The following is a 54,096-nucleotide window of genomic DNA, read 5'->3' as shown; positions in this document are numbered from 1 at the left end:
GGAATGACGCCGAAGCTGGGAGTCACCGGGGCGCGACACGCCCGGGCTTGCAGCATGGCTTCCAGTGTGGCAAACTCGACTAGTTCAGCATTTCGGACGACTGCGTGTTCACGCGTCTTCGAATCACTGCCAGGCAGTGCATAACCTCCCTCCGGGATCAGGTTAGGCCGCGGGCAGCAGGACGGACTTAATCGACTATCACTGCGCAGGGTCTATCTCTGTGCCACTTCCGGTCCAGGCCGGAGGATGAGAGTCGGTGACAGGCTCGCAGGTCGGGTCTGTCGACATCATCGGATGAGCGCCATCCGGTTGTGTGGACAGGCCCGGTCGGCGGCCGATTGACAGATAAACAGTGGTGCGACATACGTAGTGCTACGACGGCGTCCAATGCAGCCGGCTCGAGAGAGCCGGGATGTAAGACGCCTTGACAGAGAGAGAGTTCGACATGGCGGGACAGAAGATCCGCATTCGACTGAAGTCATACGACCACGAGGTCATCGACACCTCGGCGCGCAAGATCGTCGACACGGTCACCCGTGCTGGTGCAACCGTCGTCGGCCCCGTGCCGCTTCCGACGGAGAAGAACGTGATCTGCGTGATCCGTTCCCCCCACAAGTACAAGGACAGCCGCGAGCACTTCGAGATGCGCACCCACAAGCGCCTCATCGACATCATCGACCCGACGCCCAAGGCTGTCGACTCGCTGATGCGCCTCGACCTTCCGGCCGATGTCAACATCGAGATCAAGCTCTAAGGGAACGACCATGTCTACTGCTAACAAGACCAGCAAGGGTCTGCTCGGCACGAAGCTTGGCATGACCCAGGTGTGGGACGAGAACAACAAGCTCATCCCCGTCACCGTCATCGAGGTTTCGCCGAACGTCGTGACCCAGATTCGTACCGCAGAGGTCGACGGCTACAGCGCCGTGCAGATCGCCGCGGGCCAGATCGACCCGCGCAAGGTGAACAAGCCCGCCGCCGGTCACTTCGACAAGGCCGGAGTCACCCCGCGTCGGCACCTCACCGAGGTGCGTACCGCTGACGCCGCCGACTACACCCTCGGCCAGGAGCTCACCGCTGACGGTGTGTTCGAGGCCGGACAGCTCGTCGACGTCGTCGGCACGAGCAAGGGTAAGGGCACCGCCGGTGTCATGAAGCGCCACAACTTCAAGGGTGTCTCCGCTTCGCACGGTTCGCACCGCAACCACCGCAAGCCGGGCTCCATCGGCGCCTCCTCGACCCCCAGCCGTGTCTTCAAGGGCATGCGCATGGCCGGCCGTATGGGTGCCGAGCGCGTGACCGTCATGAACCTCAAGGTTCAGGCGATCGACGCCGAGAAGGGCCTCATCCTGGTCAAGGGCGCCGTTCCCGGCGCTCGTGGCCGCCTCGTTTTCGTCCGCACCGCAGTGAAGGGGGCGTAACCACATGGCTACAGCTACCAACACCGTCGACGTCGTCGACGTGACTGGAAAGAAGTCCGGCACCGTCGAGCTCCCCGCTGAGCTCTTCGACGTGCAGACCAACGTCCCGCTCATCCACCAGGTCGTCGTGGCGCAGCTCGCAGCTGCCCGTCAGGGCACCCACAAGGTGAAGAGCCGTGGCGAGGTCTCCGGCGCCGGCCGCAAGCCGTTCAAGCAGAAGGGAACCGGTCGCGCTCGTCAGGGCTCGATCCGCGCCCCTCAGATGACCGGTGGTGGAATCGTCCACGGACCGACCCCCCGCGACTACTCGCAGCGCACCCCCAAGAAGATGATCGCCGCAGCCCTGCTCGGTGCCCTCTCGGACCGCGCTCGCGGAGCCCGCGTGCACGTCGTCGAGTCGCTCACCATCGGTGAGACCCCGAAGACCAAGGCCGTCATCGCACTGCTCGACCAGATCGCCACCTCGAAGCACGTTCTCATCGTGCTCTCGCGCGGCGACGAGCAGGCTCTCAAGGCCGTGCGCAACATCCCGACCGTGCACACCCTCACGGCCGACCAGCTGAACGCCTACGACGTCCTCGTCTCCGACGACATCGTCTTCACCAAGGCTGCTCTGGACTCGTTCATCGCAGCCAAGACCAAGAAGGTTGAGGTCTCCGCATGAGCGCCGCCCACAACAAGGACCCGCGCGATGTCATCATCTCGCCGGTCGTCTCGGAGAAGAGCTACGGCCTGATCGACGAGGGCAAGTACACGTTCATCGTGGACCCGCGCTCGAACAAGACCGAGATCAAGCTCGCCATCGAGAAGATCTTCAACGTCCAGGTCGCTTCGATCAACACGCTCAACCGTGTTGGCAAGACCCGCCGCACCAAGTTCGGTATGGGCAAGCGCAAGGACACCAAGCGTGCCATCGTCACGCTCAAGTCCGGTTCCATCGACATCTTCACGGCTGTCGGCTAGGGAGCAGAGGAATAACTATGGCTATTCGTAAGTACAAGCCCACGACGCCGGGTCGCCGCGGTTCGTCTGTTGCGGACTTCGCAGAGATCACCCGCTCGACCCCCGAGAAGTCGCTGCTTCGTCCGCTGCCCAAGACCGGTGGACGTAACAACCAGGGTCGCATCACGACCCGTCACATCGGTGGTGGCCACAAGCGCCAGTACCGCGTGATCGACTTCAAGCGCAACGACAAGGACGGCGTGCCGGCCAAGGTCGCTCACATCGAGTACGACCCCAACCGCACCGCCCGTATCGCGCTGTTGCACTTCGCAGACGGCACCAAGCGCTACATCCTGGCTCCGAACAAGCTCGCCCAGGGCGACATGATCGAGTCGGGCGCCAGCGCTGACATCAAGCCGGGCAACAACCTCCCGCTGAAGAACATCCCGACGGGTACCGTCATCCACGCCATCGAGCTCCGTCCCGGTGGCGGCGCGAAGATGGCCCGTTCGGCGGGCGCATCCGTGCGTCTCGTCGCCAAGGATGGCCCCTACGCCCAGCTGCGTCTCCCCTCGGGCGAGATCCGCAACGTGGATGCGCGCTGCCGCGCCACGATCGGCGAGGTCGGCAACGCCGAGCAGTCGAACATCAACTGGGGAAAGGCCGGCCGTATGCGCTGGAAGGGCGTTCGCCCGACCGTGCGTGGTGTGGCCATGAACCCGGTCGACCACCCGCACGGTGGTGGTGAGGGTAAGACCTCCGGTGGACGTCACCCGGTCAGCCCCTGGGGACAGAAGGAAGGCCGCACGCGCAAGCGAAACCTTCCCAGCGACCAGCTCATTGTCCGTCGACGCAACGTCGGCAAGAAGCGTAAGTAGGAGTTGTAGAAGATGCCACGCAGTCTCAAGAAGGGCCCCTTCGTCGATGACCACCTGCTTCGCAAGGTGATCTCGGCCAACGAGGCCAACAGCAAGAACGTGATCAAGACCTGGTCGCGCCGCTCGATGATCATCCCGGCCATGCTGGGTCACACCATCGCGGTGCACGACGGTCGCAAGCACATCCCGGTGTTCGTCACCGAGACCATGGTCGGGCACAAGCTCGGCGAGTTCGCGCCCACCCGCACCTTCCGTGGACACGTGAAGGACGACAAGAAGGGCCGTCGCCGCTAACGCGGCGACGTGAAGGAGGAGAAGAAATGGTGGAGTCGATCGCACGCGTGCGACACATCCGCGTCACCCCCCAGAAGGCTCGTCGCGTCGTCAACCTCATCCGCGGAAAGCAGGCTCAGGAGGCACTCGCCATCCTGAAGTTCGCCCCGCAGGGTGCAAGTGAGCCCGTGTACAAGCTGGTTGCCTCGGCAATCGCGAATGCGCGAGTCAAGGCCGACGCCTCGAACACCTACCTGGACGAGCAGGACCTGTACATCGCCAAGGCATTCGTCGACGAGGGCGCAACCCTCAAGCGTTTCCAGCCGCGTGCCCAGGGCCGTGCATTCCAGATTTTGAAGCGCACCAGCCACATCACTGTTGTGCTCGCCACTCCTGAGGAGGGTACGAAGTAATGGGTCAGAAGGTAAACCCCTACGGTTTTCGTCTGGGAATCACGACCGACCACGTGTCGCGTTGGTTCTCCGACTCGACCAAGCCGGGTCAGCGCTACAGCGACTACATCGCTGAGGACATCAAGATCCGTCGTCTGCTGCAGACCTCGCTCGACCGCGCGGGAGTCTCGCGCATCGAGATCGAGCGCACTCGCGACCGAGTGCGTGTGGACATCCACACCGCTCGCCCGGGCATCGTCATCGGCCGGCGTGGAGCAGAGGCCGAGCGCATCCGCGCCGACCTCGAGAAGCTCACCGCCAAGCAGATCCAGCTGAACATCCTCGAGGTCAAGAACCCCGAGTCCGACGCTCAGCTGGTCGCGCAGGGCATCGCCGAGCAGCTCTCCGCACGTGTGGCCTTCCGCCGCGCGATGCGCAAGGGCCTGCAGGGCGCCCAGCGCACCCCGTCCGTCAAGGGTGTCCGCATCCAGGTCTCCGGCCGCCTCGGCGGCGCCGAGATGAGCCGTTCGGAGTTCTACCGCGAAGGCCGTGTGCCGCTGCACACGCTCCGCGCGAACATCGACTACGGCTTCTACGAGGCGAAGACCACCTTCGGCCGCATCGGCGTGAAGGTCTGGATCTACAAGGGCGACATCACCAACAAGGAACTCGCTCGCGAGCAGGCGAACCAGAAGTCGTCGCGCCCCGAGCGTCGTGACGACCGTCCCCGCCGTGCCCCGCGCGCCGAGGCACCGGTCGCGGAAGGAGCGTCGGCATAATGTTGATTCCCCGTCGAGTCAAGCACCGCAAGCAGCACCACCCCGGCCGTTCCGGCCAGGCCACCGGTGGTACCAAGGTCACCTTCGGTGAGTTCGGTATCCAGGCCCTGACCCCCGCCTACGTGACCAACCGTCAGATCGAGTCCGCTCGTATCGCGATGACGCGTCACATCAAGCGTGGTGGAAAGGTGTGGATCAACATCTACCCCGACCGTCCGCTCACCAAGAAGCCTGCCGAGACCCGCATGGGTTCCGGTAAGGGTTCGCCCGAGTGGTGGGTCGCGAACGTCAAGCCGGGTCGAGTCCTCTTCGAGGTCTCCGGCGTCTCCGAGGAACTCGCTCGTGAGGCCATGACCCGTGCAATCCACAAGCTGCCTCTCAAGGCACGCATCATCAAGCGCGAGGAGGGCGACGCATAATGGCGATCGGATCCAAGGAGCTCGCCTCAGTCGAGCTCGACACCTATGACGACGAGCGTCTCGTAGAAGAGCTGAAGAAGAGCAAGGAAGAGCTGTTCAACCTGCGCTTCCAGTCGGCCACCGGCCAGCTCGAGAGCCACGGCCGCCTGCGTGCCGTCAAGCGCGACATTGCTCGCATCTACACGGTCATCCGTGAGCGGGAGCTCGGCATCCGTGCCACTCCCGCACCGGTCGAGGTTCCCGCCAAGGCTGAGAAGAAGAGCGCCAAGAAGGCCAAGGCGACCGAAGAGGTCACCGAGGCTGCAGAGACGAAGGAGGCCTAGTCATGGCTGAGACCAAGAAGGCCGCAGCTGCGGTCGAGGTCGCCGAGACGGCTGAGCTCGTTCGCGGCTACCGCAAGACCCGTCGTGGCTACGTCACGAGCGACAAGATGGAGAAGACCATCGTCGTCGAGGTCGAGGACCGCGTGAAGCACCCGCTGTACGGCAAGGTCATCCGCCGCACCTCCAAGGTGAAGGCGCACGACGAGCTCAACACGGCCGGCATCGGCGACCTCGTCCTCATCAGCGAGACCCGTCCCCTCAGCGCCTCAAAGCGCTGGCGCCTGGTCGAGATCCTCGAGAAGGCCAAGTAAGCCTCGGGCTTGCTTGATAGAAGGAGTTAGAAGTGCTTCAGCAGGAATCACGCCTCAAGGTCGCCGACAACACCGGCGCCAAGGAGCTGCTCACCATCCGCGTTCTCGGTGGATCCAAGCGTCGCTACGCCGGACTCGGTGACGTCATCGTCGCCACGGTGAAGGACGCAATCCCCGGCGGAAACGTGAAGAAGGGTGACGTCGTCAAGGCTGTCATCGTCCGCACCAAGAAGAACACCCGTCGCGCCGACGGGTCGTACATCAAGTTCGATGAGAACGCTGCAGTGATCTTGAAGAATGACGGAGACCCCCGTGGTACCCGCATCTTCGGACCGGTCGGTCGCGAGCTTCGCGACAAGAAGTTCATGAAGATCATCTCGCTGGCGCCGGAGGTCATCTAAATCATGGCGAACATCAAGAAGGGTGACCTCGTCCAGGTCATCTCGGGACGCAGCCAGGCTCGCGGCGGAGATCGCGGCAAGCAGGGCAAGGTCATCGAGGTGCAGGTCGAGAAGAACCGCGTCATCGTCGAGGGCATCAACTTCGTGACCAAGCACGTGCGCGTCGGCCAGACGCAGCGTGGCACGAAGACCGGTGGCATCGAGACGCACGAGGCTCCGATCCACGTGTCGAACGTCGCGATCGTCGACCCCGAGACCAAGAAGCCGACCCGCGTCGGCTTCCGTACGGAAGAAGTAACGAAGGACGGCGTCACCAAGACGGTCCGCATTCGCTACGCCAAGAAGTCAGGTAAGGACCTGTAATGACTGAAACTGCCGTGGGAACTGGCAAAATCCAGCCCCGCCTCAAGCAGCGCTACCGCACCGAGATCGCGGCCGAGCTCACCAAGGAGAACGGGTACACGAACGTGCACCAGGTTCCCGGTCTGGTGAAGATCGTCGTGAACATGGGTGTCGGCGAGGCCGCTCGTGATGGCAAGGTCATCGATGGTGCGGTCGCAGACCTCACCAAGATCACCGGCCAGAAGCCGCAGGTCACGAAGGCCCGCAAGTCGATCGCCCAGTTCAAGCTCCGCGAGGGACAGCCCATCGGCGCCCACGTCACGCTTCGCGGCGACCGCATGTGGGAGTTCCTCGACCGCCTGCTCTCGCTCGCACTGCCCCGTATCCGCGACTTCCGCGGCCTCTCGGACAAGCAGTTCGACGGAACCGGAAACTACACCTTCGGTCTCCAGGAGCAGAGCGTCTTCCACGAGATCGACCAGGACAAGATCGACCGCGTTCGCGGCATGGACATCACGATCGTGACGACTGCCAAGACCGACGACGAGGGCCGCGCGCTGCTCAAGCAGCTCGGCTTCCCGTTCAAGACGGCCGAGAACCAGCAGTAGACTGTTCGGTTGGTTCGCCTTCCGCCTTCGGGCGGAAGGCGGGCCGATCGGAATACCGGGGTCAGGCAGTCGCCGGGCCCCCAACACCACAGGTCGACTTCCGTGTAACGGATGCTCGAAACCTGGTGAATAGAAGGAAAAACATCACATGACGATGACAGATCCGGTCGCAGACATGCTGACCAGACTGCGCAACGCGAACTCGGCACACCACGACACAGTGTCGATGCCGCACTCCAAGCTCAAGTCTCACATTGCCGAGATCCTCCAGCGCGAGGGTTACATCGCCGGCTTCGACGTCGCCGACGCCCGCGTTGGTCAGACGCTCACCCTGAACCTCAAGTTCGGCCCGAACCGCGAGCGGTCCATCGCCGGCATCAAGCGCGTTTCCAAGCCCGGCCTCCGCGTGTACGCGAAGTCCACCGAGATCCCCAAGGTGCTCGGCGGCCTCGGCGTTGCCATCCTGTCCACCTCCAGCGGTCTGCTCACCGACCGTCAGGCTGAGAAGAAGGGCGTAGGCGGAGAAGTCCTCGCCTACGTGTGGTAATCCGACATGTCACGTATCGGTCGACTTCCCATTGACATCCCCGCCGGCGTCACAGTGACGATCGACGGCCAGGACGTCTCGGTCAAGGGCCCGAAGGGCGAGCTCGCGCTCACCGTCGCCGCCCCGATCGAGGCCAAGGTCGAGGAGAACCAGGTTCTCGTCACCCGTCCCGACGACGAGCGCGCATCGCGTTCGCTCCACGGACTCACTCGTACCCTCATCAACAACCAGATCATCGGCGTCACCGCGGGCTACTCCAAGGGACTCGAGATCGTCGGTACCGGTTACCGCGTCGCACAGAAGGGTGCCGCTCTCGAGCTGGCGCTCGGCTTCTCGCACCCCGTCACCGTCGAGGCCCCTGCCGGCATCACGTTGACCGTCGAGGGCAACAACAAGATCACCGTCGCGGGTATCGACAAGCAGGCCGTCGGTGAGACCGCTGCGAACATCCGCAAGATCAAGAAGCCGGAGCCCTACAAGGGCAAGGGCATCCGCTATGCCGGTGAGGTCGTTCGCCGTAAGGCCGGAAAGGCTGGTAAGTAATCATGGCTCTTGGAACAAGAGGCAAGAGCAAGTCGGCTGCGCGTTCGCGCCGTCACACCCGTCTGCGCAAGAAGGTCGTCGGCTCCGAGCTGCGTCCGCGTCTCGTCGTGACCCGCTCCGCGCGTCACGTCTTCGTCCAGGTCGTCGACGACAGCAAGGGCTTCACCCTCGCGTCGGCATCGACCATGGAGGCGGACCTCCGTACGTTCGACGGTGACAAGACCGCCAAGGCCCGCAAGGTCGGCGAGCTCGTCGCCGAGCGCGCCAAGGCTGCCGGTGTCGAGGCCGTCGTATTCGACCGTGGTGGAAGCAAGTACGCGGGTCGCGTCGCTGCTATCGCCGATGGAGCGCGAGAGGCAGGGCTCAACCTGTGAGCGAGAACACCCCCAACAAGGAGCAAGAAGTGACCGCAGAGGCACCGGTGGAAACCGCTGCATCGACGGAGACCGCACAGGCAGAGCCTCGTGAGGCTCGCCGTGGTGGCCGTGAGCGCAACCCGAACCGTGACCGCGGAAGCCGCGACGCCGAGAAGAGCCAGTTCCTCGAGCGCGTCGTGACCATCAACCGTGTGTCCAAGGTCGTCAAGGGTGGACGTCGCTTCAGCTTCACCGCCCTCGTCGTCGTCGGTGACGGCAACGGACTCGTCGGCGTCGGCTACGGCAAGGCCCGCGAGGTCCCGACCGCCATCTCGAAGGGCGTCGAGGAGGCGAAGAAGAACTTCTTCCGCGTCCCCCGCGTCGGCAGCACCATCCCGCACCCCGTGCAGGGTGAGGCAGCAGCCGGTGTCGTCCTCCTGCGTCCGGCCGGTGCCGGTACCGGTGTTATCGCCGGTGGCCCCGTCCGCGCCGTTCTCGAGTGCGCCGGCATCCACGACGTGCTGAGCAAGTCGCTCGGTTCGTCGAACACGATCAACATCGTGCACGCCACCGTCGAGGCCCTCAAGCAGCTCGAAGAGCCGCGTGCGGTCGCCGCCCGTCGTGGCCTCGACTACGACCAGGTCGCTCCGGCCCGTCTGCTCCGTGCAGAGGCGCAGGCTGCCGAGGCTGCCGCAGCAGTGAAGGCAGGTGCCTGATGGCCCAGCTCAAGGTCACGCAGATCAAGTCCAAAGTTAGTGAAAAGCAGTACCAGCGCGACACGCTTCGCAGCCTGGGACTCAAGCGCATCGGTCAGTCCGTCGTTCGTGAGGACACTCCTCAGAACCGTGGCTACGTCAAGACCGTCGCTCACCTGGTGAAGGTTGAGGAGATCGACTAATGGCTGAAGCCAAGGAAACCGAGAAGGACGCCGTCAAGGCTCCTGCCAAGAAGGCTGCAGCTCCCAAGGCTGCCGCTGCGAAGGCACCCGCCAAGAAGGCTGCAGCCCCCAAGGCTGCCGCCGACAAGGCTCCCGCCGAGAAGGCACCCGCCAAGAAGGCTGCGGCTCCCAAGGCCGCCGCCTCCAAGGCTGCTGCAGAGAAGGCTCCGGCCGCCACTGCGAAGCCCAAGGCCAAGGCCGAGCCGGCCGAGGCACGCGAGCAGGTCCTGAAGGTGCACCACCTTCGTCCCGCTCCGGGAGCCAAGAAGGCCAAGACCCGCGTGGGTCGCGGTGAGGGCTCCAAGGGTAAGACCGCTGGTCGCGGTACCAAGGGTACGAAGGCGCGCTACACCGTGCGCATCGGATTCGAGGGTGGCCAGATGCCCCTCCACATGCGCACCCCCAAGCTGCGCGGCTTCAAGAACCCCTTCCGCGTCGAGTACCAGGTCGTCAACCTGGAGAAGCTCGCCGAGCTCTACCCGAAGGGCGGCGACGTCACCGTCACCGACCTGGTGGCCAAGGGCGCCGTTCGCAAGAACGAGAAGGTCAAGGTTCTCGGCAGCGGTGACATCGCTGTCAAGCTGAACGTCACGGTCGACAAGGTCTCTGGCTCCGCTGAGCAGAAGATCGTCGCCGCCGGCGGGTCGGTCAAGTAATACCTGCATCTGTCTGAATCGAGCCTGTCGCGATCAGCCCTCTTCACGGGGCGGTCTCGGCAGGCTCGATTCGCAGGTAGGCTGACTTCACACCACACCAGGAGGCTTTGTGTTTAGCGCCATCGCGCGGATCTTCCGCACGCCCGACCTTCGTCGAAAGATCGGGTTCACTCTGGGCATCGTCGCCCTCTTCCGCCTGGGATCGTTCATTCCCGCGCCGTTCGTCGATTTCGGCAACGTGCAGGCCTGCCTCGCAGCCAACCAGGGCACCAGCGGCCTCTACGAGCTCGTGAATCTGTTCAGCGGTGGCGCGCTGCTCCAGCTCTCCGTCTTCGCGCTGGGCATCATGCCGTACATCACGGCGTCGATCATCGTGCAGCTGCTGCGCGTGGTCATCCCTCACTTCGAGACCCTCTACAAGGAGGGCCAGGCCGGTCAGGCCAAGCTGACGCAGTACACGCGCTACCTCACCATCGCGCTGGGCGTGCTGCAGTCGACCACCCTCATCACCGTGGCTCGCTCCGGCGCGCTGTTCGGCACCTCGGCCAGCCCCGAGTGCACGCAGCTCATCACGAACGACGCCTGGTACGCCATCATGCTGATGGTCATCACCATGACCGCCGGTACCGGCCTCATCATGTGGATGGGCGAGCTCATCACCGAGCGCGGCATCGGCAACGGCATGTCACTGCTCATCTTCACGTCGATCGCCGCCCGCTTCCCGGGCTCGCTCGGCTCGATCCTCCAGGCCAAGGGCTTCAACGTGTTCGCCCTCGTGCTGCTGGTCAGCCTGCTCGTCGTCCTGGCGGTGGTGTTCGTCGAACAGTCGCAGCGGCGCATCCCCGTGCAATACGCCAAGCGGATGGTCGGCAGGCGCACCTACGGCGGCAACAACACCTACATCCCGATCAAGGTCAACATGGCCGGCGTCGTGCCCGTGATCTTCGCCTCCTCGCTGCTGTACCTGCCCGCGTTGATCGCGCAGTTCAACCAGCCGGCCGCAGGCGAGACCGCCCAGCCCTGGGTGATCTGGATCACGAACTACCTCACCAAGGGCGACCACCCGCTCTACATGCTGCTGTACTTCCTCCTCATCGTCGGGTTCACGTACTTCTACGTCGCGATCACCTTCAACCCCGAAGAGGTCGCCGACAACATGAAGAAGTACGGCGGGTTCATCCCCGGCATCCGTGCTGGTCGTCCGACGGCCGAGTACCTCGACTTCGTGCTGACGCGCATCACCCTTCCCGGTGCGTTCTACCTCGGTGCGATCGCCCTGCTGCCACTGATCGCGTTCAGCGCCTTCGGTGCCGACCAGAACTTCCCGTTCGGTGGAGCATCCGTGCTCATCATCGTCGGCGTCGGTCTCGAGACGGTCAAGCAGATCGACTCGCAGCTGCAGCAGCGCCACTACGAGGGCCTGCTGCGATGACGGCGGCCACGGCCAACCAGGTCCGCGGCGCACGACTCCTGATCGTCGGCCCTCCGGGCGCCGGCAAGGGAACCCAGGCGAAGCGCATCGGCGAGACGTTCGGGATCCCCGATGTGTCGACCGGCGACATCTTCCGGTACCACATCAAGAACCAGACGCCTCTGGGCGTTCGGGTCAAGGAGATCGTGGATGCCGGGGACTACGTTCCCGATGAGCTGACCAACGAGATCGTCACGGCCCGCCTGGCCGAGGAGGACGCCCGCAACGGCTTCCTGCTCGATGGCTACCCGCGCACGGTCGACCAGGTCGGCTACCTCGACAACCTGCTCGGCGAGCAGGGACGTCCGCTGGAGGCCGTCATCCGCCTCGTCGCGGACCAGGAGGAGATCGTCGCCCGCCTCACCAAGCGTGCGGCCGAGCAGGGTCGCGTCGACGATTCGGAAGAGGCGATCCGGCACCGCCAGGAGGTCTACATCCGTGAGACCGCTCCGCTGGTGGACATCTACCGCGACCGCGGGCTCCTGATCGACGTCGACGGTCTGGGCTCTCCCGACGAGGTGGGCGACCGCGTCGCCCTCGCGCTTGCTGCATTCGGCATCGGGGAGCTCGACTCCGCGGTGGCGAACTAACCCGATCATGGGTTTCCGCCGCTCGATCTACAAGTCGCCGGCCGAGCTTCGGTCGATGCAGGCCCCCGGCCTGCTCACGGCCGCCGCCCTGTCCGCGGTCCGGCGAGCGATCCGGCCCGGGATCACGCCCCTCGAGCTCGATGCCATTGCCGAGCGGACCATCCGCGACGGCGGCGGCATCCCGAACTTCCAACTCGTGCCGGGGTACTCCCACACGCTCTGCGTCTCGGTCAACGCCGACGTCGTGCACGGCATCCCCAGCACGATTCCGATCGCCCCCGGCGACATCGTCTCGGTGGACGCCGGAGCCGAGATCGCGGGCTGGAACGGCGATTCGGCCTTCACCGTCGTGGTTCCGGATGCGGCCAATGCCGAACTCGTCGCATCACGGACCCGCCTCTCCGATGTCACCGAGCAGTCGCTCTGGCACGGCATCGCGGCCCTGTCGCGGGCGAAGCACCTCAACGAGGTCGGCGACGCCGTGCAGGCGTACGTCGAGTCGCAGGGTGACTACGGCATCCTGACCGACTACGTCGGGCACGGCATCGGCCGGACGATGCACGAGGACCCGCCGGTCTTCAACTACAGGGTGCGGCAGAAGGGACCCGACGTGAAGCCGGGCCTCGTCGTGGCGATCGAGCCGATGATCGTCGAGGGATCGATCGACACCATCGTGCAGGACGACGACTGGACCGTCACAACGGAGGACGGCCTCGACGCCGCCCACTGGGAGCACAGCATCGCTGTGCACGCCGGCGGCATCTGGGTGCTCACCGCAGAGGACGGCGGAGCAGCCGGCCTCGCGCCGCTCGGAGTGGTTCCGGTCCCGATCGCGTAAGACCCCGCCCGCTGAGCCCCGGACGCAGTCCGTGGGCGAACCGTGCCGGGTGCGCTTCAACCGCGGCTGAGCCGGGGCCGAAGCGCGTGAGGCGCCTCACGCGAGGGCGTGCACGAGCTCCTCGATGAACGACGGGTAGTCCCGGGCGTTCCGCAGCAGCCTGTGCACCGACTCGTGCTCGGAGAAGACCTCGACGAACTGGTCGAAGACGTCCTGGAAGCTCGACCTGTCACTCTCGCTGAAGGCGATGAAGGCGACCACGTTCACCCTGGCGCCGTTCCAGTCGATCGGGGCGTCGCTGAGCACTATCGCGATCGAGGTGCGGCGCGCCGTCATGGCCAGGGCGTGAGGCACGGCGAGGGTGTCGGTGAACGCCGTCGACGACAGTCGTTCCCGCTCGATCGCCCCCGTGATGTAGGCATCGTCGATGATGCCGAGGTCCCGCATCCGCTCGCCCAGCAGCCTGATCATCGCCTCCTCGTCCGCGACCACGACGTCGCGCAGGAACAGCTCGGGCTGGAAGTAGCGCTCGAGCTCGGCCGCGAGCCGGGCGCGACGCCGGTGGCGACGGATGCGGCTGACGGCAGCACGCACCCGATCGATGTCGGCATCGGTGAGGAACGGCGCTATGACGAGGACCCGCTCGTCGGGCAGGGGCGGCTCGACCGTCGAGATGACGAGATCGCCGGGGAGGGCGCCCCAGTCGACGTCGGTTCGCGTCACCACGCTCTGCACGTCGAGGTCCGCACCGAGCGCCTCCTCGATGCGGGCGAGGACCGTGAGATGGAGTTCGTAGTAGGCGGGCGAGACGATGGAGCAGCTCACGAGGTCGTCGTCGACGCGGCGGCGCTGCTCGACGAGAGCGCCGACGTGCATGGCGATGTACGCGATCTCGTCCTCGTTGATACGGATGCCACGGCTGGTCTGCAGCTCGTTGGCGATGTACACCGCGAGTTCATACGTGAGCGGGTAGCCGGCCTTGATGGAGCGGGTGAGGGGGTTGCGGGAGAACGACAGGTCCTGGGCGCGTGCCACGAGGTTGCGCACGTGCAGCGCGAGCCTGGTGAGGAACTCGTCGTCGTCGAGGTCGATGAGGAACTCGCGGCCGGCCTGAACTGCGATGCGGCGGAGCTCGGCGAGGTCATCGGGGCCGAGCAGGTCGTCCTGACGGGCGTCGGGTCCGGTCTGGGCCGGCGTCGCCACCCGGGTCTCGACCAGGTAGCCGAGGTACGCCACGTCCTCGCTGTTCAGTCGCACGTCGAAGTGACGCACGACGAGGGCGTCGACGACGTCGGCGATTCCCAGATCCGCGGCATCCGGAACCGACGAACCGTCACCGTCCGCCTGCAGGCTGTGATGCCGGCGCACCCGATCCACTGCGATGGCGATGTGCAGCAGCACGTTGCTGAGGCCGTACTCGTTCACGGCGGCGCCGCGGGCCGTCAGCTCGGCGATGAGGTCGGTCTTGAACTCGGGGAGCCCGGCGGTGGGGAACTCGCGCTGGATGGCGGCGAGCTCGAGCATCCCGCGGGCGGACTCCTCACGGAACAGCGTGCCCAGCAGACGGCGTCGCGCCGACTCGGTTCCGTCGAGGGCGAGGGTGCCTCCGGTGCGGCGCAGGATCAGGCCGGTTCCGTCCAGACGGGCGCGCACACGCGTGAGGTCGCTCTCCAGCGTCGACTCGCTGACGTGGAGCGACGCCGCGGTGGCGAAGGCGTCCAAGCCGTCGGGGGAGTCGATCAGCCTGCGGAGCAGCCGGGTCGTCCTGGCGGCCGGCCCGCCGGATTCCTCGGTTCCTGATGCCGCTCGCCAGCGCGCATGCTCGGCCCTGTCGAGCCTGTACCCCGCCGGGCCGGACTGCACGGGCTCGAACGGCGCGGCCTCGGCCTTGATCGTCGTGACGTAGCTGCGCACGCTGCGCGGCGTCACGCCGAGCTGGTCGCCGATCTCGGCGGCCGTGTACCACCGATCGGCGCGCGCGAGCAGCTCGAGCAGCTGCTCCCGTCTGTCGCTCACGCCGTGGGTCCCTTCGTGTGCCGTCCTCGTCGAAGGCACTGTGCGCATCACGACGAGTCAAGCATCTCCGACATGGCCAGCGGGTCGTTCCGGCAAGATTTCCGCTGGGGCGGAAGAAAACGTGTTGGCCGACCGGGGCACCACGACGCCACACTGAGGGAACGAACCTCGAGCGAAGGAGCCGGATCGATGAAGATCCTCGTGGCGTGCGGAGCCGGTGCGTCGAGCACCTTCGTAGCCCAGCGCATCCGCCGCCTCGGACGCGAACGCGGCCTGGCCATCGACGTGGTCCCGACGAGCGATGCACTGCTCGAGGATGCCGCCCGGGATGCCGCCGTCGTGCTGCTCGGCAGCCACCTGGCATCACGCGTCGATTCCATCCGCTCCCGCCTCGCGGCCGTCGGTGACGCGAGCGTCGTCGTCCTGCCGGAGGCGGCATTCACAGACCACACCGGGGCGATCGCCCTGGACAGTGCACTCGACGCGGTCGGAATCCGTCCGTGACCGGCCGCGTCGGGCTCATCTCCGTGGTGCGGTCGCACCCCGGACACTATGGTGGGGTTCAGAACGGACGCCAGCGACGGAGGCCCGACACATGGGAGACATCGACATCACCACTGCCACGCGCAGTGTGCGAATCGGATCGGAACACGGGCTGCACGCCCGTCCCGCGAAGCTCTTCACTCAGGCCGTCGGGGAATCCGGGGCGAAGGTCACCATCGCGAAGGGCGACGGAAGGCCCGTCAATGCGGCGAGCATCCTCGCCGTCATCGCCCTCGGAATCGACCACGGTGACGAAGTCACCCTCACGGTCGACGGAGACGACGCCGCGACGGTCCTCGACCGTCTCGTCGATCTGCTCCTCACCGACCACGACGGCTGATCGCCCCGCGCGGGCGTCCTCCCGCTACACGACGGAGGGCGACTGATGGAACTGCACGGCATCGGAATCGGCGAGGGGATCGCCTTGGGCCCTGTGGCCCGGATGGCGGAGCCACTGCCAGAGCCTGTCGATCGACCCACTCACCTCGACGCGGAGCGCGAGGGACTGCGGGCCACGGCCTCGCTGTCGGTGGTCGCCGCCGAACTCAATCGCCGCGGTGCCCAGGCCGGTGGAGCCGCGAGAGACATCCTCGAGGCGCAAGCCATGATGGCGGAGGACGTCACCCTCGCCGATGACATCACGGCCAGGCTCTCCGAGGGCAAGACCGCCGAGCGCGCGGTGTTCGAGGCGTTCGCCGCGTTCCGCGACCTGCTCGCCGGCATGGGCGGTTACATGGGGGAGCGCGCCGCCGACCTCGACGACGTGTCGCAGCGGGTCATCGCCCACCTGCTGAAGCTGCCGGCTCCTGGCATCCCGAACCCCGGGCATCCGTTCGTCCTCGTCGCCCGCGACCTCGCTCCCGCCGACACGGCACTGCTCGACCTCGAACGGGTACTGGCCCTCATCACCACAGACGGCGGCCCAACTTCGCACACGGCCATCCTGGCGCGCGAGAAGTCGATCGTCGCCGTGGTCGGGGCGGCGGGGGCCGGCACGCTCGCCGACGGCGACACCGTGATCGTGGATGCCGCAGCGGATGCCGTCATCACGACTCCGACCGCCGACGAGCTGGCAGCGGCCACCGCGCGCATCGAGGACCGCGCCCAGCGCGCGCAGCAGCCGACGGGTCCCGGAGCCCTCGCCGATGGCACCCCCGTGCCGTTGCTGGCGAATCTGGGCTCAGCCGCCGGAGCGGCGGACGCCCTGGCCGCCGGTGCAGAGGGAGTGGGGCTGTTCCGCACCGAGTTCCTGTTCCTCGACTCGCAGTCGGCCCCGACGGTCCGCGAGCAGCAGGAGCAGTACACCCGTCTCCTCACGGCCTTCGCGGGCAAGAAGGTCGTCGCCCGCGTGCTCGACGCCGGGGCCGACAAGCCCCTCGCCTTCCTCAACGACGCCCCCGAGGAGAACCCGGCACTCGGGTTGCGCGGCATCCGCTCCCTCCGTCATACCGAGACCATCCTGCGGGAGCAGCTGACGGCGCTCGCCGCCGCCGACGCGGCGACGGATGCCGACCTCTGGGTGATGGCGCCCATGGTCGCCACGGTCGAGGAGGCCCGCTACTTCACGACTCTCGCGAAGGAGCTCGGCATCAAGACCGCGGGTGTCATGGTCGAGGTGCCCGCGGCAGCGCTGCTCGCCGATCGGGTCCTCGCGGTGACCGACTTCGCATCCATCGGCACCAACGACCTCACCCAGTACACGATGGCGGCCGACCGCCTGCTCGGAACCGTCGCGAACCTGCAGGATCCGTGGCACCCCGCCGTCCTCCGTCTGGTCGCCGAGGTCGGCGCGGCCGGTCGCGCGGCCGGCAAGCCCGTCGGCATCTGCGGCGAGGCGGCGGCGGATCCGCTGCTGGCCGTCGTGCTCGTCGGGCTCGGAGCCACGACACTGTCGATGTCGCCGTCGGCCCTCGCCGATGTCCGCGCGTCCCTCGCGCGATTCACTCTCGACGACGCCCGCGCGCTCGCCGAGGTCGCCTTGGCCGCCGATGGGGCTGCCGAGGCCAAGTCGGCCGCGAAGTCCACCGCGGCCGAGCGCACAGCAGGGCGCGTCCCAGCGCCCGCCACCTGATCAGGAGAGGCACCATCATGACAACGACGTCGGAGAAGAAGCCAGGAGGCGGCAGGGTCGCCGTCCAGAAGTTCGGCACCTTCCTCAGTGGAATGATCATGCCGAACATCGCGGCCTTCATCGCCTGGGGGTTCATCACCGCACTGTTCATCGCGACGGGCTGGTGGCCCAACCCGATCCTCGGCGGATACGGCAACGCCGACGTCATCGGTTGGCAGGGCGCCATGACCACCCTCGCGACGGATGCCGACGGCGCGACCTTCCCCGCCTACGTCGGTCTCGTCGGGCCGATGATCACCTACCTGCTGCCCCTCCTCATCGCCAACACCGGCGGCCGGATGGTCTACGGCGAACGAGGCGGCGTCGTGGCGTCGATCGCCACCGTCGGCGTGATCGTGGGAACGAACATCCCCATGTTCCTCGGCGCGATGATCATGGGCCCGTTCGCAGCCTGGCTCATGAAGAAGGTCGACGCCATCTGGGACGGCAAGATCCGGGCCGGTTTCGAGATGCTGGTGAACAACTTCTCAGCGGGCATCCTCGGCATGCTGCTGGCGATAGCCGGCTTCTTCGGGTTCGGTCCGGCTGTCGCGTGGGTGAGCGAGGGCCTCGGCAACATGGTCAACTGGCTCGTCGGCGTGCACCTGCTCCCGCTGCTCAGCATCATCGTGGAACCGGCCAAGGTGCTGTTCCTCAACAACGCCATCAACCACGGCGTCTTCACCCCGATCGGCACGCAGCAGGCGATCGAGACCGGCAAGTCGATCCTGTTCCTCGTCGAGGCCAACCCCGGTCCCGGCCTCGGCATCCTGCTGGCCTTCACCTTCTTCGGCGTCGGCATGGCCAAGGCGAGCGCGCCGGGCGCCATCATCATCCAGTTCTTCGGCGGCATCCACGAGATCTACTTCCCGTACGTGCTGATGAAGCCGATGACGATCATCGCGGCCATCCTCGGTGGAGCGACCGGCGTCGCCACGAACGCCCTGTTCAACAGCGGGCTCCGAGCGCCGGCAGCGCCGGGCAGCATCATCGCGGTGCTCCTGCAGACGGCATCCGACAGCTATCTCGGAGTCATCCTCTCCGTCATCCTCTCGGCGACGGTGTCGTTCCTGATCGCGTCGGTCATCCTCCGTTCCAGCCGCAAGCGGGATCTCGAGACCGAGGGAGCCGGTGACCTGAGCCAGGCCATCGCCCAGACCGAGGCGAACAAGGGCAAGTCGAGCAGCGTGCTCGACAACCTCGCCTCCGCCGGCGCTGCCGCCGGTGGAGCCCTCGTGGACGAGGGCGAGGGCGCGGCGTTCAGCCGCAAGCCGATCCACACGATCATCTTCGCCTGCGATGCCGGGATGGGCTCGAGTGCCATGGGCGCGACGGTGCTCCGCAACAAGATCAAGAAGGCCGGCATCGACAGCGTCGATGTCACCAACAAGTCGATCGCCAACCTCACCGACGACGTCGACCTGGTCGTCACGCATCGCGACCTCACCGACCGGGCGAAGCAGCAGTCCCCGAGTGCACTGCACATCTCGGTGGAGAACTTCATGAACAGCCCGAAGTACGAGGAGATCGTGCATCTCCTGCAGAGCGAGGGCGTGCGCTGACGCCGGGCGGATGCCGCTGCCCGTGGCATCCGCCTTTCGTCCCGCAGACGCGGAACCGAGACCATGAACGACAGACAGCAGTAGGGGGAGACGGATGACCGAGCAGATCCTGTCCAGCGGAGCAGTGCGCACAGCGGATGCCGCAGTCGGGCGAGACGACGCGATCCGCGCAGCAGGGGCGATCCTGGTGGAGGTGGGCGCGGTCGACGCTGCCTACGTCGATGCGATGCTGGAGCGGGAGGGGTCGGTGTCGACGTACATGGGCAACTACCTCGCCATCCCGCACGGCACCAACGAGGCGAAGGGCACCATCAGGAAGTCGGGGCTGTCCTTCACCCGCTATGCCGAGCCCATCGACTGGGACGGCGACGAGGTGCGCTTCGTCGTCGGCATCGCCGGCATCGACAACGAGCATCTCGAGATCCTCTCGAAGATCGCCATCATCTTCTCCGACGAGGACGAGGTGGAGAAGCTGCTCGCCCTCGACAGCGCCGAGGAACTCTACGCCGCGCTCTCCGACGTCAACGAGTCGTGAACATGAAGAAGGCCGTGCACTTCGGTGCCGGCAACATCGGGCGCGGCTTCGTCGGCCTCATCCTGCACGACGCCGGCTACGAGGTGGTGTTCGCCGATGTGAACGCCGAGCTCATCGACGCCCTCGATGCCGCGACCAGCTACGAGGTGCACGAGGTCGGCGATGAGCCCGCCACCCGCGTGGTCGACCACTTCCGCGCGTTCAACAGTGCGACGCAGGAGGAGGAGTTGCGGGAGGAGCTGACGACGGCGCACATCGTCACGACGGCCGTCGGGCCCACCGTCCTGCGCTTCATCGCCCCGCACATCGCCGCCGCCATGCGCGAGCGACCAGCCGAACTCCCGCCTCTGCAGGTGATGGCCTGCGAGAACGCCATCAATGCGACCGACCTGCTTCGTGACGAGGTGGCCTCGTTCATGGGCCAGGACGAGTGGAGGCGTTGCCTGCACCGCGCCGTGTTCGCGAACACCGCGGTCGACCGCATAGTTCCAGGCCAGGATCCGGATGCCGGACTCGATGTGACGGTGGAGAGCTTCTTCGAGTGGGTGATCGAGAGCGGGCCGTTCGACGGGGATGTTCCCGTGATCCCGGATGCCACCTTCGTCGACGACCTGCTGCCCTTCATCGAGCGCAAGCTGTTCACGGTGAACACGGGCCACGCCACTGTCGCCTACCTGGGAGCGGCGGCCGGCTACACCACGCTGTCCGATGCGCTCCGCGACCCGAGCGTCGCCGAGATCGCGACGCGGGTGCTGCAGGAGACCTCGACACTGCTGGTGGCGAAGCACCAGGCCGACCCCGAGGTGCAACGCGCCTACAGGGAGAAGATCCTGCGCCGCTTCGCGAACCCGTCGCTTCCCGACACTGTGCAGCGGGTCGGACGCCAACCGCTGCGGAAGCTGAGCCGGCATGAGCGCTTCATCGGCCCGGCCGCCGAGCTCGCCGAGCGCGGACTGCCGACCAGCGCCCTCGTCGAGGCCATCGGCGCTGTGCTGGCCTTCGACGAGCCCGACGACGAGCAGAGCGTGCAGATGCACGCCATCCTGGCATCGGCGGAGAGTCCGGGGGCTGTCGTGGAGTCCGTGATGGGAATCGAGCCGGACCATCCGCTGTTCCAGGATCTGAGGGAGATCGTCGCGGCTCGCAGCTGATCGCGGACGGGGCGCATCCGTCGCCGGCTGGATCCGAGCTGGGAAGTGTAGCCGCTGATTGGCCAAACGCCCGACAATGCCATACGATTGATCTTTGGTGTCCTGCGTCCGTTGACGCATGCCCTCCGGACGTCTGAGTTCGAGGGTGGGCACCGTCCGCACGACCAGCATCCAATACTTTTAGCGACGAAGAGGCTATGGCCAAAAAAGACGGCGTCATCGAGATCGAAGGCTCGGTTGTCGAAGCCCTCCCGAACGCAATGTTCCGGGTAGAGCTCACCAACGGGCACAAGGTTCTGGCTCACATCTCAGGCAAGATGCGTCAGCACTACATCCGCATCCTCCCCGAGGACCGCGTGATCGTGGAGCTGAGCCCCTACGACCTGACTCGCGGCCGGATCGTCTACCGCTACAAGTAAAGGCTGCTGTAAGTAACGGCCCGTTCGATTCCCCTGCGTGAGCAGGTGGACGGGTACGAAGACAGCGAAAAGGAAAACAATGAAGGTCAACCCCAGCGTCAAGCCCATCTGCGACCACTGCAAGGTGATCCGCCGTAACGGCCGCGTCATGGTCATCTGCAAGTCCAACCCGCGCCACAAGCAGCGCCAGGGTTAGTCGGTCGGCGCCTCGGCGCCGTCGGACACAGCAGAGACAACTCAATAAGAGAACAGCAATCCCAAGAACCTGATCCGTCAGGGGACACCCACGGTTGGAGGCCGCGGCACCGGGACTGCTCCACACCTCCACTCATCAACAGGAGAAGCCACACATGGCACGTCTAGCCGGCGTCGACATCCCGCGCGAGAAGCGCGTGGAGGTCGCACTGACCTACATCTACGGAGTCGGACGCACCCGCGCCCTCCAGACCCTCGCCGAGACCGGGATCGACGGAAACATCCGCGTCAAGGACTTGAGCGATGACCAGCTCGTCGCCCTGCGCGACTTCATCGAAGGCACGTTCAAGGTGGAGGGTGACCTCCGTCGCGAGGTTGCCGCCGACATCCGCCGCAAGGTCGAGATCGGCTCCTACGAGGGCATCCGCCACCGTCGTGGCCTGCCTGTCCGCGGACAGCGCACCAAGACCAACGCTCGTACCCGCAAGGGCCCGAAGCGCACCGTGGCCGGCAAGAAGAAGGCTCGCTAGGCCTCGGCCAGCGACCTTCGCGCCTCATAGGATTCAGGAGAAATCATGGCAGCACCCAAGTCGGCCGTTCGCAAGCCGCGCAAGAAGGAAAAGAAGAACATCGCCGTGGGCCAGGCCCACATCAAGTCGACGTTCAACAACACGATCGTCTCGATCACCGACACCACCGGTGCGGTCATCAGCTGGGCCTCGTCCGGTGGAGTCGGCTTCAAGGGTTCGCGCAAGTCGACCCCGTTCGCCGCTCAGCTCGCCGCTGAGTCGGCTGCGCGTCAGGCGCAGGAGCACGGCATGAAGAAGGTCGACGTGTTCGTCAAGGGACCCGGATCGGGTCGCGAGACGGCCATCCGCTCGCTCCAGGCCGCAGGCCTCGAGGTCGGATCGATCAACGACGTCACCCCGCAGGCGCACAACGGATGCCGCCCGCCCAAGCGTCGCCGCGTCTAATCACCTGATCGGCCGGTCGGAGCGCATCACTGATGCGCACCGGCCGGCCTTCAGCCCGTTCCTTCCATAACTCCACAAACGCCGGGCCAGCCCACCCGGTCGCCATCGCAGGTGTCATATAGCGGACACCTCGCCGAAAGGAATAACAGTGCTCATTGCACAGCGCCCCACGCTCACCGAGGAGAACATCTCCGAGTTCCGCTCGCGGTTCGTGATCGAGCCCCTCGAGCCCGGCTTCGGCTACACGCTCGGCAACTCGCTCCGCCGCACCCTCCTCTCGTCGATCCCCGGCGCTGCTGTGACCAGCATCCGCATCGACGGCGTCCTCCACGAGTTCAGCACCGTTCCCGGTGTCAAGGAGGATGTGACCGAGATCATCCTGAACATCAAGGGCCTGGTCGTCTCCAGCGAGCACGACGAGCCGATCACCGCCTACCTGCGCAAGCAGGGCGCCGGTCAGGTCACCGCCGCCGACATCTCGGCTCCGGCCGGTGTCGAGGTGCACAACCCCGAGCTCGTGATCGCGACGATCAACGAGTCGGCGAAGTTCGAGCTCGAGCTCACCATCGAGCGCGGCCGCGGCTACGTCTCGGCCACGCAGAACCGCAACGAGTACAGCGAAGCCGGTCAGATCCCGATCGACTCGATCTACTCGCCCGTCCTCAAGGTCACCTACCGCGTCGAGGCGACTCGTGCCGGTGAGCGCACCGACTTCGACCGCCTCGTGGTCGACGTCGAGACGAAGCCGGCCATCACGCCGCGCGACGCCATCGCCTCCGCCGGCCGTACGCTCACCGAGCTGTTCGGTCTGGCCCGCGAGCTCAACACCGCTGCCGAGGGCATCGAGATCGGCCCCGCGCCGGTCGACGCCGTCCTCTCGAGCGAGCTCTCGATCCCGATCGAGGACCTCGACCTGTCGGTGCGTTCGTACAACTGCCTGAAGCGTGAGGGCATCAACAACGTCAGCGAGCTCGTCGCCCTCTCGGAGACTCAGCTCATGAACATCCGCAACTTCGGTCAGAAGTCGGTGGATGAGGTCAAGGACAAGCTCGTGGAGCTCGGCCTGTCGCTCAAGGACTCGGTCCCCGGATTCGACGGCGCCCACTTCTACAGCGGCTACGACGACGAGAACATCTAGAGCTCGTTCGTTTCGAGCTTCGACCTTTCACATACTGGAGAAATAAATGCCTAAGCCCACCAAGGGCCCCCGCCTCGGAGGCGGACCCGCACACGAGCGTCTGATGCTGGCCAACCTGGCTTCGCAGCTGTTCGAGCACAAGTCGATCAAGACGACCGAGACCAAGGCCAAGCGCCTGCGTCCCTACGCCGAGCGTCTCATCACGTTCGCAAAGCGTGGAGACCTCCACGCTCGTCGTCGCGTGCTGGCTGTCATCGGTGACAAGTCCGTCGTCCACGAGCTCTTCACCGAGATCGCTCCGCTCGTCGCCGAGCGCGACGGCGGCTACACCCGCATCACGAAGATCGGCTACCGCAAGGGCGACAACGCTCCCATGGCGCAGATCGAGCTCGTCCTCGAGCCCGTCGTGAAGAAGGCCAAGCCCGCCAAGGCTGCAGCGAAGACCGCTCCGGTCGTCGAGGCCGAGCCCGAGGCAGACGTCACCGACGAGACCGTCACCCCGGCTGAGGCCGAGGTCGACGAGGCCGTCGCAACCGACGCCGAGGTCGAGACCCCGGCCGACGAGGCCGAGGCCAAGTAGTCTCTGCACCACCCTCACAGGGCCCCGGTGATCCATTCGGATCGCCGGGGCCCTGTCTCGTGCTCGGGGTGCCCGCGGTCGAGGCGCCAAGTTCCGGGGGTGCTCACATGTCCACAGCCGACGACCTGGCGTCTCGTTCTTAGCTGCTGGTGCCGACTCGTAAACTGGATGCGTGGACGGCATGGTTGACGAGGAGATCGAGTCCTCCTCGACCCTTCACCCTCCGCTCGACGGCACCCGTCGCATCCGCCTGGACATCGCCTACGACGGAACCGATTTCAACGGCTGGGGCCGCCAGCCGAATCTGCGTACGGTGCAGGGCGAGATCGAGCAGGCGCTGGCTTCGATCCTCCGCCGCTACGGCCCCCCGCCTACCCTGGTCGTCGCCGGGCGAACGGATGCCGGTGTCCACGCCACAGGGCAGGTCGCACACCTCGACCTCACCGACGCCCAGGCCGGCAGCCTGCTGCGACCCGACCGCGGACGCAATCGGGGCGGGGAGCGTGACGCCGGCACGGCGCTCGCGCGTCGACTCAACGGCATCCTGAGCCAGAAGGGCGACATCGTGATCTCCCGGGGGTCGCTGGCTCCCGAGGGGTTCGACGCCAGGTTCGGTGCACTCTGGCGCCGCTACAGCTATCGGCTCGCCGACCAGACCGCTGTGCGCAACCCGCTGCACAGGGTGAACACGACTTGGCACCATTCGCGCCTCGATGGTGAGGCGATGGACGCCGCGGCTGCGAGCCTGTGCGGGCTGCACGACTTCGCCGCCTACTGCAAGCCACGCGACGGCGCCACGACGATCCGCACCCTGCAGTCGTTCACCTGGGAACGGGATGTCGACGGCGTGCTGACCGCGCGTCTGCAGGCCGATGCCTTCTGCCACAGCATGGTGCGCGCGCTGGTCGGCGCCTGCGTCTCGGTGGGAGCCGGCAAGCTCGACCCCGGGGATCCCGTCGCGCTGCGCGACGCCGCCGAACGTACGAACGCGTTCATGGTGATGCCGGCTCGCGGACTCACCCTGACGCAGGTCGGCTACCCCGACGACCTGAGGCTCGCGGCCCGCGCAGCCGAGACCCGGCAGCGGCGGGCCCTGCATCGCAGCGATGCGCCGATCGATGCCACGGTCGCAACGACCGCGACGACGGATTCCGCAGCGGACCGCCCTCGAATTGCCAATGGGGTCGAAGTCTCCTAAGATAGACCGTTGGTGCCCGTGCCTTGGCGGCCGGGTACACGAACGTGAGCCCTCCATCGACTGTGTTCTCCTCGAGAACCGCCCGGAGTGGGATTCACGAACACCTCCGTTCGAACAGAAAGCAGCCACTACAGTGACGCGCACTTACACCCCGAAAGCCAGTGAGATCACCCACGACTGGTACGTCATCGACGCAGCCGATGTCGTTCTCGGTCGCCTGGCGACCCACGCAGCAGTCCTGCTGCGCGGCAAGCACAAGCCGACCTTCGCCAACCACATGGACACCGGCGACTTCGTCATCATCATCAACGCCGACAAGGTGGCCCTGACCGGCTCCAAGGCGGACCAGAAGAAGGCCTACCGCCACTCCGGTTACCCGGGCGGCCTCACGGCAGTCACCTACTCGGAGCTGCTCGAGAAGAACCCCACGCGCGCCGTCGAGAAGGCGATCCGCGGAATGCTCCCGAAGAACTCGCTCGGCCGCGCCCAGCTGAAGAAGCTCAAGGTCTACACCGGCCCGGAGCACCCTCACGCTGCCCAGCAGCCGAAGCAGTTCGTCTTCAACCAGGTCGCCCAGTAGCGCCCGGCCCCCGACTTCTCGATTCACAGACAAAGGATTCCAATCACCGTGGCGAAGATCGCAGACCAGATCGACGTGGCTCCCGAGAGCTACTCGACCGAAACCCCCGCTGAAGAAACCCCCCGTGCACCCCGCGCCGTCCTGAACGTCTCGGGCTCCGCCGTCGGCCGTCGCAAGCAGGCCATCGCCCGCGCGCGCCTCGTGCCCGGCGCCGGCAGCCTGACCGTGAACGGCCGCGACCTCGCGGACTACTTCCCGAACAAGCTCCACCAGCAGCTCATCAACGACCCGTTCAAGGTGCTCGACCTCATCGGCAGCTACGACGTCGTCGCGAAGATCACCGGTGGTGGCCCCTCCGGCCAGGCCGGTGCCCTCCGCCTCGCGATCGCTCGTGCGCTGAACGAGATCGACCGCGAGAACAACCGTGCTGCCCTGAAGAAGGCCGGCTTCCTCACCCGTGACGCTCGCGTCATCGAGCGCAAGAAGGCTGGTCTCAAGAAGGCCCGTAAGGCGTCGCAGTTCTCGAAGCGCTAAGCGCTTCGACACTGGCAGACATGCCTCGTCTCTTCGGAACCGACGGGGTCCGGGGCCTGGCCAACCGTGAACTCACGGCTGACCTGGCCCTGGGCCTCGCTCAGGCGAGCGCCGTCGTCCTGACTTCAGGGCGACGTGCGGAAGAGCGCCGCGCACAGGGCAGACGCCCCGTCGCGGTTCTCGCCCGTGATGGCCGGGTCTCCGGCGAGTTCCTCGGAGCCGCCGTCGCAGCAGGCCTCGCGAGTTCCGGCGTCGACGTCCTCGACGCCGGCGTCGTGCCGACACCGGCCACGGCGTTCCTCATCGCCGACAGCGGCGCCGACTTCGGCGTCATGATCTCGGCATCGCACAACCCCGCCCCCGACAACGGAATCAAGCTGTTCGCTGTCGGCGGCGCCAAGCTTCCCGACGAGGTCGAGGATCGCATCGAAGCGCACCTCGGCATCGAGAAACTCCTCCCGACGGGGGGAGAGGTCGGCCGAATCCGTCGATTCGCGGATGCCGAGGACCGCTATGTGCTGCACCTCATGGGCACCCTCCCGAACCGACTCGAGGGCGTTCACGTCGTGCTGGACTGCGCCAACGGCGCGGCAGCGGGCATCTCGCCCGAGGTGTTCGCCCTGGCCGGCGCGACGATCACCGTCATCGGAGCCGATCCCGACGGAACGAACATCAACGACGGCGTCGGCTCGACCCATCTCGACCACCTCGCAGCCAAGGTGCTCGAGGTCGGAGCCGACATCGGCATCGCTCATGACGGCGACGCCGATCGCTGCCTCGCGGTGGATGCAGCCGGCAACATCATCGACGGCGACCAGATCATGGCGATCCTGGCCGTGGCGATGAAGGAGCGCGGCCACCTCACCAAGGACACCCTCGTCGTGACGGTGATGAGCAACCTCGGCCTGCACAGGGCGATGGAGGCGAACGGCATCACGGTCATCCAGACCGCCGTCGGTGACCGCTACGTGCTCGAGGAGCTGAACGCCGACTCTCTGGCGCTCGGCGGCGAGCAGTCCGGCCACGTCATCATGACCGAGTACGCCACGACGGGCGACGGCATCCTCACCGGACTTCACCTGGTGGCCGAGATGGCCCGCACGGGGAAGACCGCCGCTGAGCTCGCGAGCGTCATGACGGTGTTCCCGCAGATCCTCGTGAACGTACGCGGAGTCGATCACCACGCGCTCGACTCCGACGACGTCATCGCCGCCGCCGTCCGCGATGCCGAAGCCGAGCTGGGCGCTTCGGGTCGGGTGCTCATGCGTCGCTCGGGAACCGAGCCGATGGTGCGCGTCATGGTGGAGGCGGCCGATCAGGCCACCGCCGACAGACTGGCCAACGGCCTCGCCGACGTGGTCCTGGAGCAGCTCGCCCTCTAGAGCTTGCGGAGCAGCACCGAATCGACGGTGTGGTTCTCGTCCTTCCGCAACACCAGTGTCGCCCGCGACCGCGTGGGCCGGATGTTCTGCAGCAGGTTCGGTTCGTTGATCGAACGCCAGATCTCGCCGGAGCGAGCGCGCGCCTCCTCCTCGGTGAGCGACGCGTAGCGGTGGAAGTACGACAGCGGGTTGCTGAATGCGCCCCGCTGCAGCTTGAGGAAACGCTCGTCGTACCAGCGGGCGATGTCGCGCGTTCGGGCGTCGACGTAGATGGTGAAGTCGAACAGGTCGCTCACGGCCAGGCGGTGGCCCGGCCCCGGCGGCTGCAGCACGTTCAGGCCCTCGACGATGAGCACATCGGGGCGGCGCACGGTGATCTGCGCATCCGGGACGATGTCGTAACTGAGGTGGGAGTAGAACGGTGCCCGAACCTCTGCGGTGCCGGCCTTGACCTCGCTGACGAACCGGAGCAGCGCTCGGCGGTCGTAGGACTCGGGGAAGCCCTTGCGCGACATCAGGCCGCGACGCTCGAGTTCGGCGTTCGGGAGCAGGAAGCCGTCGGTCGTCACGAGCTCCACCCGTGGAGTGTCCTCCCAGCGTGCCAGGAGCTCGCGCAGCAGGCGGGCGATGGTGGACTTGCCGACGGCGACGGATCCAGCCACGCCGATCACGAAGGGGGTGCTCTCGGCCCTGTCGCCGAGGAAGTCGCTGGTCGCCCGGTGCAGGCGGCGCGCGCCGGCGACGTAGAGGTTCAGCAACCTGCTGAGGGGGAGGTAGACATCGGTCACCTCGGAGAGGTCGAGTGGCTCACCGAGCCCGCGCAACTGCACGAGTTCCGTCTCGCTCAGTGGCAGCGGCGTCGACCTCGCGAGCGCCGCCCAGTCGGCGCGATCCAGCTCGACGAACGGGGAGCTGTGGCCGTGGACACCATTGGTTCTCGCCGGATCGGACATCGCTAAGAGCCTAGTCGCAGGCTGCGCCCACTAAAATCGACCCCATGTGCGGAATCGTGGGATATGTCGGCTCGAACAAGAGTCTCGAAGTGCTGATCGGCGGCCTTCGTCGTCTCGAGTACCGCGGCTACGACTCCGCCGGCGTCGCGGTGATCGATGACGAGGGCGGGCTGGCCACGGCGAAGAAGGCCGGCAAGCTCGTCAAGCTCACGGATGAGTTGACCTCCCATCCGATCAACGACGGCCGCACCGGCATCGGCCACACGCGCTGGGCGACTCACGGCGGACCCACCGACCGCAACGCACACCCCCACCTCGGCGACGACGGCCGACTCGCCCTCATCCACAACGGCATCATCGAGAACTTCTCCGAGCTGAAGAACGAACTGCTCGCCGAGGGCTACGCCTTCGAGAGTGAGACGGACACCGAGGTGGCTGCGGTGCTGCTCGGACGCGAGTACCGGGCATCCGGCGACCTGCGCCTCGCATTCCAGACCACGGTGTCGCGCCTCGAGGGTGCCTTCACGCTCCTCGCCCTGCACCAGGACCAGCCCGGTCTCGTCGTCGGCGCCCGCCGCAATTCGCCGTTGGTGATCGGCCTCGGTGACGGCGAGAACTTCCTGGGATCGGATGTCGCAGCCTTCGTCGAGCACACCCGCCGCGCCATGGCCATCGGTCAGGACCAGATCGTCGCCATCACCGCCGACGCCGTCGTCGTCACGGACTTCGAGGGCAACCCCGTCGAGACCGAGGAGTTCGACGTGGCGTGGGACGCCTCGGCGAGCGACAAGGGCGGCTGGTCGAGCTTCATGGCGAAGGAGGTCTCCGAGCAGCCTGACGCCGTCGCCAACACCCTGCGCGGCCGCGTCGGCGACACCGGGGTGAGCATCCCCGAACTCGAAGCCCTCGGGGACGACGTGCTCGCCGGTATCAGCCGCATCGTCGTGATCGGATGCGGCACGGCAGCGTACGCCGGGCTCGTGGCCAAGTACGCGATCGAGAAGTGGGCGGGCATCCCCGTCGAGGTCGAGCTCAGCCACGAGTTCCGCTACCGCGACCCCGTCATCACCTCGTCCACCCTCGTGATCTCGATCTCGCAGTCCGGCGAGACCATGGACACCCTGATGGCCGTCAAGTACGCCAGCGAGGCCGGCGCGAAGACCATCGCCATCTGCAACACGCAGGGGGCGACCATCCCGCGCGAGTCGGATGCCGCGATCTACACCCACGCCGGCCCGGAGGTGGCCGTCGCATCGACCAAGGCCTTCGTCGCCCAGATGACCGCCCTGTACCTGTTCGGCCTGCACCTCGCCCGCGTGCGCGGAACCCTCACGCCCGCGGAGGTCGCGGTCGAGCTGGCCGAGCTCGAGGCCATCCCGGCGAAGCTCACCACGGTCCTGCAGACGGGTGAGAGCATCCGCCAGCTCGCGCACTGGATGGCCGACACCCGCGCCGTGCTGTTCCTGGGACGCCACGTCGGATTCCCCGTCGCGCTCGAAGGCGCGCTCAAGCTCAAGGAGCTGGCCTACATCCACGCCGAGGGCTTCGCCGCCGGCGAGCTCAAGCACGGCCCGATCGCCCTCATCGAGCCCGGTCAGCCCGTGTTCGTCATCGTGCCGAGCCCCAGCCGATCCGCGCTGCTGCACGCCAAGGTCGTCTCGAACATCCAGGAGATCCGCGCTCGAGGCGCCAGGGTCATCGCCATCGCCGAGCAGGGCGATGCCGCGGTGCTGCCCTTCGCGGACGAGGTCATCGCGATCCCGCTCGCCGCCCCCCTGTTCGAGCCGTTCCTCGCCGTCGTGCCCCTGCAGCTGTTCGCCATGGAGCTGTCTCTGGCCAAGGGCCTCGACGTCGACCAGCCGCGCAACCTGGCGAAGTCAGTCACGGTCGAGTGAGCCGTGATCGCCGGCATAGGAGTCGACGTCGTCGATCTTGCCCGCTTCGAGCGGGCGATCGCACGCACCCCGCGCCTCGTCGACAGGCTGTTCGCTGAGAGCGAACGCGGGCGTCATCCGCGATCGCTCGCCGCACGATTCGCGGCCAAGGAAGCGCTCATCAAGGCCCTCGGCGGGCCGGGCGGCCTGCGGTGGCACGACATGGTCATCGATGCGAACGAGCACGGTGATCCCGAGTTCAGGCTCTCCGGCACGGTCGCAGCCGCTGCCGACGCGCAGGGCATCGTGCGGGTACACGTGTCGATGAGCCACGACGCCGGCATCGCGACGGCTTTCGTCGTGACGGAGCGGGGCGACGCATGAGCGAGCCGCTCGTCTTCCGCGAGGCATCCGTCGACCTCGCCGCCATCACGGCCAACGTCGCCGCGCTGGCCGCCCACGTCGGCACGCCCCACGTGATGGCCGTCGTCAAGGCGAACGCGTACGGACACGGCGCTGAACCCGTCGCTCGCGCAGCCCTCGCGGGCGGCGCGGACTGGCTCGGGGTCGCCGACATCTCTGAGGCACTGGCGCTTCGCGACGCCGGCATCGACGCCCCACTGCTCGCCTGGCTGCACGATCCGGCGGCGCGCTTCGACGAGGCCGTCGAGCGGGGGATCTCGCTCGGCATCTCCACGCTCGGACAGCTGGATGCGGTGACGGATGCCGCCACGCGCGTCGGCACGCCCGCGCGACTCCACCTCAAGGTCGACACCGGACTCAGCCGCAACGGCCTGGCTGCGGGGGACTGGGACACGGCCTTCACCGCGGCGAGCGCGCTGCAGGAGTCGGGCGACGTGATCGTGGAGGGTCTCTTCAGCCACCTCTCGAATGCCTCTCCGGCCGACGACGCGGCCCAACGCGAAGGGTTCGAGACGGCGGTCAGGACCGCCGCCCGCCACGGGGTCTCTCCCGAACTGCTGCACCTGGCGGCGACGGCCTCCGCCATCACCCAGCCCGAGAGCCGATTCAGCATGGTGCGGCTCGGCATCGGCATCTACGGGCTGTCGCCGTGGAGTGACGCGACGCCCGAGATCGCCCTCGTTCCCGCGATGACCCTGCGCGGGCGGGTCGCGAACGTGCGCCGGGTGAAGGCTGGAACCGGCGCCTCCTACGACTACCAGTGGCGCGCCGGGCACGACACCACCCTGGTCCTGGTGCCGCTCGGCTACGCCGAGGGCATCCCCCGGCAGGCATCGGGTCGGGCCGAGGTCTGGATCGCGGGGAAGCGGCATCCCGTCGTCGGCCGGATCGCCATGGACCAGTTCATCGTCGACGTGGGAGACGCCGCCGTGGGCATCGGCGACGAGGTCATCGTGTTCGGTGACCCGGCGACGGGCGCACCGTCGGCCGACGACTGGGCACGCGCTGCGGGCACCATCAACTACGAGATCGTGACGCGCATCGGGCAGCGCGTGCACAGGCGGTATGAGGCATAACCGTGCAGATCATCACCATCGCCGAGTCCGAGGGCATGACCGAGCTCGGGGAGGCGCTCGCGGCACAGCTGCGGGCCGGAGACCTCCTCGTTCTCAGCGGACCACTCGGGGCGGGAAAGACCACCCTGACCCGCGGCATCGGCGCCGGCCTCGGCGTGCGCGGACGCGTGGCCAGCCCCACCTTCGTGCTGGCCCGCACGCACCCGAACCTCACCGGTGGTCCGCCGCTCGTGCACGTCGACGCGTACAGGCTGGCGAGCGCCATGGAGCTCGACGACCTCGACATCGACTTCGCGGGCTCGGTGGTGGTCGTCGAATGGGGTGCCGGGCTGCTCGACGGCGTCGCAGAGTCGTGGCTGGAGCTCGACATCGTCCGGCCGACGGGAGCCGGATCCGAGAGCGACTCCGGCGACGACGCAGGGTCGCACGGCGACGGCGACGGCGACGGCGACGGCGACGACGATGACGCCGACACGGATGCCGCCGACCTCGATGCCGACGAGCCCCGCACCGTCACGATCCGCGGCTTCGGTCCGCGCTGGGCCGACTCGCCCTACGCCTGAGGGCGACCGTCGCGGCGAAGTAGGCTGGAGGGGTGCTGCTCGCCATCGATACCTCCGCCGGCACGAGCGTCGCAGTGGTCGACCGTGACGGCGGCATCCTGAGCCAGGTCGACGTCCTCGACACCATGCGGCACGCCGAGGTCATCGGCTCGCTGATCAGCTCCGCCCTCGCCGAGGCCGGCATCCGGCCCGATCGACTCTCCGGCGTCGTCGCCGGGATGGGTCCCGGACCGTTCACCGGGCTGCGGGTCGGCATCAGCGCCGCGCGTACCTTCGCCTTCGCCTTGGGCAAGCCGCTGGTTCCCGTCGTCAGCCACGACGCCGTCGCGTGGAAGCACTACGCCGGCGGTGCGACGGGCCCGCTGCTGGTCGTGACCGACGCCAGACGACGCGAGGTCTTCTGGTCGGCGTACTCCGGAGCGGATGCATCCGGGCTGCCGATGCGCACCGAAGGACCCGGCCTCGCGAAACCCGACGCCGTGCCGTTCGCCGAACTGCCGCGCATCGATGCCGCCGCCATTCCGGCCGGCGGGCTGGGCATGGTCGCCGAGCTCGCGTTCGCGGCGGGGCATCCGTTCGCGGCCGACGAACCCCTGTACCTGCGCTCACCCGACGTGACGCCGTCGAACGGGCCCAAGCGGGTGACCCGGTGACCTTCCAGATGCGCCGCGCCGGCGTGGCCGATGTCGACGCGATCATGGCCATCGAGACCAGCACCTTCACGACCGACGCGTGGTCGACCGCGACCATGCGCGGCGATCTCGCGAGCGAGCACACGTACTACCTGGTGGCGTTCCCGCCCGACGAACGCGAGAACATCGTCGGCTACGCGGGCCTCCTCGCTCCGCACGGGGGAACGGATGGCGACATCCAGACCATCGCCGTCACGGAACCCGTCCGCGGCCACGGTCTTGGCCGCGCGCTCATGCAGCGGCTCATCGACGAGGCCAGGAACCGCGGCGTGAGCGAGGTCTTCCTCGAGGTGCGCGCCGACAACCCCGTGGCCCACGGGCTCTACCTGAGCCTCGGGTTCAGCGAGATCGCCGTGCGACCGAACTACTACCAGCCCGACGGTGTCGATGCGATCGTGATGCGACTGACGGTCCCTCCCTCCCGCACGACGCTCGCCACCGCTGCCGTCGATGACCAGGAGGAAGCGCGATGAATCGCGACGAGCCGCTCGTTCTCGGGATCGAGACGTCCTGCGACGAGACCGGAGTCGGCATCGTGAGGGGTCGCACCCTGCTCGCCAATGCCATCGCCTCGTCGATGGACGAGCATGCCCGCTACGGGGGAGTGGTGCCCGAGGTCGCGGCCCGCGCGCACCTCGAGTCGATGACCCCCATGATCGGCGCCGCGCTCGCCGAGGCCGGGGTCACGCTCGACGATCTCGACGCCATCGCCGTCACGAGCGGCCCCGGACTCTCGGGCGCCCTCATGGTCGGGGTGGGATCGGCGAAGGCGCTCGCACTCGCGCTGGACAAGCCGCTGTATGCCGTGAACCACCTCGTCGGCCACGTCGGCGTCGACGTCCTCGGCGAGGACGGGCATCTCGAGTACCCGACCATCGCGCTGCTGGTCTCGGGCGGCCACACCTCGCTGTTGTTGGTGCGCGACCTGGTGTCCGATGTGGAGCTGCTCGGCGAGACCATCGACGACGCCGCGGGAGAGGCGTTCGACAAGGTCGCCCGCATCCTCGGCCTGCCGTATCCCGGGGGGCCGCACATCGATCGCCTCGCTGCCGACGGCGATCCGAGGGCCATCCGGTTCCCGCGTGGCCTGACCCTGCCGAAGGACATGGCGGCGCACCGCTACGACTTCAGCTTCTCCGGGCTCAAGACGTCCGTCGCACGCTGGGTCGAGAAGAAGCAGGACGCCGGCGAGCCGGTGCCGCTCGCCGATGTCGCAGCCAGCTTCCGCGAAGCCGTCGCCGACGTGCTGATCGGCAAGGCGATCGCCGCCTGCACCGACCTCGGCGTTCCCCGCCTCCTGCTGGGCGGCGGCGTCGTCGCGAACGCCCGTGTCCGGTCGATGGCGGAGGAGCGCACGGCGGCAGCCGGCATCGCCCTGCGCGTGCCTCCCCTCGCCCTCTGCACCGACAACGGCGCGATGATCGCCGCCCTCGGAGCGCAACTCGTCATGCACGGACACGATCCATCGGGGCCGGACTTCGGAGCCGACTCCACGCTGCCCGTCACAGACATCCAGGTCCACTGAGCCCACGACGCACGCGACGTCACACGGGCGCGGCACCCTTTCCGCCCCTGATCAGCCGGAGTAGGGTGAGCAGAACGTGCGAACCACGGCCGGAAGGGGACCGATGACCGACGTCAACCAGCCATCAGCAGACCAGACCGGTGGTCCGGTGGTCCCGCCGGTCGCACCGCAACCCCCCGCGGCATCCGCCCCTCCGGCCTATGCCCCACCTCCCGCTCCGGCGCAGGCGCCGACCTACGCCCAGCAGCCCGCCTACGGGCAGCCGTACCCTGCGCAGACGAAGTGGAACGTGCTGGCGATAGTGTCCTTCATCCTGTCGATCGTCGGCATCAGCCTGGTGGGCATCATCCTCGGCCACATCGGCCTGAGCCAGATCAAGCGCACGGGGGAGCAGGGCCGCGGCTTCGCCATCGCCGGTCTCGTCCTCGGCTACCTGGGCATCCTCGCCGGCATCGTCATCCTCCTCATCGTCATCCCGCTGTTCTTCTTCGCCGCCTCGAGCGGCTCGCAGTACTGACTCGAAAGCAGGCACCGCCATGAGCGACCCCACGACCCCAGCTCGACCCGACGAGCCAGAGCAGCCGGCAGCAGAGCCGACGGTTCCCTCGACCGAGACGCCAGAAGCCGCCGAGATTCCAGTGACGGATGCAGCGGCGGATGCTGCATCCGGAGCCGCGGCCGAGGAGCCGGCCGCCCCTGAGACGCCCCCGGCTCCGCCCACGCCCCCTGCGCCCCCGGCGCCGCCCGCACCGCCGGTCGACTCGCCTGCACCGCCGGTCCCCCCGGCGCCGCCGGCGCCCCCCGCACCGCCGGCAGCACCCGCCCCGCCTGCCTACGGCGCGCCCCAGACGCCGCCGCCCGCCTACGGCACACCGCCCGCCTACGGCACACCGCCCGCCTACGGGTCCCAGCCTCCGGCTCCGCCCGCCTACGGTGCTCCGGTCTACGCGACCGGAACGGCGACACCGACCCCCGTGCTGAGCCTCATCTCGCTCATCGCCGGAATCATCGGTGTCGCGGGTGCCCTGGCCGTGGTCTGGATCCCCATCGCCGGCGGCATCCTGCAGCTCTTCATCCCGGCCGCCGCCGTGGTGCTCGGCTTCCTCGGTCGCAAGAAGGAACCGGCGTCGAAGGGGATGTGGCTGACCGGAATCATCCTGGGCTTCGTCGGCATCCTCGCCGGACTCACCTCGGTCATCTTCTGGATCGTCGTGTTCGCGTCCATCGGCAGCTACGACGGCTACGGCGGGTACTAGGGAGCTCTCGGCGACGTGGGGCGGATGACCTGAACCGGCCATCCGCCCCACGAACCGTCGGTGCTCGTTCCAGCGTCCAGGGGGGAGAGGCGATGAGCGAATCCGAGGCGGCGCTGTTGCCGGAACCGCCGAGCGCCGCAGCGAGCCTGTCCAGCTGGCTGGGCGTGGGCGGCCTCCTCGTCTGCCTGTTCCTCCCGTGGGGTGCCATAGCCTCGGCGGGAGCCGTGATCGCCGGCATCGCCGCGCGCCCCGTCGACTCCTACAGCCGCGTCAACCGCATCGTGGGGATCACGACCGGCGTGGTCGGCATCCTGATCGCCGCGGTCTGGGTACTGGTCGTCGCGCGCGTCGCACCGGGGTCCTGATCCGACGGTCCGTCGCGGCCGCTCAGACCCTCTCGACCAGAAGGGTCACGTGCCGTCCGGCCTGACGGGCGAGCACGATGGTGGCGGATGCCGATCCCTTCAGCTGCAGGCGCTTGCGCAGTTGGGCCGGGTCGACGTCGATGCCGCGCTTCTTGATCTCCAGCGTGCCCACGCCGCGCTCACGAAGGGCCGCCTTGAGCTTCTTCTCGTCGGTGGGCAGCTGCTCCAGCACGCGGAACGCCGTCGCGAACGGGGTCTCCCGCGGGGCGTCCGCCGTGAGGTAGGCGATGCCGTCGCTCAGCATCCTGGCGTCCAGCTCCCGGGCGAGGTCCCCGATGAGCCGGGCACGGATCACGGCGCCATCGGGCTCGTAGAGGTAGTCACCGGGTTCGCCGACCTCCACGTCGGGACTGTCGGCATCGGCACTGAGTTCGGCCGTCCCGGCTTTCCCGAGCAGCAGGGCGGAACGACGGATGCCGGGACGAGCCAGGGCTCCGAACCAGAGGCCCATCTCCACCAGCTGGCCGTCGACCGAGACCCACTGCGCCTCGGCGTCGGCCGGGATGAGGGAGCGGTCGAATCCCGGTCCCAGCTTCACGCCTGTCGGCATCCGCTCGGCGAGGCCGAAGGCGAAGTCGAGGGAGGGCGAGTAGTCGGCCGCCTTCGTCAGGCGCTCGGTCTCAGCGTGGCCGGCGGTCCGTCGGGCCGGGTCGAGGTAGACGCCATCGATGCCCGTGAGGTCGACGTCCTCGGCGCGGGCGTCGAGCACCGTCGCCGAAGGGAACGGCGCCAGGTTGTAGCTGGCGATGACCGCCGTGACCTCGTCGGCGTCGGCTGCAGTCACCTCCAAGTCGATGGCGGCCATGGCGAGGGCATCGCCGCCGATGCCGCAGCCGAGGTCGGCCACCCGGCCGACGCCTGCCGCGGCGAAGCGCCCGGCGTGCAGGGCGGCCACGGACAGGCGGGTCGCCTGCTCGAGGCCGGCATCCGTGAACAGCATCCGAGAGGCGAATTCGCCGAACTTGCCCGACGCCTTGGCCCGCAGTCTGGACTGGCTGAGCACGCCGGCGACGAGACCGGCGGAGTGGCCCTGCGCGCGAAGCGAGCTGACGAGACGCACGACGTCGGCTTTCGCGTCCCACGGGGGGAGGGAGTCGAGGAGCCGGAATCCCTCGGGCGTCAGCAGGTCGACGAGCTCGGAGCGATCCATGCCCCCACGCTAACCCACCGGCGCCGATGGCCATCGTCATCGTTGGCACTCACGTTGCATGAGTGCCAATCGCGCCCTAAACTCGTCTTAGCACTCTCATATCGAGTGTGCTAACCCAGTCTTCGTTACAGAAAGAGGTCAACCGTGTCGGTCTCCATCAAGCCGCTCGAGGATCGCATCGTCATCAAGCAGGTCGAGGCAGAGCAGACCACGGCGTCGGGTCTCGTCATCCCCGACACCGCCAAGGAGAAGCCCCAGGAGGGCGAGGTCGTGGCAGTCGGCCCCGGTCGCATCGACGACAACGGCAACCGCGTGCCGCTCGACATCGCCGTCGGCGACAAGGTCATCTACTCCAAGTACGGCGGAACCGAGGTCAAGTTCTCGGGTGAGGACTTCCTGGTCCTCTCCGCTCGCGACGTTCTCGCGGTGGTCGTGCGCTAGTCGCACCCCACACGGGTGAGGGGCCCGGATGCTGACGGCATCCGGGCCCCTTCGTCATCCCCGGGGTGAGCGGAACTCGTGTCGACGTCATGGCTTCGGGACGAACGGATGCGGCTCCGCGGCAGGATGTCGCGTCGCGTTGGCAGTCGGGCCGAGGTCGCACCGGCCTCGCGCCGCGTAAGCTCGGACGAGTGGCTGTGACGCAGGAATCCTCGAAGACCCCCATCGCGGCACCGATCGACAGCACCGGTCGCACGGGGCTGATCTACGCGATCACCAGCTATGTGCTCTGGGGCTTCCTCCCCATCTACTTCATCGCGCTGGCCCCGGCTGGCGCTCCCGAGATCGTCTCCTGGCGCATCATCTTCTCGCTGGTGTTCTGCGCCATCCTCCTCACGGTCACCCGCGCCTGGCGCGGGTTCCTCGCGCTGGCACGGCAGCCACGCATCTCCCTGACCATGGCGCTGGCCGGTGTGCTGATCCTGGTCAACTGGACCGTGTACGTCTACGCCGCCACGACGGGTCAGGTCGTCGAGGCCGCCCTCGGGTACTTCATCAACCCGATCGTCACGGTGTTCCTCGGTGTCATCGTGCTGCGTGAGCGGCTGCGTCCCCTCCAGTGGACCGCGGTCGGCATCAGCATCGTCGCCGTCCTCGTACTGGCGATCGGCCACGGCAGCTTCCCGTGGATCGCACTGGCGCTGGCGTTCTCCTTCGGCTTCTACGGCCTGATCAAGAAGCGAGTCGGCGGTCAGGTGGATGCTGTCTCCGGCCTCACGCTGGAGACAGCGTGGCTCGTGCCCATCGCCATCATCGCCCTCGTCGTCGTGAACGCTACGACGGGCATCACCCTGGGCACTGTCAGCGTCTGGCACACCGTGCTCCTCGCGGCCGCCGGCGTCATCACGGCGGTACCGCTGCTGTTCTTCGCCGCAGCCTCCAGGCGCCTCCCGCTCATCTACATGGGCTTCATCCAGTACTTCGCGCCGTTCATCCAGTTCCTCGTCGGAGTCGTGCTGCTGCACGAGGCGATGCCGCCGGAGCGCTGGGTCGGCTTCGCCCTGGTCTGGGTCGCGCTGCTGGTGCTCACGGTCGACATGGTGCGCTCGGCGCGCAGTGCTCGGCGCGCATCCGTCGAATCGGTCTGACTCGCCGCTAGGCTGGCGCCCGGTATAGGGGGAGGACAGCCTTGACGATGATCCACCGATCGGGTGCTCTGGCAGCACTGGTGGCAGCAGCACTTCTGCTCACGGGCTGTACGGCAGCGGACTCCGGGAAGGGGTCGGCGACTCCGACGGCGACGCCGACGCCGGAACCCGTCGTCGCGGGAGACGGGTCGCTGCAGATAGCGACCGTGCTCGACATGGCCGGAAAGAAGGCGTCGGTGTCCCAGGCGCAGGTCGCTGGGGTCGAGCTGGCCGCCCGTGAGCTCAACGAGCAGGGCGGGGTGCTCGGCGCTCCCGTCGTCGTACTGCACCGGTCGACGGCGACGGATGCTGCGACCCTGGCCACCGAGCTCGAGGATCGCGCGATCGACGTCGTGCTGTGGTCGGCGACGGGTGACATCCCCGAGGAGATCACCGCGCTCGGAGGCGCCACGACCGTGGTGCGCATCGGCCCGGCCGACTGGAAGCCGGACAAGGCCTTCGCCGCGCGACTGAGGTCCGCCGATCCGGGGACGTCGCTCGCCGGCGGCGGCGAGGCGTACGACACCACGATGCGGGTGGCCCTGGCGGCCACCGTTGCCGACAACGACTCGGGGAGCGCTATCGCCGCCGACATCACGACGGTCTCCAGCGGGTCGTTCTCCTGCGTCAGCTTCGGAGAATGCGCAGCCGCCCTGGCGGACGATGCGACGATCAGCTACGCCGGCGTGACAGGCTCGGGCGGGCTCGCCCAGGCGACGCCCGAAGCCGAGCCGACGCCCGCGAAGACGAAGAAGAAGTAGTCGCGCTGCGGCCCTCCCTGACGCGCGAAAACGTCGCCGGAATGGCTCAGCGGTACAGAATCCGTTGTTTTGCGCCCGCCAGTTTGCCGGGATGTAACAATTTGGACGGTTTTGCCACACTGTGACCAAGTTGGCTTGTCCGCCCCATGATCGCCCAATACTGTGGCATCACGGCAGTCGTCCAGACTGCCATCTGTGTACACATTCCTAAGTCCCAAGGAGCAACATGAGCGTATTCGCGAAGGCCAAGGCCTCGCGCTCTGCCCGGGCAGTATTGAGCGGAGCCGCCCTCGTCGGCGTCAGCGCTCTCCTACTGACCGCGTGCAGCAGTGGTGGCGGCGAGGCGGCCAGCCCGTCCGCTTCCGAGACGGCCGCGGCCGGCGACGCCCTGCCCATCAAGGCCGGTGACCGTGATCTCGATCTGAAGATCGGCACGATCCTTCCGCAGTCCGGTACCCTCGCATTCCTCGGCCCGCCCGAGGAGGCCGGTGTCAAGCTCGGCGCCACCGAGGTCAACGATGCCGCAGCAGGCCTCAACCTCGACGTCGTCTACCGCGACTCGGGCGACACCACGACAGACACCGCCACCGTCTCGGTGACCGACCTCCTCTCGCAGGACGTCTCGGCCATCGTCGGTGCGGCATCCTCGGGTGTCTCGTTCACGGTCATCGACCAGATCACCGGTGCCGGCGTCGTGCAGTTCTCGCCGGCGAACACCTCGCCCGACTTCACGAACTACGACGACAAGGGCCTGTACTTCCGCACGGCTCCGTCCGACCTGCTCCAGGGCGAGGTCCTCGGCACCCAGATCGCCGAGGACGGCAACTCCACCCTCGGCCTGCTCGTGCTGAACGACCCGTACGGCACCGGCCTGGCGAAGGCCACGAAGGAGGCCTTCGAGGCCGCCGGCGGCAAGGTCGTCGTCGAGCAGCAGTTCAACACCGGTGACTCCAACTTCGACGCTCAGCTCTCGGCGATCTCCGCCGCGAAGCCCGACGCCGTCGCGGTCATCACCTTCGATGAGGCCAAGGTCGTCGTGCCCGCCCTCGTCGGATCCGGCTACCCCGGTGACAAGCTGTACTTCGTCGATGGAAACCTCGCCGACTACAGCGCCGACTTCGCTCCCGGCCTCATCGCCGGATCGAAGGGCACCCTCCCCGGCCCCAAGCTCGAGGACGACTTCAAGGATCGCCTGCTCACCGCAGACTCGACCCTGACCGACTTCAGCTACGGACCCGAGTCGTACGACGCGACAGTGCTCATCGCTCTGGCGGCCTACGCGGCCAACAGCACCGACGGCACCGAGATCTCGAAGTACCTCCGCCAGGTCTCGGGCGGATCGGGTGACGGCACCAAGGTCACGTCGTTCGCCGACGGCGCCAAGCTGCTCGCCGAGGGCAAGCAGATCGACTACGACGGAGCCTCCGGCCCCGTCACGTTCGACGAGAACGGCGACCCGACTGAAGCCACCATCGGTGTCTACCAGTACGGAGCCGACAACAAGTACACGCGCATCAACTAAGCGCAGCTACTGATGGGAAGGGCCCCGGCTTCGGCCGGGGCCCTTTCTCGTACCCGCGGGCGAGGAGGCGTCGTCCCGGGACCCTGGAGGACGCGCGTGGGCCCGCTCGGAGCGCCGGACGTCCTCGAGGGAGCCGAGTGTGATCCTGGTCCGCTGTGGCGTCAGGAGGGCGCCAGCAGGGCGTCAGGGGTACGACGGAGCCACCGCCACGCGATGGTCGACTCCTCCACCCGCAGGAGAGGCGGACAACGAGAAGAGGGGCGGATGCTGCAGCATCCGCCCCTCTTCTCGTGTTGTTGCGAGCGCTACTCGCCGAGCGTCCCCAGGTAGAGCCCGATGACCTTCGGATCGTTTAGGAGTTCCCGACCGGTGCCGGTGTACGCGTCCTTGCCCTGGTCGAGCACGTAGCCGCGATCGCAGATCTGCAGGCAGCGGCGAGCGTTCTGCTCCACCATGATGGTCGTCACGCCGGCCTTGTTGATCTCCTTGACGCGCAGGAAGGCCTCGTCCTGGCGCACGGGGGAGAGCCCGGCGCTGGGCTCGTCGAGCAGCAGGATGTGCGGACCCATCATGAGCGCGCGCGACATCGCCACCATCTGGCGCTCGCCGCCCGAGAGCGAACCGGCGCGCTGCGTGAGGCGCCGGCCGAGCTCGGGGAAGATCTCCGTCACGAACTCCAGGCGCTCCTTGAGGCCCTTGGGCTTCTGGTACATGCCCATCTCCAGGTTCTCCTGGATGGTGAGCGACGGGAACACGTTGTTCGTCTGCGGTACGAAGCCGACCCCCTTGGCGACGAGCTTGTTCGCCTTGAGGTTGGTGATCTCCTCGCCCTGCAGGAAGATGCCGCCCTCTCGCACCTTCACCAGGCCGAAGATCGACTTCAGCAGGGTCGACTTGCCGGCGCCGTTCGGGCCGATGATGCCGATGAGCTCACCCTGACGTGCCTGCAGCGAGCAGTTGTTGAGGATGTTGACCCCGGGCAGGTAGCCCGCCGTGACAGCGCGAACGTCGACCACGAGGTCGCCGACGGGTGCGGGTGCGGCGGGGGCTGCTGGACTACTGTTCGTCATCGATGAGCTCCTTCAGGACTTCGACGTGCTCGGTGTCGGTCTCGCCCAGGTCGGTGTCGTGGTGCGACCCGAGGTAGGCGTCGATGACGGCCGGGTTGGCCATGACAGTGTGCGGGTCGCCTTCAGCGACGACCTTCCCCTCGGCCATGACGATCACCCAGTCGGCGATGTGGCGCACCATGTGCATGTCGTGCTCGACGAAGAGCACCGTCATGCCCTGGTCCTTGAGGCCCAGGATGTGGTCGAGCAGCGATTGCGTGAGAGCCGGGTTCACTCCGGCCATCGGCTCGTCGAGCATGACCAGCGTCGGATCGCTCATGAGCGCCCGAGCCATCTCGAGGAGCTTGCGCTGGCCGCCCGACAGGCTCGCCGCGTAGTCCTCGCGCTTGGCATCGAGCTTGAAGCGGGCGAGGAGCTCGTCGGCCTTGACCGTGATCTCGTCCTCCTGCTTGCGCCAGAGGAACGGCAGGATCGAGCGGAACAGGTTCTCGCCGGTCTGCCCCTTCGCGCCGAGCTTCATGTTGTCGAGCACGGTGAGCAGGCCGAGGGACTTCGTCAGCTGGAAGGTGCGGATCAGGCCCATGCGTGCCACGCGGTACGCGGGAACGCGCTGCAGCGGCTTGCCGTCGAACTCCCACACGCCGGCATCCGGCTTGTCGAAGCCCGTCAACAGGTTGAAGAAGGTCGTCTTTCCAGCGCCGTTCGGGCCGATGAGGGCGGTGATGGCTCCGCGGGGGATCTCGACGTGGTCGACGTCGACGGCGGTCAGACCACCGAAGGTGCGCCGCACGCCGTCGGCGATGATGATCGGGTCGACCTTGCGGACGCCCGGGACGGCATCGCCGATGTGCAGGCCGGTCGTCTTGACCGGGGTGACTGATGGGGTCGTGTCACTTGACAAAGGCCAACTCCTTCTTGTTTCCGAAGATGCCCTGTGGTCTGAAGATCACGATCAGCATGATCGCGACTCCGACGAGGATGAAGCGCAGCTGACCTGCCTGCACCTGGGTCATGAAGGGCAGCCAGCCGGCCTCCACGGCTCGGGCGATGAAGCCCGAGAAGAACGACAGCAGCACCCAGAAGATCATCGAGCCGATGATGGGCCCGAGGATCGTCGCGGCACCGCCGAGCAGCAGGATCGCGTAGATGAAGAAGGTGAGCGAGGTCTGGTAGTTCGCCGGGACCACTGCACGCGGGAGCACGAAGATCATGCCGGCGAGGGTTCCGAAGACGCCACCGAGCACGAGGCTCTGCATCTTGTAGGAGTACACGTTCTTGCCGAGAGCGCGCACTGCGTCCTCGTCCTCACGGATGCCCTTGATGACACGGCCCCAGGGGCTGCGCATGATGAGCCAGGTGAGGACGGCCGCGATGATCACCACGGTCCAGCCGACGAGGCGGATCCACCAGTCGTAGGCGTTGTACTGGAACGGCCCGAAGCCGACGGTGCCCTCGAAGGTGAAGGGGTTCAGAGCGCCGAAGCTGCCCTTGTACCCCTGCAGGCCGCTGGCCGAACCCGTGACGGCTTCCCACGTTCCCGTGGTGAAGAGCAGTCGCAGGATCTCGGCGGCCGCGATCGTGACGATGGCAAGGTAGTCGGCCCGCAGTCGCAGAGTCGGAATACCGAGGATCAATGCGAAGACGACGGATGCCCCGACTCCCACCAGCACGGCGGCCCACACGGGGAAGCCGAAGGTGAGGATCGAGATGGCGTAGCCGTACGCACCGAGGGCCATGAAGCCCGCCTGCCCGAAGTTCAGCAGGCCCGTGTATCCGAAGTGGATCGCGAGGCCGAGCGCAGCGAGCGCGTACGCCGCCGTCGTCGGGCTGATGAGCTCCTGCGAGGCATTGGAGAAGATCTGAATCCAGTCGATCATGTGCCTGCCCCCTAACCGATTCTCTCTTTGCGACCCAGGATGCCCTGCGGTCGGAACAGCAGGATCAGGATCAGGATGATGAGTGCTCCCACGTACTTGAGGTCGGACGGGAGCCACAGGGTCGTGAGCTCGGTGAAGAGCCCGACGATGATCGATCCCACGAGGGCGCCGAACGCCGTGCCGAGACCACCGAGGGTGACGGCGGCGAAGACGAGCAGCAGGATCTGGAAGCCCATGTCCCAGCTCACACCCGGACGGGCGTAGGCGTAGAGGATGCCGGAGAGGCCGGCGAGCAGTCCTCCGAGCACCCACACGATGCGGATCACGCCGTCGACGTCGATGCCGCTGGCCGAGGCGAGGCTCGGGTTGTCGGACACTGCGCGGGTGGCCTTGCCGATGCGCGTGCGCAGCAGGAAGAAGGCGACACCGAGCAGCACCACGACGGAGATGACCATGCTGACGATGTCGACCCACGAGAGGGCGACGGCGCCGAAGCGGATGTCGCTCGACAGAGTCGCGCCGGGCAGCTGGCGAGTGGCTCCGCCGTAGAAGAACTGGTACACGTAGCGCAGCGCGAGCGAGAGACCGATGCTCACGATCATGAGCTGGATGATTCCGACGCCCTTCTTGCGCAGCGGTTTCCAGATCATCGCGTCGAGCGTCCAGCCGAGCCCGGCACTCAGGACGAGCGCGATGATGATCGCGATCCAGAGCGGCCAGGCCAGGTCGACGCCGAAGGTGAGCGTCATGAGGGCACCGAAGGTGATCATCTCGGCGTGCGCGAAGTTCGACAGCCCTGTCGTTCCGAAGATCAGCGAGACGCCGATAGCGGCCAGCGCCAGCAGGAGACCGAAGTTGAGGCCGTTGACCACGCGCTGTACGAACTGGTCGAAGAAGCTCGTGGTGACGCGCTCCCCTTCTCCGAGGAAGAAGTTGACCGCCTTCGTGTTGGTGAGCCCGAATTCGGCCTGGATGGTGGCGCCGCCCTTGGCGACGACGACGCCCTTGGGGAGCGTGTCCTCATCGAGGGTGATCTTGTAGGCCGCCTTCTCGGGCACCCCGATCTTCCATTTGCCGTCGGCATCCGTCGCCACCGTTGCGGAGTAGCCGTTGCCGGCGACCGTGATCTCCACGCCCTCCAACGGCTTCTGGTCGAACTGGACGTTGCCGACGAAGATGTAGTCGTAGTCGGTGCCCACCTCGTCAGCCTGCGCTGGTGAGGCGTTGAATGCGCTCAGTGTGAGAAATGCGAACAAGAGACCGACGAGGATCACGAGAGTTCTCGGTGATCGCCGACGAGCCGTATCAGTGGAATTCACTGAACCTCCATGGGGGGTGCCTCACCGGTCGTGCCGGCGGCGGCTCCTAGGTCAATCCTGACAACAACTTTGTCGACAGTACGTGCTGATTATGTCCTATGTGTTTCGCGAATGCGCCAGTCGACGCTGAGTGATTCTGGCGGGTGGAATGCCGGAGGCGCAAACTCGCTTAACATTGAGCAACCGGTGCGATCTCGCGTGGATTGCGGCTTGGTAACGATCTGAACTCCAGCAAAGGAAAATCGAGATGGGCGAGCACGATCCCTTCGGCTTCATCGGTCTGACCTACGACGACGTGCTGCTCCTTCCCGGGCACACCGACGTCATCCCGAGTGAGGCCGACACCCGCTCGCGGCTCACCCGCCGGATTGACGTGGCGACCCCGCTGCTGTCGGCGGCGATGGACACCGTCACCGAGGCTCGCATGGCCATCGCGATGGCGCGCCAGGGTGGCATCGGCATCCTGCATCGGAATCTCTCGATCGCCGATCAGGCCGAGATGGTCGACCGGGTGAAGCGGAGCGAGTCCGGGATGGTCTCGAACCCGATCACGACGACTCCCGACGCGACCGTCGCCGACGTCGACGCCGTCTGCGCCACCTACAGGGTGAGCGGGCTGCCCGTCGTCGACGGTGACGGCACTCTCGTCGGCATCATCTCGAACCGCGACATGCGCTTCGTCTCCGACTTCGAGAAGGGGACCACCCGGGTCGCCGACGTCATGACCAAGGCGCCCCTCATCACCGGGCGGGTCGGCATGAACCCCGACGAGGCGCTCGCGATCTTCGCGAAGCACAAGGTCGAGAAGCTGCCCCTCGTCGACGAGGCAGGCAAGCTGACCGGCCTCATCACGGTGAAGGACTTCGACAAGTCCGAGCAGTACCCCAACGCCACCAAGGACTCGGAGGGTCGACTGCGCGTCGGCGCCGCCATCGGGTTCTTCGGCGACGCGTGGGAGCGGGCTGAGGCGCTGCGCGACGCCGGTGTCGACGTGATCGTCGTCGACACCGCGAACGGCCACTCCGCCGGGGTCATCGACATGGTGCGACGCCTCAAGGCTGACGCCTCGTTCGAGCACATCGACGTCATCGGCGGCCAGGCCGCGACCCGCGAAGGCGCACAGGCCCTGATCGACGCGGGCGTCGACGCCGTCAAGGTCGGTGTCGGTCCCGGATCGATCTGCACCACGCGCATCGTCGCGGGCGTCGGTGTTCCCCAGGTCACGGCGATCTACGAGGCTTCGCTCGCGGCACGTGAAGCAGGCGTGCCGATCATCGCCGACGGCGGTCTGCAGTACTCGGGCGACATCGCCAAGGCGCTCGTCGCCGGTGCCGACACCGTGATGATCGGTTCACTGCTCGCCGGCACCGACGAGTCGCCCGGCGACGTCGTGTTCCAGGGCGGAAAGCAGTTCAAGCTGTACCGCGGCATGGGGTCGCTCGGTGCCATGCAGACGCGCGGCAAGAACACCTCGTACTCCAAGGACCGCTACTTCCAGGCTGATGTCCCGAGCGACGACAAGCTGATCCCCGAGGGCATCGAGGGCCAGGTCGCGTACCGCGGCTCGGTCGCTGCGGTCACGTACCAGCTCATCGGCGGTCTTCGGCAGTCGATGTTCTACGTGGGCGGGCACACGATCGCAGAGCTCAAGGCCAAGGGCAAGTTCGTGCGCATCACTGCGGCGGGCCTCAAGGAATCGCACCCGCACGACGTGCAGATCGTGGTCGAGGCTCCGAACTACACCAGGTAGCCGCTCGCTGAGGCCGGCGCGCAGTGCCCGGCCGGAGCGCTTCGGGCGTGGACTTCGTCCGGCCCTCAGCGACCGGTCGATGGGCGTGCGGCCAGCTCCGCCAGCCGATCGATCGCCTCACGGATGATCTCGGGGGAGGTGCCGAAGTTGAGGCGCGCATGACCGCGGCCCTGCTCGGCACCGAACTCCGGACCAGTGGCCAGCGCCACCTTCGCGTGCTCGAGGGCGTAGGCGGCCGGGTCGTCGCCCCAGCCGAGGGCAGAGAGGTCGAGCCACGCCAGGTAGGTCGCATCGGGGATGCGATAGCGGGCTGACGGCAGCTTCTCGGCGAGAAGCTCACCGAGGAGGCGGGCGTTGGCGTCGAGGGTCTCGCGCACGCCGTCGAGCCACTCCCCGCCGTGCGAGAACGCCGCGATGCTCGCGATCTCGCCGAAAAGTCCGGTGCGCCAGTTCACCTCGATGGGGAAAGCCGCCCGCACGGCGTCGCCGCGATCGCTGGCCGTGATGATGAGCGCGCACTTGAGCCCGGCCAGGTTGAAGGCCTTGCTCGCGGACGTGACCGCGACTCCCACCTCGCGGGCGGCATCCGACACCGACAGGAACGGGGAGTACTCGACGCCGTCGCGCAGGAGAGCGTTGTGGATCTCATCGCTGACGATGGTGGCGCCGTGCCGCTGCGCGATGACGGCGAGGGAGCGCAGGTCGTCGGCGGTGTGGCAGAGCCCGACGGGGTTGTGCGGATTGCACAGCACCATCGCGCGGGCTCCGGCCGCGAACGCCGCATCGATGCCGTCGAGGTCTAGTCGCCAGCCATCGTCGATGCCGCCGAGCAGGGGAACCTCGACGATGCGAGCCGATGCCTCGGGTGCCAGTTCGAAGAACGGCGGGTAGACCGGGGGAGTGATGATCACGCCGTCGCCCGGTCGCGTGACCTGGCGCAGCACCTCGACGATGCCGAGGCTCACGTCGGCCGTGCTGGTGACCCGGCTCGGGTCGACCTCCCAGCCCCAGCGGTCGCGCGCGAATCCGGCGAAGGCCGTCGCGACGGCGAGGCTGTTGTAGAGGTAGCCCGTGTCCGAGCGGTCGACCGCGGCATGCAACGCCGCCGTGATCGCCGGTGCCAGCGGGAAGTCCATCTCGGCGACGGTGAGGGGGAGCACATCGTCGGGGTGCGTGCGCCATTTCTCGCTGGTGCGCTCGCGGAGGCGGTGGAGGGGCTCGGCTTCGATCCTCGTCATGTGCCCAGCTTGCCGCATCCGTCTGTCGGCGGCAGGGGTCCCGCCTGCGTCCGCACCTGCTCCGAAGGCGAGCTCTCGGTGTATCCTGATCGGCTGCCCACCCGCGGCGCCCGGCATGACGGGCTCAGGCGATCACGAGGACTCACGGCTCATGGGCTACATCGACGTCAGCGACGTCTCCTTCACCCTTCCCGACGGCAGGCCCCTGCTCGACGCGGTCTCGTTCCGCGTCGGTGAGGGGGTCACCGGTGCGCTCATCGGGGCGAACGGCGCCGGGAAGTCGACGCTGCTGCGGATCATCAGGCGCGAGCTGACTCCGGATGCCGGCGTCGTGTCGCTGGCCGGCGGGCTCGGCGTCATGGATCAGTTCGTGGGGCATGCGGCATCCGGAACCGTGCACGACCTCCTCGTCTCCGTCGCTCCGGCGCGCGTGCGGAGTGCGGCGATCGAGCTCGACGCCAGCGAGAACGCCCTCATCGAGGTCGACGACACCTCGACCCAGATGCGTTACGCCACGGCGCTCGCCGACTACGCGGACGCCGGCGGGTACGACCAGGAGACGGTGTGGGACACATGCACCATGGCGGCCCTCGGGGTGCCGTGGGAACGCGCCCGCTATCGCGACGTGACCTCGCTGTCGGGCGGAGAGCAGAAGCGACTGGTCCTGGAAGCGCTGCTCAGGGGGCCGGAGGAGGTGCTGCTGCTCGACGAGCCGGACAACTACCTCGACGTGCCGGGCAAGCGCTGGCTCGAGGATCAGCTGCGCTCCACGCGCAAGACCGTGCTGCTGGTGTCGCATGATCGCGAGCTGCTCGCCCGTGCCGCCGACCGCATCCTCACCGTCGAACTCGGCGCAGCCGGCAACACGGTCTGGGTGCACGGCGGAGGCTTCGCCGACTACCACGCCGCCCGGGACGCCCGCATGGACAGGCTGGACGAGCTGCGGCGGCGCTGGGACGAGGAGCACGTGAAGCTCCGCACCCTGGTGCAGACGTTGAAGACCAAGGCGACCTACAACGACGGCATGGCCTCGCGCTACCAGGCCGCGCAGACCCGGCTGCGCAGGTTCGAGGAGGCGGGTCCGCCCGAGGAACGGCCGCCGGCGCAGGACGTCACGATGCGCCTGCGCGGCAGCCGAACCGGCAAGCGCGCGGTCGTCTGCGAGGGGCTCGAGCTCACGGGTCTCATGCGACCGTTCGACCTCGAGGTCTGGTACGGCGAGAGAGTGGCCGTGCTCGGATCGAACGGATCGGGCAAGTCGCACTTCCTGCGTGCCCTCGCGCGCGGTGGGACCGAACCCGATCGGATGCTCGGACACGTGACGGGCATCGGCCAGGCGCTCGCACCGGTACCGCACACCGGACGCGCCGTGCTGGGGGCACGGGTGGTTCCGGGGTGGTTCGCCCAGACGCACCTCCACCCCGAGCTCACAGGTCGCACGCTCCTCGACATCCTGCATCGCGGAGACGACGGCCGGGCCGGACTGCCGCGCGAGGCGGCGAGCTCGGCGCTCGACCGCTACGGCCTGGTGCGATCGGCGCAGCAGAACTTCGAGTCGCTCTCGGGCGGACAGCAGGCGCGCCTGCAGATCCTGCTGCTGGAACTCTCGGGCGCGACCCTCCTGCTCCTCGACGAGCCGACCGACAACCTCGACCTGGTCTCAGCCGAGGCGCTCGAGGAGGGGTTGGCCGCCTTCGACGGCACAGTGCTCGCCGTCACGCACGATCGCTGGTTCGCGAGGGGATTCGACCGCTACCTGGTCTTCGGCGGGGACGGCGACGTCTACGAGGCCGACCAGCCGGTGTGGGACGAGGGCCGCGTGGTGCGCGCGCGGTGAGCCGCGGCATCCGTGAGCCCGACCCGGCCCCGGCAGTAGGCTGGGAGACGTGAGTATGGAGATTGAGATCGGTCGCGCCAAGCGCGGCCGCCGTGTGTACGCGTTCGACGACGTCGCGATTGTGCCGAGTCGGCGAACGCGGGATCCCGAGGACGTCTCGGTGACGTGGTCGATCGACGCCTACCAGTTCGACATCCCCTTCCTCGCCGCCCCCATGGACTCCGTGGTGTCGCCGACGACGGCCATCATGATGGGCCAGCTCGGCGGACTCGGTGTCCTCGACCTCGAGGGCGTCTGGACCCGGTACGAGAATCCTGAGCCGCTGCTCGCCGAGATCCGCTCGCTGCCGCAGGACCAGGCCACGCGGCGCATGCAGGAGATCTACACCGAGCCGATCAAGCCGGAGCTCGTGACCGAGCGCCTCGCCGAGATCCGGTCCGCCGGTGTCACGGTGGCGGGCGCCCTCTCGCCGCAGCGCACCCAGGAGTTGTACGAGACCGTCGTGGCGGCCGGAGTCGACCTGTTCGTCATCCGCGGCACCACTGTGTCGGCCGAGCACGTCTCGAAGAGCACCGAGCCGCTGAACCTCAAGAAGTTCATCTACGAGCTCGACGTGCCCGTGATCGTCGGCGGCGCCGCCACCTACACGGCCGCACTCCACCTCATGCGCACGGGCGCGGCCGGCGTGCTCGTCGGCTTCGGCGGGGGAGCCGCATCCACGACGCGCGCAGCCCTCGGCATCCACGCCCCCATGGCCACTGCAGTCGCCGACGTCGCCGGTGCGCGCCGCGACTATCTCGACGAGTCCGGCGGACGCTACGTGCACGTCATCGCCGACGGCGGCCTCGGAACCAGCGGCGATATCGTCAAGGCGATCGCCTGCGGTGCTGACGCCGTCATGCTCGGCTCGACGCTCGCCCGGGCGACGGATGCCCCCGGCGGCGGATTCCACTGGGGTGCCGAGTCGCACCACTCCAAGCTTCCGCGCGGCAACCGCGTGCAGGTCGGCACAATCGCCCCGCTCGAGGAGATCCTCTACGGTCCGGCACCCGTCGCCGAGGGCACCGCGAACCTCGTCGGGGCCCTCCGCCGTTCGATGGCGACGACGGGATATTCGGACCTGAAGGAGTTCCAGCGCGTCGAAGTGGTTGTCGCGCCGTATCAGGGCAACTAACGTCGAGATAACGACTCGCCTCAGGGAGGCCAACGATGGCATCTACGAACAACGTCACCCGATCGTCCAAGCTCGGCCCTGAGGAACGCGAGGCCGCGCTCACCCGGATGAAGGAACGCGAGCTGGACATCCTCGTGGTCGGTGGCGGCATCGTGGGAGCCGGGGCGGCGCTCGACGCCGTGACCCGTGGCCTCAGTGTCGGGCTGCTCGAGCAGCGGGACTGGGCCTCGGGAACGTCGAGCCGCTCGTCGAAGCTCGTGCACGGCGGCATCCGATACCTGGAGCAGCTCGATTTCAGGCTGGTGCGCGAGGCGCTGACCGAACGCGGACTGCTGCTGCAACGCATCGCGCCGCACCTGGTGAAGCCCGTGAGGTTCCTCTACCCGCTGAAGAAGCGCGTGATCGAGCGGTTCTACATCGGCGCCGGCATGCTCCTCTACGATATCTTCAGCTACACCGGCGGGCGCCCGCCCGGGGTGCCGCACCACCGGCACCTGTCCAAGCGGCAGGTGATGCGGGCCATCCCGTCGCTCTCCAACGACGCCCTCGTCGGCGGCATCACGTACTACGACGCCCAGGTCGACGACGCCAGGTACGTCTCGTCGCTCGGTCGTACGGCCTCGTTCTACGGCGCCCACGTCGCCACCCGCGTCAAGGTAGAGGGATTCATCAAGGTCGGCCAGCGAGTCGTCGGAGTCCATGCCCACGACCTGCAGACCGGCGAGCGCTTCGAAGTGCGGGCCAAGCAGGTCGTCAATGCGACCGGCGTGTGGACCGATGACACCCAGCGGATGGTGGGCGAGCGCGGAACCTTCAAGGTGCGCGCCTCGAAGGGCATCCACCTCGTCGTGCCGCGCGACCGCTTCCAGTCCTCGATGGGACTGCTGCTGCGCACCGAGAAGAGCGTGCTGTTCGTCATCCCGTGGGGCAGGCACTGGCTCATCGGCACCACCGACACCGACTGGAACCTCGACAAGGCGCATCCTGCTGCCACAGCGGCCGACATCGACTACCTGCTCGAGCACGTCAACAGCGTGCTGGCCACCCAGCTCACGCGCGAAGACGTCGAAGGCGTGTACGCGGGGCTGCGGCCCCTCCTCGCCGGTGAGAGCGAGCAGACCTCGAAGCTCTCCCGCGAGCACCTCGTCGGCCACAGCGTTCCCGGTCTCGTCGTCATCGCCGGCGGCAAGTGGACCACGTACCGCATCATGGCGAAGGACGCCATCGACGCGGCCGTCGACGCCCTCGATGGCCGCATCCCGGTCTCGACGACCCAGGAGATCCCGCTCCTCGGAGCCGAGGGCTACTGGGCGGCCTGGAACAAGCGCCGCAAGATCGCGAAGGCCTTCGGCGTGCACACCGTGCGCATCGAGCACCTGCTCAACCGCTACGGCACGCTCACCGACGAACTGCTCGACCTCATCCGCAGCGATGCATCGCTCGGGGAGCCGCTGCCCGGCGCCGACGACTACCTCGCGGCGGAGGTCGTGTACGCCGCATCCCACGAGGGCGCCCTGCACCTCGAGGACGTGCTGGCGCGTCGCACCCGCATCTCCATCGAGGCGTGGGATCGCGGGGTCTCGGCCGCGCCCGTGGCCGCCAAGCTCATGGGCGACGTGCTCGGCTGGGACAAGAAGCGCCAGGAGCGCGAGGTGTCCAACTACCTCAAGCGCGTCGCCGCAGAGCGCCAGTCGCAGGAGCAGCCGGATGACGAGTCGGCGGACCGCGTGCGGCTGGAGGCCCCCGACATCATGACGCCGTAGGCCTGCGGCGCCGCCAGCCGCCAGCCGCGTCGTCGCCCGCCAGCTGTACCGCCCGCCCGCCCCGCCCACTGGCCGCGTGCGCCATTTAGCGGGGTTGCGCCACGGCGCTGTCAAGTGGTCGTTGCAACTTGCGGGTTCAGGAGTGTGTTGAGTGCTTGGGCTGGTGTGCGGTAGTCGAGGGTGGGTCGGGGACGCTGGTTCAACGTGTCTTGTACGCGCTGCAGCGCTGCGGCGTCCCACGCGTGCAGGTGATGCTGCTCGCGATGCTGCTGCCGT

The 54,096-nt window shown here is 67.4% G+C and carries 66 protein-coding genes and 1 pseudogene (1 of these 67 only partly in view); 58 read left to right on the top strand and 9 right to left on the bottom strand.

Features of this window, described 5'->3' with window-relative positions:
* From ASF30_RS13415 to map, 24 genes are all read left to right on the top strand, one after another.
* Positions 1-7: the end of a YoaK family protein gene (locus ASF30_RS13415; protein WP_055907457.1), read on the top strand. Its footprint begins 716 nt before the window's first position; 7 of the gene's 723 nt are visible here — the last part of the coding sequence; the start codon falls outside the window, past its left edge; the stop codon is at positions 5-7.
* A 438-nt stretch (positions 8-445) separates the two neighbouring features.
* Positions 446-754: a 30S ribosomal protein S10 gene (gene rpsJ, locus ASF30_RS13410; protein WP_055821380.1), complete on the top strand. Its 309-nt coding sequence runs from the start codon at positions 446-448 to the stop codon at positions 752-754.
* 10 nt (positions 755-764) lie between these two features.
* Positions 765-1,421 (top strand): 50S ribosomal protein L3, encoded by a 657-nt coding sequence (gene rplC, locus ASF30_RS13405; RefSeq protein WP_055907454.1) that lies wholly within the window; start codon positions 765-767, stop codon positions 1,419-1,421.
* A 4-nt stretch (positions 1,422-1,425) separates the two neighbouring features.
* Positions 1,426-2,085 (top strand): 50S ribosomal protein L4, encoded by a 660-nt coding sequence (rplD, locus tag ASF30_RS13400; protein ID WP_055907451.1) that lies wholly within the window; start codon positions 1,426-1,428, stop codon positions 2,083-2,085.
* The gene (rplW, locus tag ASF30_RS13395) at positions 2,082-2,384 is read left to right on the top strand and encodes a 50S ribosomal protein L23 (protein WP_055821369.1); all 303 of its coding nucleotides are present in this window, start codon (positions 2,082-2,084) and stop codon (positions 2,382-2,384) included. Before rplD ends, rplW begins: the two co-directional genes overlap by 4 nt.
* A 17-nt stretch (positions 2,385-2,401) precedes the next feature.
* Positions 2,402-3,241, top strand: coding sequence for a 50S ribosomal protein L2 (gene rplB / locus ASF30_RS13390; protein ID WP_055907448.1), 840 nt, complete (start codon positions 2,402-2,404; stop codon positions 3,239-3,241).
* A gap of 12 nt (positions 3,242-3,253) precedes the next feature.
* Positions 3,254-3,535 (top strand): 30S ribosomal protein S19, encoded by a 282-nt coding sequence (rpsS, locus tag ASF30_RS13385; RefSeq protein ID WP_055821365.1) that lies wholly within the window; start codon positions 3,254-3,256, stop codon positions 3,533-3,535.
* A 26-nt stretch (positions 3,536-3,561) separates the two neighbouring features.
* Positions 3,562-3,927: a 50S ribosomal protein L22 gene (gene rplV, locus ASF30_RS13380; protein ID WP_082467805.1), complete on the top strand. Its 366-nt coding sequence runs from the start codon at positions 3,562-3,564 to the stop codon at positions 3,925-3,927.
* Positions 3,927-4,685, top strand: a complete 759-nt coding sequence (gene rpsC / locus ASF30_RS13375; RefSeq protein ID WP_055907445.1) for a 30S ribosomal protein S3 — start codon at positions 3,927-3,929, stop codon at positions 4,683-4,685. The genes rplV and rpsC overlap by 1 nt, the downstream gene beginning before the upstream one ends.
* Positions 4,685-5,104: a 50S ribosomal protein L16 gene (rplP, locus tag ASF30_RS13370; protein ID WP_055907441.1), complete on the top strand. Its 420-nt coding sequence runs from the start codon at positions 4,685-4,687 to the stop codon at positions 5,102-5,104. The genes rpsC and rplP overlap by 1 nt, the downstream gene beginning before the upstream one ends.
* Complete coding sequence (gene rpmC / locus ASF30_RS23375) at positions 5,104-5,427, top strand: 50S ribosomal protein L29 (RefSeq protein ID WP_055907438.1); 324 nt, start codon at positions 5,104-5,106, stop codon at positions 5,425-5,427. Before rplP ends, rpmC begins: the two co-directional genes overlap by 1 nt.
* Positions 5,428-5,429: 2 nt before the next feature.
* A complete protein-coding gene (gene rpsQ / locus ASF30_RS13360) occupies positions 5,430-5,738 on the top strand; it encodes a 30S ribosomal protein S17 (RefSeq protein WP_055907435.1) in 309 nt (102 codons plus the stop codon).
* Between the two features lie 32 nt (positions 5,739-5,770).
* Positions 5,771-6,139 carry a 50S ribosomal protein L14 gene (gene rplN, locus ASF30_RS13355; protein ID WP_055821349.1) on the top strand — a complete coding sequence of 123 codons (369 nt, stop codon included), beginning with the start codon at positions 5,771-5,773 and terminating at the stop codon, positions 6,137-6,139.
* A gap of 3 nt (positions 6,140-6,142) precedes the next feature.
* Positions 6,143-6,502 (top strand): 50S ribosomal protein L24, encoded by a 360-nt coding sequence (rplX, locus tag ASF30_RS13350; RefSeq protein WP_055907432.1) that lies wholly within the window; start codon positions 6,143-6,145, stop codon positions 6,500-6,502.
* On the top strand, positions 6,502-7,089 hold the full coding sequence (gene rplE / locus ASF30_RS13345; RefSeq protein WP_055907429.1) for a 50S ribosomal protein L5: 588 nt from the start codon (positions 6,502-6,504) through the stop codon (positions 7,087-7,089). Before rplX ends, rplE begins: the two co-directional genes overlap by 1 nt.
* 148 nt (positions 7,090-7,237) lie before the next feature.
* Complete coding sequence (rpsH, locus tag ASF30_RS13340; protein WP_055821339.1) at positions 7,238-7,636, top strand: 30S ribosomal protein S8; 399 nt, start codon at positions 7,238-7,240, stop codon at positions 7,634-7,636.
* Positions 7,637-7,642: 6 nt separating this feature from the next.
* Positions 7,643-8,179: a 50S ribosomal protein L6 gene (rplF, locus tag ASF30_RS13335; protein WP_055907426.1), complete on the top strand. Its 537-nt coding sequence runs from the start codon at positions 7,643-7,645 to the stop codon at positions 8,177-8,179.
* Positions 8,180-8,181: 2 nt separating this feature from the next.
* Entirely contained in the window at positions 8,182-8,553 is a 372-nt protein-coding gene (gene rplR, locus ASF30_RS13330; RefSeq protein WP_055821334.1) for a 50S ribosomal protein L18, read from the top strand.
* A 29-nt stretch (positions 8,554-8,582) separates the two neighbouring features.
* Positions 8,583-9,251, top strand: a complete 669-nt coding sequence (rpsE, locus tag ASF30_RS13325; protein ID WP_268765481.1) for a 30S ribosomal protein S5 — start codon at positions 8,583-8,585, stop codon at positions 9,249-9,251.
* On the top strand, positions 9,251-9,433 hold the full coding sequence (gene rpmD, locus ASF30_RS13320) for a 50S ribosomal protein L30 (RefSeq protein WP_183060650.1): 183 nt from the start codon (positions 9,251-9,253) through the stop codon (positions 9,431-9,433). Before rpsE ends, rpmD begins: the two co-directional genes overlap by 1 nt.
* A complete protein-coding gene (rplO, locus tag ASF30_RS23370; protein ID WP_082467801.1) occupies positions 9,433-10,128 on the top strand; it encodes a 50S ribosomal protein L15 in 696 nt (231 codons plus the stop codon). The genes rpmD and rplO overlap by 1 nt, the downstream gene beginning before the upstream one ends.
* A gap of 109 nt (positions 10,129-10,237) precedes the next feature.
* The gene (secY, locus tag ASF30_RS13310) at positions 10,238-11,560 is read left to right on the top strand and encodes a preprotein translocase subunit SecY (protein WP_055907423.1); all 1,323 of its coding nucleotides are present in this window, start codon (positions 10,238-10,240) and stop codon (positions 11,558-11,560) included.
* Entirely contained in the window at positions 11,557-12,189 is a 633-nt protein-coding gene (locus ASF30_RS13305) for an adenylate kinase (RefSeq protein WP_055907421.1), read from the top strand. The genes secY and ASF30_RS13305 overlap by 4 nt, the downstream gene beginning before the upstream one ends.
* A gap of 7 nt (positions 12,190-12,196) precedes the next feature.
* Positions 12,197-13,027, top strand: coding sequence for a type I methionyl aminopeptidase (gene map, locus ASF30_RS13300; protein WP_055907419.1), 831 nt, complete (start codon positions 12,197-12,199; stop codon positions 13,025-13,027).
* Positions 13,028-13,123: 96 nt separating this feature from the next.
* Here map and ASF30_RS13295 read toward each other — a convergent pair whose 3' ends face one another.
* A complete protein-coding gene (locus tag ASF30_RS13295) occupies positions 13,124-15,043 on the bottom strand; it encodes a BglG family transcription antiterminator (protein ID WP_235480333.1) in 1,920 nt (639 codons plus the stop codon).
* A 189-nt stretch (positions 15,044-15,232) separates the two neighbouring features.
* Here ASF30_RS13295 and ASF30_RS13290 point away from each other — a divergent pair, with 189 nt between their 5' ends.
* The 16 genes from ASF30_RS13290 to glmM all read left to right on the top strand — a co-directional run bounded on the left by ASF30_RS13290 (position 15,233) and on the right by glmM (position 27,944).
* Positions 15,233-15,547 (top strand): PTS sugar transporter subunit IIB, encoded by a 315-nt coding sequence (locus ASF30_RS13290; RefSeq protein WP_055907414.1) that lies wholly within the window; start codon positions 15,233-15,235, stop codon positions 15,545-15,547.
* 91 nt (positions 15,548-15,638) lie between these two features.
* Positions 15,639-15,926, top strand: coding sequence for an HPr family phosphocarrier protein (locus ASF30_RS13285; protein WP_055907411.1), 288 nt, complete (start codon positions 15,639-15,641; stop codon positions 15,924-15,926).
* Between the two features lie 45 nt (positions 15,927-15,971).
* Entirely contained in the window at positions 15,972-17,657 is a 1,686-nt protein-coding gene (ptsP, locus tag ASF30_RS13280; protein WP_055907408.1) for a phosphoenolpyruvate--protein phosphotransferase, read from the top strand.
* A 17-nt stretch (positions 17,658-17,674) separates the two neighbouring features.
* Complete coding sequence (locus ASF30_RS13275; protein ID WP_055907405.1) at positions 17,675-19,258, top strand: PTS mannitol transporter subunit IICB; 1,584 nt, start codon at positions 17,675-17,677, stop codon at positions 19,256-19,258.
* A 94-nt stretch (positions 19,259-19,352) separates the two neighbouring features.
* On the top strand, positions 19,353-19,793 hold the full coding sequence (locus ASF30_RS13270) for a PTS sugar transporter subunit IIA (protein ID WP_055907401.1): 441 nt from the start codon (positions 19,353-19,355) through the stop codon (positions 19,791-19,793).
* Between the two features lie 2 nt (positions 19,794-19,795).
* Complete coding sequence (locus tag ASF30_RS13265) at positions 19,796-20,944, top strand: mannitol-1-phosphate 5-dehydrogenase (protein ID WP_055907397.1); 1,149 nt, start codon at positions 19,796-19,798, stop codon at positions 20,942-20,944.
* 197 nt (positions 20,945-21,141) lie between these two features.
* Positions 21,142-21,363, top strand: a complete 222-nt coding sequence (infA, locus tag ASF30_RS13260; RefSeq protein ID WP_021759551.1) for a translation initiation factor IF-1 — start codon at positions 21,142-21,144, stop codon at positions 21,361-21,363.
* A 79-nt stretch (positions 21,364-21,442) separates the two neighbouring features.
* Positions 21,443-21,559: a 50S ribosomal protein L36 gene (gene rpmJ / locus ASF30_RS13255; RefSeq protein ID WP_055821300.1), complete on the top strand. Its 117-nt coding sequence runs from the start codon at positions 21,443-21,445 to the stop codon at positions 21,557-21,559.
* A 154-nt stretch (positions 21,560-21,713) separates the two neighbouring features.
* Positions 21,714-22,088 carry a 30S ribosomal protein S13 gene (rpsM, locus tag ASF30_RS13250; protein ID WP_055907394.1) on the top strand — a complete coding sequence of 125 codons (375 nt, stop codon included), beginning with the start codon at positions 21,714-21,716 and terminating at the stop codon, positions 22,086-22,088.
* A gap of 45 nt (positions 22,089-22,133) precedes the next feature.
* Complete coding sequence (gene rpsK / locus ASF30_RS13245) at positions 22,134-22,532, top strand: 30S ribosomal protein S11 (protein WP_055821293.1); 399 nt, start codon at positions 22,134-22,136, stop codon at positions 22,530-22,532.
* 148 nt (positions 22,533-22,680) lie between these two features.
* Positions 22,681-23,670: a DNA-directed RNA polymerase subunit alpha gene (locus tag ASF30_RS13240; protein ID WP_055907392.1), complete on the top strand. Its 990-nt coding sequence runs from the start codon at positions 22,681-22,683 to the stop codon at positions 23,668-23,670.
* Between the two features lie 46 nt (positions 23,671-23,716).
* Positions 23,717-24,250 (top strand): 50S ribosomal protein L17, encoded by a 534-nt coding sequence (gene rplQ, locus ASF30_RS13235; protein WP_055907389.1) that lies wholly within the window; start codon positions 23,717-23,719, stop codon positions 24,248-24,250.
* 181 nt (positions 24,251-24,431) lie between these two features.
* Positions 24,432-25,448 (top strand): tRNA pseudouridine(38-40) synthase TruA, encoded by a 1,017-nt coding sequence (truA, locus tag ASF30_RS13230; protein WP_082467799.1) that lies wholly within the window; start codon positions 24,432-24,434, stop codon positions 25,446-25,448.
* Between the two features lie 133 nt (positions 25,449-25,581).
* The gene (gene rplM, locus ASF30_RS13225; RefSeq protein WP_055907387.1) at positions 25,582-26,028 is read left to right on the top strand and encodes a 50S ribosomal protein L13; all 447 of its coding nucleotides are present in this window, start codon (positions 25,582-25,584) and stop codon (positions 26,026-26,028) included.
* A 48-nt stretch (positions 26,029-26,076) separates the two neighbouring features.
* The gene (gene rpsI / locus ASF30_RS13220; RefSeq protein ID WP_055907384.1) at positions 26,077-26,562 is read left to right on the top strand and encodes a 30S ribosomal protein S9; all 486 of its coding nucleotides are present in this window, start codon (positions 26,077-26,079) and stop codon (positions 26,560-26,562) included.
* Between the two features lie 20 nt (positions 26,563-26,582).
* Positions 26,583-27,944 carry a phosphoglucosamine mutase gene (glmM, locus tag ASF30_RS13215; RefSeq protein ID WP_055907379.1) on the top strand — a complete coding sequence of 454 codons (1,362 nt, stop codon included), beginning with the start codon at positions 26,583-26,585 and terminating at the stop codon, positions 27,942-27,944.
* Here glmM and coaA read toward each other — a convergent pair.
* Positions 27,941-28,897, bottom strand: coding sequence for a type I pantothenate kinase (coaA, locus tag ASF30_RS13210; protein WP_055907376.1), 957 nt, complete (start codon positions 28,895-28,897; stop codon positions 27,941-27,943). The genes glmM and coaA overlap by 4 nt on opposite strands.
* Positions 28,898-28,941: 44 nt before the next feature.
* Here coaA and glmS point away from each other — a divergent pair, with 44 nt between their 5' ends.
* The 10 genes from glmS to ASF30_RS13160 all read left to right on the top strand — a co-directional run bounded on the left by glmS (position 28,942) and on the right by ASF30_RS13160 (position 36,671).
* Complete coding sequence (gene glmS / locus ASF30_RS13205) at positions 28,942-30,792, top strand: glutamine--fructose-6-phosphate transaminase (isomerizing) (protein ID WP_055907373.1); 1,851 nt, start codon at positions 28,942-28,944, stop codon at positions 30,790-30,792.
* Between the two features lie 3 nt (positions 30,793-30,795).
* Positions 30,796-31,155, top strand: a complete 360-nt coding sequence (locus ASF30_RS13200) for a holo-ACP synthase (RefSeq protein WP_055907370.1) — start codon at positions 30,796-30,798, stop codon at positions 31,153-31,155.
* A complete protein-coding gene (gene alr / locus ASF30_RS13195) occupies positions 31,152-32,270 on the top strand; it encodes an alanine racemase (RefSeq protein ID WP_055907367.1) in 1,119 nt (372 codons plus the stop codon). The genes ASF30_RS13200 and alr overlap by 4 nt, the downstream gene beginning before the upstream one ends.
* 35 nt (positions 32,271-32,305) lie before the next feature.
* Complete coding sequence (tsaE, locus tag ASF30_RS13190; RefSeq protein WP_055908691.1) at positions 32,306-32,833, top strand: tRNA (adenosine(37)-N6)-threonylcarbamoyltransferase complex ATPase subunit type 1 TsaE; 528 nt, start codon at positions 32,306-32,308, stop codon at positions 32,831-32,833.
* A gap of 32 nt (positions 32,834-32,865) precedes the next feature.
* Positions 32,866-33,486 (top strand): tRNA (adenosine(37)-N6)-threonylcarbamoyltransferase complex dimerization subunit type 1 TsaB, encoded by a 621-nt coding sequence (tsaB, locus tag ASF30_RS13185; RefSeq protein WP_055907364.1) that lies wholly within the window; start codon positions 32,866-32,868, stop codon positions 33,484-33,486.
* Positions 33,483-33,998, top strand: a complete 516-nt coding sequence (gene rimI, locus ASF30_RS13180; protein WP_055907360.1) for a ribosomal protein S18-alanine N-acetyltransferase — start codon at positions 33,483-33,485, stop codon at positions 33,996-33,998. The genes tsaB and rimI overlap by 4 nt, the downstream gene beginning before the upstream one ends.
* Positions 33,995-35,050, top strand: a complete 1,056-nt coding sequence (gene tsaD / locus ASF30_RS13175) for a tRNA (adenosine(37)-N6)-threonylcarbamoyltransferase complex transferase subunit TsaD (RefSeq protein ID WP_055907357.1) — start codon at positions 33,995-33,997, stop codon at positions 35,048-35,050. Before rimI ends, tsaD begins: the two co-directional genes overlap by 4 nt.
* A gap of 103 nt (positions 35,051-35,153) precedes the next feature.
* Positions 35,154-35,567 (top strand): DUF4190 domain-containing protein, encoded by a 414-nt coding sequence (locus ASF30_RS13170; RefSeq protein WP_082467797.1) that lies wholly within the window; start codon positions 35,154-35,156, stop codon positions 35,565-35,567.
* Positions 35,568-35,586: 19 nt separating this feature from the next.
* Complete coding sequence (locus ASF30_RS22290; RefSeq protein WP_157497389.1) at positions 35,587-36,306, top strand: hypothetical protein; 720 nt, start codon at positions 35,587-35,589, stop codon at positions 36,304-36,306.
* A 92-nt stretch (positions 36,307-36,398) separates the two neighbouring features.
* Positions 36,399-36,671 carry a hypothetical protein gene (locus ASF30_RS13160; protein WP_055907351.1) on the top strand — a complete coding sequence of 91 codons (273 nt, stop codon included), beginning with the start codon at positions 36,399-36,401 and terminating at the stop codon, positions 36,669-36,671.
* Positions 36,672-36,693: 22 nt separating this feature from the next.
* Here ASF30_RS13160 and ASF30_RS13155 read toward each other — a convergent pair whose 3' ends face one another.
* Positions 36,694-37,881, bottom strand: a complete 1,188-nt coding sequence (locus ASF30_RS13155; RefSeq protein WP_055907348.1) for a class I SAM-dependent methyltransferase — start codon at positions 37,879-37,881, stop codon at positions 36,694-36,696.
* Between the two features lie 144 nt (positions 37,882-38,025).
* On the opposite strand from ASF30_RS13155, the gene groES reads away from it, so the two are divergent.
* The 4 genes from groES (at position 38,026) to ASF30_RS13135 (ending at position 41,792) form a co-directional block, all read left to right on the top strand.
* Entirely contained in the window at positions 38,026-38,322 is a 297-nt protein-coding gene (gene groES / locus ASF30_RS13150) for a co-chaperone GroES (protein ID WP_055821246.1), read from the top strand.
* A 197-nt stretch (positions 38,323-38,519) separates the two neighbouring features.
* Positions 38,520-39,470 (top strand): EamA family transporter RarD, encoded by a 951-nt coding sequence (gene rarD, locus ASF30_RS13145; RefSeq protein ID WP_235480332.1) that lies wholly within the window; start codon positions 38,520-38,522, stop codon positions 39,468-39,470.
* 47 nt (positions 39,471-39,517) lie between these two features.
* Positions 39,518-40,270: an ABC transporter substrate-binding protein gene (locus tag ASF30_RS13140; RefSeq protein WP_055907345.1), complete on the top strand. Its 753-nt coding sequence runs from the start codon at positions 39,518-39,520 to the stop codon at positions 40,268-40,270.
* Positions 40,271-40,496: 226 nt separating this feature from the next.
* Positions 40,497-41,792 (top strand): ABC transporter substrate-binding protein, encoded by a 1,296-nt coding sequence (locus tag ASF30_RS13135; RefSeq protein WP_055907342.1) that lies wholly within the window; start codon positions 40,497-40,499, stop codon positions 41,790-41,792.
* Between the two features lie 305 nt (positions 41,793-42,097).
* On the opposite strand, the gene ASF30_RS13130 is transcribed toward ASF30_RS13135, so the two are convergent.
* From ASF30_RS13130 to ASF30_RS13115, 4 genes are read right to left on the bottom strand one after another with little or no spacing between them, the layout of a single operon-like run.
* Positions 42,098-42,862 (bottom strand): ABC transporter ATP-binding protein, encoded by a 765-nt coding sequence (locus ASF30_RS13130; protein WP_055907339.1) that lies wholly within the window; start codon positions 42,860-42,862, stop codon positions 42,098-42,100.
* The gene (locus ASF30_RS13125; RefSeq protein WP_055907336.1) at positions 42,849-43,763 is read right to left on the bottom strand and encodes an ABC transporter ATP-binding protein; all 915 of its coding nucleotides are present in this window, start codon (positions 43,761-43,763) and stop codon (positions 42,849-42,851) included. The genes ASF30_RS13130 and ASF30_RS13125 overlap by 14 nt, the downstream gene beginning before the upstream one ends.
* Positions 43,753-44,736 (bottom strand): branched-chain amino acid ABC transporter permease, encoded by a 984-nt coding sequence (locus tag ASF30_RS13120; protein WP_055908686.1) that lies wholly within the window; start codon positions 44,734-44,736, stop codon positions 43,753-43,755. The genes ASF30_RS13125 and ASF30_RS13120 overlap by 11 nt, the downstream gene beginning before the upstream one ends.
* A gap of 14 nt (positions 44,737-44,750) precedes the next feature.
* Entirely contained in the window at positions 44,751-46,058 is a 1,308-nt protein-coding gene (locus tag ASF30_RS13115) for a branched-chain amino acid ABC transporter permease (protein WP_082467793.1), read from the bottom strand.
* 247 nt (positions 46,059-46,305) lie between these two features.
* On the opposite strand from ASF30_RS13115, the gene guaB reads away from it, so the two are divergent.
* A complete protein-coding gene (gene guaB / locus ASF30_RS13110) occupies positions 46,306-47,808 on the top strand; it encodes an IMP dehydrogenase (RefSeq protein WP_055907334.1) in 1,503 nt (500 codons plus the stop codon).
* Positions 47,809-47,873: 65 nt separating this feature from the next.
* Here guaB and ASF30_RS13105 read toward each other — a convergent pair whose 3' ends face one another.
* Positions 47,874-49,046, bottom strand: coding sequence for a MalY/PatB family protein (locus tag ASF30_RS13105; protein WP_055907331.1), 1,173 nt, complete (start codon positions 49,044-49,046; stop codon positions 47,874-47,876).
* Positions 49,047-49,197: 151 nt separating this feature from the next.
* On the opposite strand from ASF30_RS13105, the gene ASF30_RS13100 reads away from it, so the two are divergent.
* Genes ASF30_RS13100 through ASF30_RS13090 form a run of 3 tightly spaced genes read left to right on the top strand, consistent with a single transcriptional unit; the run spans position 49,198 to position 53,820 of the window.
* On the top strand, positions 49,198-50,883 hold the full coding sequence (locus ASF30_RS13100; protein WP_055907328.1) for an ABC-F family ATP-binding cassette domain-containing protein: 1,686 nt from the start codon (positions 49,198-49,200) through the stop codon (positions 50,881-50,883).
* A gap of 55 nt (positions 50,884-50,938) precedes the next feature.
* Positions 50,939-52,057, top strand: a complete 1,119-nt coding sequence (locus tag ASF30_RS13095) for a GuaB3 family IMP dehydrogenase-related protein (RefSeq protein WP_055907325.1) — start codon at positions 50,939-50,941, stop codon at positions 52,055-52,057.
* A 35-nt stretch (positions 52,058-52,092) separates the two neighbouring features.
* The gene (locus ASF30_RS13090; protein WP_055907322.1) at positions 52,093-53,820 is read left to right on the top strand and encodes a glycerol-3-phosphate dehydrogenase/oxidase; all 1,728 of its coding nucleotides are present in this window, start codon (positions 52,093-52,095) and stop codon (positions 53,818-53,820) included.
* Between the two features lie 110 nt (positions 53,821-53,930).
* Here the strand turns inward: ASF30_RS13090 and ASF30_RS23595 are convergent.
* Positions 53,931-54,096, bottom strand: a pseudogene (locus ASF30_RS23595) (IS30 family transposase); the annotation flags it as partial.

The sequence above is a fragment of the Leifsonia sp. Leaf264 genome (assembly GCF_001422325.1).
Classification (GTDB): domain Bacteria; phylum Actinomycetota; class Actinomycetes; order Actinomycetales; family Microbacteriaceae; genus Orlajensenia.
The sequence above is the reverse complement of the archived record's forward strand: the minus strand, read 5'-3'. Positions and strand labels throughout refer to the sequence as shown.

Excerpts from the sequence above, each read along its gene's own strand:
- rpsJ (WP_055821380.1), top strand. The coding sequence starts at position 446 with ATGGCGGGACAGAAGATCCGCATTCGACTGAAGTCATACGACCACGAG.
- rplC (WP_055907454.1), top strand. The coding sequence starts at position 765 with ATGTCTACTGCTAACAAGACCAGCAAGGGTCTGCTCGGCACGAAGCTT.
- rplD (WP_055907451.1), top strand. The coding sequence starts at position 1,426 with ATGGCTACAGCTACCAACACCGTCGACGTCGTCGACGTGACTGGAAAG.
- rplW (WP_055821369.1), top strand. The coding sequence starts at position 2,082 with ATGAGCGCCGCCCACAACAAGGACCCGCGCGATGTCATCATCTCGCCG.
- rplB (WP_055907448.1), top strand. The coding sequence starts at position 2,402 with ATGGCTATTCGTAAGTACAAGCCCACGACGCCGGGTCGCCGCGGTTCG.
- rpsS (WP_055821365.1), top strand. The coding sequence starts at position 3,254 with ATGCCACGCAGTCTCAAGAAGGGCCCCTTCGTCGATGACCACCTGCTT.
- rplV (WP_082467805.1), top strand. The coding sequence starts at position 3,562 with ATGGTGGAGTCGATCGCACGCGTGCGACACATCCGCGTCACCCCCCAG.
- rpsC (WP_055907445.1), top strand. The coding sequence starts at position 3,927 with ATGGGTCAGAAGGTAAACCCCTACGGTTTTCGTCTGGGAATCACGACC.
- rplP (WP_055907441.1), top strand. The coding sequence starts at position 4,685 with ATGTTGATTCCCCGTCGAGTCAAGCACCGCAAGCAGCACCACCCCGGC.
- rpmC (WP_055907438.1), top strand. The coding sequence starts at position 5,104 with ATGGCGATCGGATCCAAGGAGCTCGCCTCAGTCGAGCTCGACACCTAT.
- rpsQ (WP_055907435.1), top strand. The coding sequence starts at position 5,430 with ATGGCTGAGACCAAGAAGGCCGCAGCTGCGGTCGAGGTCGCCGAGACG.
- rplX (WP_055907432.1), top strand. The coding sequence starts at position 6,143 with ATGGCGAACATCAAGAAGGGTGACCTCGTCCAGGTCATCTCGGGACGC.
- rplE (WP_055907429.1), top strand. The coding sequence starts at position 6,502 with ATGACTGAAACTGCCGTGGGAACTGGCAAAATCCAGCCCCGCCTCAAG.
- rpsH (WP_055821339.1), top strand. The coding sequence starts at position 7,238 with ATGACGATGACAGATCCGGTCGCAGACATGCTGACCAGACTGCGCAAC.
- rplF (WP_055907426.1), top strand. The coding sequence starts at position 7,643 with ATGTCACGTATCGGTCGACTTCCCATTGACATCCCCGCCGGCGTCACA.
- rplR (WP_055821334.1), top strand. The coding sequence starts at position 8,182 with ATGGCTCTTGGAACAAGAGGCAAGAGCAAGTCGGCTGCGCGTTCGCGC.
- rpmD (WP_183060650.1), top strand. The coding sequence starts at position 9,251 with ATGGCCCAGCTCAAGGTCACGCAGATCAAGTCCAAAGTTAGTGAAAAG.
- rplO (WP_082467801.1), top strand. The coding sequence starts at position 9,433 with ATGGCTGAAGCCAAGGAAACCGAGAAGGACGCCGTCAAGGCTCCTGCC.
- ASF30_RS13305 (WP_055907421.1), top strand. The coding sequence starts at position 11,557 with ATGACGGCGGCCACGGCCAACCAGGTCCGCGGCGCACGACTCCTGATC.
- map (WP_055907419.1), top strand. The coding sequence starts at position 12,197 with ATGGGTTTCCGCCGCTCGATCTACAAGTCGCCGGCCGAGCTTCGGTCG.
- ASF30_RS13290 (WP_055907414.1), top strand. The coding sequence starts at position 15,233 with ATGAAGATCCTCGTGGCGTGCGGAGCCGGTGCGTCGAGCACCTTCGTA.
- ASF30_RS13285 (WP_055907411.1), top strand. The coding sequence starts at position 15,639 with ATGGGAGACATCGACATCACCACTGCCACGCGCAGTGTGCGAATCGGA.
- ptsP (WP_055907408.1), top strand. The coding sequence starts at position 15,972 with ATGGAACTGCACGGCATCGGAATCGGCGAGGGGATCGCCTTGGGCCCT.
- ASF30_RS13275 (WP_055907405.1), top strand. The coding sequence starts at position 17,675 with ATGACAACGACGTCGGAGAAGAAGCCAGGAGGCGGCAGGGTCGCCGTC.
- ASF30_RS13270 (WP_055907401.1), top strand. The coding sequence starts at position 19,353 with ATGACCGAGCAGATCCTGTCCAGCGGAGCAGTGCGCACAGCGGATGCC.
- ASF30_RS13265 (WP_055907397.1), top strand. The coding sequence starts at position 19,796 with ATGAAGAAGGCCGTGCACTTCGGTGCCGGCAACATCGGGCGCGGCTTC.
- infA (WP_021759551.1), top strand. The coding sequence starts at position 21,142 with ATGGCCAAAAAAGACGGCGTCATCGAGATCGAAGGCTCGGTTGTCGAA.
- rpmJ (WP_055821300.1), top strand. The coding sequence starts at position 21,443 with ATGAAGGTCAACCCCAGCGTCAAGCCCATCTGCGACCACTGCAAGGTG.
- rpsM (WP_055907394.1), top strand. The coding sequence starts at position 21,714 with ATGGCACGTCTAGCCGGCGTCGACATCCCGCGCGAGAAGCGCGTGGAG.
- rpsK (WP_055821293.1), top strand. The coding sequence starts at position 22,134 with ATGGCAGCACCCAAGTCGGCCGTTCGCAAGCCGCGCAAGAAGGAAAAG.
- rplQ (WP_055907389.1), top strand. The coding sequence starts at position 23,717 with ATGCCTAAGCCCACCAAGGGCCCCCGCCTCGGAGGCGGACCCGCACAC.
- truA (WP_082467799.1), top strand. The coding sequence starts at position 24,432 with ATGGTTGACGAGGAGATCGAGTCCTCCTCGACCCTTCACCCTCCGCTC.
- glmM (WP_055907379.1), top strand. The coding sequence starts at position 26,583 with ATGCCTCGTCTCTTCGGAACCGACGGGGTCCGGGGCCTGGCCAACCGT.
- coaA (WP_055907376.1), bottom strand. The coding sequence starts at position 28,897 with ATGTCCGATCCGGCGAGAACCAATGGTGTCCACGGCCACAGCTCCCCG.
- glmS (WP_055907373.1), top strand. The coding sequence starts at position 28,942 with ATGTGCGGAATCGTGGGATATGTCGGCTCGAACAAGAGTCTCGAAGTG.
- alr (WP_055907367.1), top strand. The coding sequence starts at position 31,152 with ATGAGCGAGCCGCTCGTCTTCCGCGAGGCATCCGTCGACCTCGCCGCC.
- tsaE (WP_055908691.1), top strand. The coding sequence starts at position 32,306 with ATGACCGAGCTCGGGGAGGCGCTCGCGGCACAGCTGCGGGCCGGAGAC.
- tsaD (WP_055907357.1), top strand. The coding sequence starts at position 33,995 with ATGAATCGCGACGAGCCGCTCGTTCTCGGGATCGAGACGTCCTGCGAC.
- ASF30_RS13170 (WP_082467797.1), top strand. The coding sequence starts at position 35,154 with ATGACCGACGTCAACCAGCCATCAGCAGACCAGACCGGTGGTCCGGTG.
- ASF30_RS22290 (WP_157497389.1), top strand. The coding sequence starts at position 35,587 with ATGAGCGACCCCACGACCCCAGCTCGACCCGACGAGCCAGAGCAGCCG.
- ASF30_RS13160 (WP_055907351.1), top strand. The coding sequence starts at position 36,399 with ATGAGCGAATCCGAGGCGGCGCTGTTGCCGGAACCGCCGAGCGCCGCA.
- ASF30_RS13155 (WP_055907348.1), bottom strand. The coding sequence starts at position 37,881 with ATGGATCGCTCCGAGCTCGTCGACCTGCTGACGCCCGAGGGATTCCGG.
- ASF30_RS13140 (WP_055907345.1), top strand. The coding sequence starts at position 39,518 with ATGATCCACCGATCGGGTGCTCTGGCAGCACTGGTGGCAGCAGCACTT.
- ASF30_RS13135 (WP_055907342.1), top strand. The coding sequence starts at position 40,497 with ATGAGCGTATTCGCGAAGGCCAAGGCCTCGCGCTCTGCCCGGGCAGTA.
- ASF30_RS13130 (WP_055907339.1), bottom strand. The coding sequence starts at position 42,862 with ATGACGAACAGTAGTCCAGCAGCCCCCGCCGCACCCGCACCCGTCGGC.
- guaB (WP_055907334.1), top strand. The coding sequence starts at position 46,306 with ATGGGCGAGCACGATCCCTTCGGCTTCATCGGTCTGACCTACGACGAC.
- ASF30_RS13105 (WP_055907331.1), bottom strand. The coding sequence starts at position 49,046 with ATGACGAGGATCGAAGCCGAGCCCCTCCACCGCCTCCGCGAGCGCACC.
- ASF30_RS13100 (WP_055907328.1), top strand. The coding sequence starts at position 49,198 with ATGGGCTACATCGACGTCAGCGACGTCTCCTTCACCCTTCCCGACGGC.
- ASF30_RS13095 (WP_055907325.1), top strand. The coding sequence starts at position 50,939 with ATGGAGATTGAGATCGGTCGCGCCAAGCGCGGCCGCCGTGTGTACGCG.
- ASF30_RS13090 (WP_055907322.1), top strand. The coding sequence starts at position 52,093 with ATGGCATCTACGAACAACGTCACCCGATCGTCCAAGCTCGGCCCTGAG.